Source organism: Pannonibacter sp. Q-1, from assembly GCF_054073275.1.
Genome location: NZ_JBSXNB010000004.1, coordinates 114821 through 171817 on the forward strand (window position 1 = coordinate 114821; position 56997 = coordinate 171817).

The window sequence follows — 56997 nt, forward strand, 5'->3', positions numbered from 1 at the left end:
GCCCATCGCACTGGTGCTGCATCCGCATCCGCAGTTCGGCGGGACGATGAACAATCAGGTCGTCTACCAGCTGTATTACATGTTCGCCCAGCGTGGTTTTGCCGTGCTGCGCTTCAACTTCCGTGGCGTCGGCCGGTCGCAGGGGTCCTTCGACCACGGCCAGGGCGAGCTGTCGGATGCCGCCGCGGCCCTCGACTGGGTGCAGACGGTTCATCCCGACGCACGCGGCTGCTGGATTGCCGGCTTCTCCTTCGGCGCCTGGATCGGCATGCAGCTTCTGATGCGCCGTCCGGAAGTGGAAGGCTTCATCTCGGTGGCCCCTCCGGCGAACCTCTTCGACTTCTCCTTCCTCGCGCCCTGCCCGTCGTCCGGTCTGCTCATCCATGGCGATAACGACAAGGTCGTGCCGCAGAAGGACGTGCAGAACCTCGTCGACAAGCTGAAGACGCAGAAGGGCATCGTCATCGATCACGAGACGATCCCCGGCGCGAACCACTTCTTCGAGAACAGCGTCGAGGAACTGATGCTGCGCTGTGGCACCTATCTCGACAAGCGCCTCGGCGTTGACGCCCTCCCCGTCCTGCCGCCGCCCCCGGCGGACACGGGCGAGGAGTTTGCCGAAGATCTGGACGAAGACGAGGAGTAATCCCCGTCATTTGTCCGGCGAAAGCCGTTCACGGCGTATCGAAACCCGTCAGAGCAATCTGGCGGGTTTTTGTTTGGGGGGCGCCGCAGAGGGGGCTGTAAGGGGCTCTGTGCCTTCCATCTCGCCTGGGCCGTCGCCCCGGCCATCGAGCCGGGGACCACTCGCTTCCAGAGCAGCGATGACATGTTTCCAAAGCTGAGGCTCGCAAGGGTAGCAGAGACTGCCGCACGGCTCGGCGCAACGGTAGCGCTCTGCAAATGAGTAGGCCCCGGCTCGCGCTCCGCTTGGCCGGGGCGACGGCCGAGAGGAGGCAAGGGCCTCGCCCCCCGCTCAACAAAAAACCCGCCGGATAACACCAGCGGGTTCTTCAAATTCAAGCAGCACTGCGCGGCTTACTGGCCCAATTACTGGCCCAATTACTGGCCAGGCGTCCAGGCCTGATAGTCGCCGGTCACTTCCGGGCGCTTTTCCGGGGTCAGGATCGAGCCCTTGGGACGGTAAGCCTCCGGCGTGCCGGTGCGGTTGCCGTGATGCGGCGCCTGCCAGGACTTGGCGTGATAGTTCTCTTCTGTCGGCGGCGTATCGACGCGGTGGTGCATCCATCCATGCCAGCCCGGAGGGATCATCGAAGCTTCGGCGAGGCCATTATAGATGACCCAGCGCTTCTTGCCGCCCCGCTCCTTGTAATAGGTGTTGCCGAACTCGTCCTGACCGACAAGCTCGCCCTTGCGCCAGGTGAAGAACCGGGTGCCCATGGTCTGGCCGTTCCACCAGGTGAAGATTTGCAGGAGAAGGGTCTTCATCCGCTGTCTGCTCCGAATCGGGCGGACCAACTGCCGCCCCCGAAAAGGACTGGCTGCCAATGCAGCCCGATGTTGCGGCAACATGTAGCCGGAATTCTCCGGCCCGTCCACACGGCTGCGGCATTTTGCGCCGCTTCGCCGCAGCGCCGGAACAGGAAACCGGCCGCCTGGCGCTGCAGCTATCTCAGAGCCTTGCGCAGCGCAGCGAATCGCGGCCCCGGCACCGGCGGTTTCGGCTCGTCCGTCTTCGGCTTCTGCACCGGCTTTGGGGCGGTCCGGGCAACAGCCGCCATGCGTCCGGCCTGCGAATCAAGCGCCGCTGCGGCGTTCGAGCCATCCTCGTTGAAGACGTGCTCCACCGTCTCCTTCACTTCCTGATAGCGGCGGGTCGCCCGCTGGTGATAGGCCCGTGCACCATCCAGCGTCTTCATCTTGTCCGCCTGCTGCTCCAGCAAAAGGCCAACGCCTTCAATCGAGTAAAAACCGTTCTTGTCAGGGATCATCTCCCTTGCATCATTGAGCAGCCAGTTCAGCCGGGCGTGGAGCATGGAGGGCGAAACGGGCTTGGCCAACAGATGATGCGCCCCTGCCCGGAAGGCCTTCTCGACAAAGGCCCGCGTGCCATGGGCGGTGACGAACAGCAGCGGCACAAAACAGAGCGGTGCCATGTTCTTGTGCCGGATCAGCCGCAACATCTGGTAGCCCGTCGCCGGTTCCATGCGCCAGTCGGAGATGATGAGATTGGGCGGCTCGGTGAGCATGGATTCCAGCGCCGCATCCACCGTATCGAACACCCGCACCCGCTCGACCTTGAAGCTTAGAAGTATCGAGCGAAGAATGGTCTGCATCTGCCTTGAATCCTCGACGACAACCACGTCGAGTTCCTCGAAGGTCAGGCCATAGGCCGCATGATGGTTGGACATGAAATCAGGGCCCCTGCCGGAGATGAACCGCCCTTCTTCTCGCATGCCGCGCTTAAACCCGCTTGAAATGCGGTGGCGGCCTTTTCGTCAAATTGTCATCATCAATCAGCAACATGGCAGGCATTGCTGGCATCATCCCCGCATGGGCCCCTCGCGCGCTTCAACTTGATGCAAAATTGCAATGACCTGCATCAAATCACGGCTTTCCCCCGCTCTCCCCGATTTCCACAAGAGCTACTAGATTTAGATTGCCGGCCAATTTTTACACACAAGCGATAGTTCCACAAACTTGACGGTAACCGATGATTCACACTAATGTCCGGAACGTCACGATGAGTGTTCCGGCGGGCAGACTGGCGTCTGTTTCCGCCCAGTAGAACCGGTTTCCGGCAGCATCATGGACAGCGGCAGCGGCCTCCCGCGCGCCGCCTTCCGTTGCGCTGGCAGCTTGGACATCGCGGCACCCGGCTTCTGGCCGTCCGCATGCGGAAACACCAGTGGCAGGCCACCAGGGTGGCAGGATCAGGGAATTCCTCACTGAAAGAGTGAGCCCGGCTCTGAACCGGGCCTCGATTGACAGGGTAGCGGCACTATTGAACGTCCGGGATGCGGCTGCGCCCGGGCAACGGATTTTTGCGGCCTGACGCAAGGCGGATCGCCTGCCGGGCCGGCACGTTGAAGGGGGCATGGGAATGCGGATTGAACGGCGTTACACCAAGGATGGACAGTCCCCTTACGCTGAGATCGACTTCACCACGACCACGAGCGAGATCCGCAATCCGGATGGCTCCGTCGTGTTCCGTCTCGCGGACATTCAGGTTCCGGCCCAGTTCTCGCAGGTCGCCTCCGACATTCTCGCCCAGAAGTATTTCCGCAAGGCCGGCGTTCCGGCCCGCCTGAAGCCGGTGGAAGAGAACACCGTTCCCTCCTGGCTGTGGCGCCGCGAGGCCGACATGGCCGCTCTCGAAGCCCTGCCCGAGGGCGAGCGCTTCGGCTCTGAAACCGACGCACGCCAGGTCTTCGACCGTCTGGCCGGCACCTGGACCTATTGGGGCTGGAAGGGCGGCTATTTCGACGGCGAGGCCGATGCCCAGGCCTTCTACGACGAGCTGCGCTTCATGCTGGCGACCCAGAAGGTGGCGCCGAACAGCCCGCAGTGGTTCAACACCGGCCTGCACTGGGCCTATGGCATCGACGGCCCCAGCCAGGGCCACTTCTATGTCGATTTCCAGACCGGCGAGCTGGTCAAGTCCGCCACCGCCTATGAACATCCGCAGCCGCACGCCTGCTTCATCCAGTCCGTCGAGGACGATCTCGTCAACGAGAACGGCATCATGGACCTGTGGGTGCGCGAGGCGCGCCTGTTCAAATACGGCTCGGGCACCGGCTCCAACTTCTCGCGCCTGCGCAGCGAGGGCGAAAAGCTGTCCGGCGGCGGCCGCTCCTCCGGCCTGATGAGCTTCCTGAAGATCGGCGACCGGGCTGCGGGCGCCATCAAGTCCGGCGGCACCACACGCCGCGCCGCCAAGATGGTGGTCGTGGATGTGGACCATCCGGACATCGAGGACTACATCAACTGGAAGGTCAAGGAAGAGCAGAAGGTGGCCGCCCTCGTCACCGGCTCGAAGATCTGCCAGAAGCACCTGACCGCCATCATGAAGGCCTGCGTCAACTGCGAGGCGGACAATGGCGACTGCTTCGACCCGGCCAAGAACCCGGCTCTGAAGCGCGAGATCCGTGCCGCCAAGAAGATGATGGTGCCGGAAAACTACATCCGCCGCGTCATCCAGTTCGCCCGTCAGGGCTACACCAACATCGAATTCCCCGCCTACAACACCGACTGGGATTCGGAAGCCTATCTGACCGTTGCCGGCCAGAACTCCAACAACTCCGTGCGCGTCACCGACGGCTTCCTCAAGGCCGTGACAGATGACGGCACCTGGGACCTGACCGCCCGCAAGGACGGCAAGGTGATGAAGACGCTGAAGGCGCGCGAGCTGTGGGAGCAGATCGGCTATGCCGCCTGGGCCTCGGCCGATCCCGGCATCCAGTATCACACCACCATCAACGACTGGCACACCTGCCCGGCCTCGGGCGAGATCCGCGCCTCCAACCCCTGCTCGGAATACATGTTCCTGGACGACACGGCCTGCAATCTGGCGTCCCTGAACCTGATGCAGTTCCGCCGCGAGGACCGTTCCTTCGACGTGGACGCCTATGAGCATGCGGTGCGCCTGTGGACCGTGGTGCTGGAAATCTCCGTGCTGATGGCGCAGTTCCCGTCCAAGGAAATCGCCGAGCTGTCCTACCGCTTCCGCACCCTCGGCCTTGGCTATGCCAACATCGGCGGCCTGCTGATGACCTCCGGCATTCCCTATGACAGCGACGCGGGCCGCGCCCTTTGCGGTGCCCTGTCGGCCATCATGACCGGCGTGTCCTATGCCACCTCCGCCGAAATGGCCGGTGAGCTGGGCGCCTTCCCCGGCTATGGCGACAACGCCGCCCATATGCTGCGCGTCATCCGCAACCACCGCCGCGCCGCCCATGGCGAGGCAGCGGGCTACGAGGCACTTTCCACCAACCCGGTGCCGCTGGACCATGCCTCCTGCCCGGACAAGGTGCTGATCGAGCGGTCGAAGCTTGCCTGGGACCGGGCGCTGGAGCTGGGCGAAAAGCACGGCTACCGCAATGCGCAGGTCTCCGTCATTGCCCCCACCGGCACCATCGGCCTGGTGATGGACTGCGACACCACCGGCATCGAACCCGACTTCGCGCTGGTGAAGTTCAAGAAGCTGGCCGGCGGCGGCTATTTCAAGATCATCAACCGCGCCGTGCCCGAAGCCCTCGAGGTGCTGGGCTACAAGCCGAGCGAGATCGCCGAGATCGAGGCTTTTGCCGTCGGCCATGGCTCGCTGGATCAGGCACCGGGCGTGAACCCGTCCAGCCTCAAGGCCAAAGGCTTCACCGAGGACAGCCTTGCCAAGCTCAAGGGCTCGCTGAAGTCCGCCTTCGACATCAAGTTCGTCTTCAACCGCTGGACGCTGGGCGATGAACAGCTGACCGCCCTTGGCGTCACGGCGGAGCAGATGAACGACCCGGCCTTCGAGCTGCTGCCGTTCCTCGGCTTCTCCAAGGCCGAGATCGAGGCTGCCAACATTCACGTCTGCGGTGCCATGACGCTGGAAGGCGCGCCCTTCCTGAAGAAGGAGCATTACCCGGTCTTCGACTGCGCCAACCCCTGCGGCAAGACCGGCAAGCGCTACCTTTCGGTCGAAAGCCACATCCGCATGATGGCCGCCGCCCAGCCCTTCATTTCCGGCGCCATTTCCAAGACGATCAACATGCCGAACGAGGCAACGGTTGACGACTGCAAGGAAGCCTACATGCTGTCCTGGCGGCTGGCGCTGAAGGCCAACGCGCTCTACCGCGACGGCTCCAAGCTGTCCCAGCCGCTGAACTCGCAGCTCATCGCCGATGAGGACGAGGACGCGGAAGAGGCTGCCGAGGCAATTGCCGCCAAGCCCGCCGCCGCCAAGGCCGAAGTCATTGCCGAGCGCATCGTCGAGCGGATCATCGAGCGCACCGTCCGTGCCCGCGAGAAGATGCCGGACCGGCGCAAGGGCTACACCCAGAAGGCCCGGGTCGGCGGCCACAAGGTGTATCTCACCACCGGCGAGTATCAGGATGGCCGCCTCGGCGAGATCTTCATCGACATGCACAAGGAAGGCGCCGCCTTCCGCTCCCTGATGAACAACTTCGCCATCGCCATTTCGCTCGGCCTGCAATATGGCGTGCCGCTGGAGGAATATGTCGACGCCTTCACCTTCACCCGCTTTGAACCGGCGGGCATGGTGCAGGGCAACGAGGCGATCAAGAACGCCACGTCGATCCTCGACTACATCTTCCGCGAGCTGGCCGTCTCCTACCTGGGCCGTCATGACCTTGCCCACGTGCCGCCGGAAGCCATCGGCAACACCGGCATCAGCGCGGGCGCCAGCGAAGGGCGCGGCGAACAGGGCGTCGTCTCCCACGGCCTCGTGCGCGGCCAGACCGAGCGCTTCCGCCTCGTCTCCGCCAGCGGCGAACCGGCCGGCTCGCTCGCCGGTCAAAGCGCAGCGCACGGCCCGGCAGCTGGGGGCATGGCTCCGGCCGTGAAGGGCGCCGCAACCGCCCCCATCGTCCAGACTGTGGCCCAGACTTCCGCCGTCGCCACCGCCTTTGCCCGCTCGGGCAACACGGAACTGGCCGTCAAACTCGAAACCGCCCCCGCCCCGGTAGCGGCCCCCTCTTCCGCCGCCGAGCGCATCGCCCAGGCCCGGATGAAAGGCTACGAAGGCGAAAGCTGCTCCGAATGCGGCAACTTCACCATGGTCCGCAACGGCACCTGCCTGAAATGCGACACCTGTGGTTCCACGAGCGGGTGCAGCTGAGGGGTGAGGTTTGTCCCTGTCCCGAGTCGCATAGGATGGCCAATTTAGGTCAATAAGCGGCTCAAACGACCCGGAAACGAAAGAACTCGCCCATCGGAGACGATCGGGCGGGTTTTGTACATGGTTGTCACCTGATCTTAGAACGTTGCCGCTTGAAGGAAACGACCCGATTTGAAAAACTGTCGGATGCAGAAGCTTGGGCTTACAATGTGGGCGAAGGTCAAGCATTGGCTGTTCGTTAATCAGCAGGCTCAAATCGATGACATCGGAAGTAGTGAAATGCTGATCGATTATCTGAAAGAGTTCCCAATTCCGACGGCTTTACTACCCACTAGGCTCCGGGCACTCTTGGAACCGGTCGGAGACGATCCTGCGCAAAGGGTCGAGGTGACGGCGTTTCGTGATAGGAACCAACACGATCCCAACAGTGAAGCCGTCCACATGACTATGGCCACCGTGCCAGAGGACGCACTCGCCTCTTTGGGTGTCCTTGATGAGGCTGGCGATGGTGTCGTTGCCTTCTCGGTGCCCGACATAGAAAATCGGAGTGGGCTGACGGCGTTCGCACCTTCAATATCGGGTCATGAATACATCGTCGCGTCCTGGGGAAACGGCTCTTTCTACAGCTACGCCTTGGCTGAGAAAGTATGGATGGCACTGGGTTTGTCGTCTCGAACTCTGGGAGGCGCACAGCAGCGGATCATTTACGATGATCTGTCCTTGCCCGAGTTCGCGATCGCGGAGGGAGAAATCTCGACCCAGTACTACTACTCGGCGCAGAGAAGTGTTCAGTGGACTATGTCCAACGAGTATCTGAGACGGTACCTTTGGATGCGAGGAGCACACGGCGTCAGGGTCTTCTTCTACGAAGCCTTGCTACCCGAAAGTCCTGAATTGCGCTCGCTGATGGCGGATCAAACTCATGTCGAACTCGCACCTGAAGGTGGATGGTTTCGGCTGAACATTCAGGAATTCAATGGCGGTTTACTCATCCAGGTTTGGGCCTCGGTGGCAGCTGTTGCGCCCGAACTGTGCTCTGAGCAGACTGCCGACGGATTGATTTGGCCCGGCGCGAAAGAGCCTATGACCCGCAAAAAAGCGAACGCTTTGGTACGCTTGGATCCTGTCTATTTGGACGATAGATTTCTTGAGCGGTACGAGCAGAGCAGCTTCTTTGATACAAGGCCAGTCAACGTCTATGGGCAATGGCATTGCAGCCCATCTTACCTTGGTCAGTGGAGCTTCACAGATTGCGTACGGGTTGGCCGCAATCTTATAAGAGTTTCGATGAGAGAGCTTTACAAGCCCAAGCCCGATCGCGAGATCGTCCACGCGCATGCGTTCGCATTGGATCCATCACAGGTTACTGGATTCGATCTTGCCGAGGAACACATTGTCGCCAAGATCGGCAGGTTCGTGGCTCAACTCCTTGAACTGGGAAAAAGTCTGTCAGCCCTTTGCGGCGTTTTGGACATCCAAGCGACTGCGGAGGAGGTTGTTGGGCTATGCCGTGTAGAACTCGGGAAGAACGGCTGGCTGCACTATCCAGAACTCTCACGTCTAGCCCAGGTGGCACCCCTGTCCATGACAGAGCAGGCATTCCTCTCCAGGTGCAAGAGCATCCATGAACTCTGGCAGCGGATACCCAATGGGCTCCTGCGGAACCTGCTCGTGCAGGCTGGTCACACACGTAAGGACCTCAAGGACCTAGGGAGCCTTAAGTTGATGCAGGCATTGTGCAACGTCCTAGAAAGACTGAATTCCGACGGCGAGCAGGTAGATGCGTTCGGTTCGGATCCCCAACCCAATGACCTCACAGATCGCAATCCGGCCCTCGCGGCCCTGTTTGTCAATAACGATCTACGAATAGCAGATGCACATGATTCAGGTGGCGTGCTGATCCGCCTGGAAGCACTTGGGTTCGACACGGCGGGTTTAAACCAGGGCTATGGCCGAGCTTTGGACCACGTGTTAGATGGCATCATCGAGGGATTCGCTCACCTCAATTCCGAATTGCGCAGACTGCTCCAACTCTAAGGCAGTTCATCAACAATGCGCCGTTCAACAATGACATTGCCCCAAGGCTCTATCCAGTTTTGAGTTCGTTTCCGGCATTGTTGTTGTGCTGATAGTCCGATGAAGTTGAGGGCGATGGCGCAGCGCCAGAGCCGTGCAACTCGTGTGAAACACTCCGGCAGTGCCCCTTCCCTGCTCCCGCAATAAAAATGGCGGCCCCGGTTAGGCCGACTTCATGAGGTTTCAGCTCTCAAATCTCAGCTTTTCGCAATTCCCCCTACACTCCGCGCCGTCCCGATCCTGTGCCGGGATCTGTCAGGGACGCAATTGGCGGAGAACTGTCCGGAATATCCCCCCCGACAGATCACCCCTCCTCCTCCTCCTCCTCCTCCTCCCACCCCACCATCATCATCCCGAACGAAGCGCAGCGGAGATCCGGGAGCGGTGAGCCGGGGCATACCGTCACGCGCCATCCGCACCCCGGCTCTCCGGTCCCGGCGCGGGGGCCGGGATGACGCATCGAGAGGGTCGAGGACCATAACAGGCCCCGGCAAAAGGCCGGGGCGGCGCGGCGCGGGGTTTTCTGGCCCGGTGGAGGTAGCCCGGCGGCGGTGGCTGCCCACTGGCGGCGGTGATGGCGGCCTCCGTTCGCAAACCGCTTTTGCCCGCAAAGCATAAGCAATACCAGCAGCCGATCCGAATGCGGGTTAGAAGGGACCTCCTCGCCCCACACTCCTCGCCGTCCCGGCCCCAGATCCTAAACTTGGGCCGGGACCTGTAAGGGACGCAATAGCCAAAGAGCTGTCAGCCCCTCCCCTCCATCATCATCCCGGACGAAGCGCAGCAGAGATCCGGGACCGGTGAGCCGCCCCCCGTCACGCTCCATCAGCAGCCCGGCTCTCCGGTCCCGGCTCGGGGGCCGGGATGACGCGTTGAGAGGGGTTGAGGACCATGACAGGCCCCTGCGCATGCTCCGGACTTCCGGGCCAAGGCGGCGCCGTGGAGGTGTCCGCAGTGGTGGAATGACAGCAAACCGACGCTCGGAATGAAGGCGGCAGCGCCGGGAGGGCTCATATGGGCGGAGCACGCCGCCGGTCCGGCTGAACAAATGCCCCACACTGGATATTTCCGGGAAAGAGCTCTATATTTAACGCTGCGAGGCAGACATGAAGATTGAGACAAGCCACTATCCGCAGCTCAGGCTGCTCTGCTGGAGCCGTCCCGGAAATCCGGTGCTGGACGGACAGGAGGCTTTTGATCTTTACGAGCGCAACTGGCGTTTTGTCGATACGGAAGCTCTCGAGGACGGCGAACGCAGCCTGATTGCGCTGCTGACGGCACGCTATGGCAACGGCATCATGCTGGCTGCCTGAGGCTGGCATGGCAAGGCTCTTCAAGCGCCCGCACCATCAGGCCATTCTGACTCCATGCCCCACTAGAAAAAAGGCGGCCCCGGTTGGGCCGCCTGAGGTTGATGACAAAGCAGGCTTTCTTCTCTTTCGTCATGGTCGGGCTTGTCCCGACCATCTGCAAGCCATTGATTTGTATAGATCCTCGGCACAAGGCCGAGGATGACGATGGAGAAGCAGCAGGTTTGTCAGCAGTCTGAGGCGGCCCCGGTTGGGCCGCCTTCATCAGGTTTATGCGTTCAGACCTCAGCTTTCCGCCGTTCCCCGCGCCTTGCGGGTGGCCTCGAGGGCTTTCTGCAGATAGGCGTCGCGGTCATAGACATCGCCGAAATAGCCGATGCTGCCATCCGTCTGCGGCCAGGCGGTGAAATAGGCAATATAGACCGGGATGTTCCCGGCAACGTCTTCCGAGTTGTTCTTGCCCGTGGCAATGCGGCTGGCCACATGCGCCTCGGTCTTGCCCAGCACGGCGGCGGCCATGGCGCGCGGGTCGGCAAGGCGCACGCAGCCGTGGCTGAAGGCGCGCATGTCCTTCTTGAACAGCGAGCGCGACGGCGTGTCATGCATGTAGATGGCGTGCTTGTTGGGGAAGAGGATCTTCAGCTCGCCAAGCGCGTTGTCATCGCCCGGGCGCTGGCGCACGTTGACCCGCATCTTGCCGGTCGCCACCGCATGCCAGTCGACGCTGGCCGAGGAAACCGGCTTGCCGGAAGCGGTCGTCACCTCATAACCGGCCTTGTCGAGCCACGCCGGATCCTGCTGCAGCTTCGACAGCTTCTCATTGACGATGATCGAATAGGGCACGCCCCAATAGGGGTTGTACTCCACCGTCTCGATGGTGTCGTAGAAGAAGTTGGTCTGGTTCGACTTCTTGCCGATGACCGCGCGCATTTCCAGCGGCGCCTTGCCCGGCTCGAAATAGGCGACCGTGAAGGCTGGCTGGTTGATGAAGACGCGGCGCTCGCCCAGGTTTTCCGGCAGCCAGCGCATCCGCTCCAGCGCCAGTTCCACCTTGGCGATCTTCGAGGCGTTGCTTTCGCCCGTCAGCGCCTGGATGGTGCCCGCCCCCACCACGCCATCGGCATTGAGCCCGGCTTCGGCCTGATAGGCCTTGACCAGACCGGCGATGGCATCGCTGTAAAGCTCCTCGCCCATATAGGTGTCGAGCAGATCCTTGTGCGCCTCCAGCAGCGCCGCAGAGCCGCGCAGGCGGATGGCGGCGACCACATTCTTCACCTCCGGGCTGGACTTGCCCGGCTTCAGCAGCGTGCCGGCCGCAATCACCACCTGCGGGGTATCGGCGGTCTCGCGCTTCAGCCGCGCCAGCTCTTCCACCAGCGCGGTGAACTGGGGCGATGCCAGCTGGCGCGAGCGCAGGTACTGTCCCGCATCGGCAGCCGCCGCCAGCCCTTTCGCCTCGGCCGTCAGGTCCACCTTGTGGCGCGGCAGGTCGTGATAGCCGGAGATGCGGTTCGGATCGACCCGGCCACGTCGCGCGTCCAGCAGATAGGTGAGCGCCGCGATGGACGCCTTCACCTCAAAATCCACCAGAGCCGCATCGCGAGCGGCCGGCTCAAGGCCGGTGAGCGCAGGCGCCTCGACCCGGTAATCGGCCGGATCCAACCCGAAATCCCCCGCCCGCTCCAGCTCGGACTTCAGCGCGGCGAACCGGGCACCGGGCGCACCATTTTCGACCCAGACGAAACGCGGCTCCTGCGCGTAGAACGTTTCGACCGCCTTGGCCACTTCCGGCAAGGCCTTGAAACTGAGGGCGGCAAAGGCCGGACGCGCCGCGTCAAAGGCCAGAGCCGCCTTATCCTCGGCGGGCTCCGGCTGAACGGCCGGCGAAGCGATGCTGCCGGTCTGGTCAGCCACAGAGTGAGGTGCAACGGCCTGAGGTGCAACGGGCTGAGCGGACACGGTCAGCGCTGTGCCAGTCTCACCGGACGTGGCACCGCCGGCCGTTTGAGCTGCTGCGGGCTGGGGGCTTACGGCCAGCGCCTTCAGAGAGAAGGCCGCCAGCTGATCGGCCTTGTACGTGTAATATTTCGGAGCGGAGACCTTGTTGGCGGCGATCACGGCCTTGTCCAGCACCGGCGCCGGTGCCGGCTGAACAGGCTGGGGCTCTTCCACGGGGCGCCCGCCGAAAATCCGGTCCAGAAACGCATCGGCAGGCTGAACGCTGGCGGTCAGCGTGAGGGAAGCAATGGCAGCGCTTGCCAGAAGTGTGGAGAGGAAACGTGCGGGCTGCAGCGTATGACGCATGGTCTCAAAAGGCCTCAAGCTCGAAATCAGATGAGGACCGGCCACTCGCCCCCGGGGCCAATCCGCTCAATGATGCCGGGGCAGTCCACAAAGCCTCGCAGGTATAAGATCTTGCCGCTGTGACCGGTGTCACAGGAACGGCGGACCGGCAGATGGAGCCCGGTTTCCGAACGTTCAGACCCTGCAGACTGTTCCGCTGGCAGAGCGCAAAGCTATCCTGCCAGCAGCAACCAGATGGTTAATGAAACCCAACCTTCACAACAGTTTGAAACGAATGCCCGGCCCCGGCGCGCGCCTGCATTTCTCTGCAAGGGCGGCCATCAGGCCCGGCCATCCGCAGGCTTCCGCAACACTCCGTCAGAACGGGATCTCGTCGTCCATGCCGCCGCCATAGCCGCCGCCTGCACCACCGGAGCCGCCAGAGCCACCGCCATACCCGCCGCCGCCACCGTAACCGCCGCCGCCGCTCGAACCACCGCCATAGCCGCCGCCACCGCTGGAGCCGCCTTCATAGCCGCCGCCTGAGCCGTAATCCGGCAGTGCGCCACCACCACCGCCGCCGCCGCCTTCACCGCGCCCGTCCAGCATGGTCAGTGCCGAGTTGAAGCCCTGCAGCACCACTTCGGTGGAGAAGCGCTCCTGGCCGCTCTGGTCCTGCCATTTGCGAGTCTGCAGCTGCCCTTCGATGTAAACCTTCGCGCCCTTGCGAAGATATTGCTCGGCGATCTTGCAAAGGCCTTCATTGAAGATCACCACCCGGTGCCATTCGGTGCGCTCGCGCCGCTCCCCCGACCCGCGGTCCCGCCACGTCTCGGATGTGGCAATGCGCAAATTGGCGATGGGACGGCCATCCTGCGTGCGGCGGATCTCGGGATCCGCCCCCAGATTGCCAACCAGAATGACCTTGTTCACGCTACCCGCCATACCAGTGGCTCCTGCTTTATGTCTGTCGTTTGTCGTCCAATCCCGGCACGGGCACAGCCCAAGGCCGGCGCCCCCTGCGCCTGCCCGCTGCTCACAAGAACAGCCTGGAAACACGCCCCTTCCGGCCCGGAAGCCAGATCAGGCGCCCTTCTGGACGGCAGCAGAAACCGGTTGATCGGGCGACCCTAACGCCTCTTCGCCCCTCATGCGAACCATTCTGCCCGGCTGCGCCGCGTTGTCCACAAACCTGGCCGCTTTCAAGCCGCTGCAGGCATAGATTGTTCTTTTTTTGTTCCTATCGTCAAGAGCCATTTTCCTGCCTTGGCGGAAAAGACCCGGCCCGCCGGAAAAGAGGCACGACAGCAGTTTTTCGCGGAGATGCGGCTTGCTTCAGATTTTTGTTCCTGTTACGTTCCTTACGAAATGTGATCCGGCAGACCCGCAAAAACGTAGGCCAAGCCGCAGATTGTCAAAGGCCTGCCCTTGAAGATGCGAAGGAAGGACCGCAGATGAGACAGACGGAACATTCCGGACAGACGGGTCCGTCCTTGCCGGTCAAGCACGAACCATCGCCGCAGCTCAGACTTTTCTCAGGCTGATTTTTTCACGACCCTTCCACCGCGCCTGACCGGAACAAGCCAGGACATTCTCATCCGCACAGCATTTTGCCAGTTGAGGCCTGTTGTGCGGCGCTTATAACTGCTGCCAGTTTTCATGCCCGCGCCGGGCAAGTTCAGGACGATACCGATGGCCAAGGATGCCGCCGCCGAACCGCAGAGCAAGGAACAGGGATCTGCCCTGACGGGCCTCAGCCGTGACAAGATGATTTCCATCCGCGGCGCGCGCGAGCACAATCTCAAGAACGTTGATCTGGACCTGCCGCGCGACAAGCTGATCGTGATGACGGGCCTGTCCGGTTCGGGCAAGTCGTCTCTCGCCTTCGACACGATCTATGCGGAAGGCCAGCGCCGCTATGTTGAAAGCCTCTCGGCCTATGCCCGCCAGTTTCTGGAGATGATGCAGAAGCCGGATGTGGATCAGATCGACGGCCTGTCTCCCGCCATTTCGATCGAACAGAAAACCACCTCGCGCAACCCGCGCTCGACGGTGGGCACGGTCACCGAGATCTATGACTACATGCGCCTGCTGTTTGCGCGCGTGGGCACCCCCTACTCGCCGGCGACGGGTTTGCCGATCGAGAGCCAGACCGTCAGCCAGATGGTCGACAGGGTCATGTCGCTGGAGGAAGGCACCCGGCTTTACCTGCTGGCTCCGGTGGTGCGCGGGCGCAAGGGCGAGTACCGCAAGGAACTGGCCGAGCTGATGAAAAAGGGCTTCCAGCGGGTCAAGATCAACGGCGAGTTTCATGAGATTTCCGAGGCCCCGGCCCTCGACAAGAAATTCAAGCATGACATCGATGTGGTGGTGGACCGCATCGTCGTGCGCGAGGACATTGCAGGCCGTCTTGCAGACTCCTTCGAAACGGCGTTGAAGCTGGCCGATGGCATTGCCATTGCCGAGTTTGCGGACAAGCCGCTGGAAATCGCCACCGGCAAGGATGCGGTGCTGCAGAACCGCAATGAAACCCATGAGCGGATCATCTTCTCGGAGAAATTCGCCTGCCCGGTGTCCGGCTTCACCATCCCCGAGATCGAGCCCCGCCTCTTCTCCTTCAACAATCCCTTCGGCGCTTGCCCGTCCTGTGACGGCCTCGGCACGACGCTGGCCTTCGAGGCGGACCTGGTGGTGCCCGATCAGAGCCTGTCGCTGCGCGAGGGCGCGGTGCTGCCCTGGGCCAAGACCGGCTCGACCTCACCCTATTATGCCCAGACTCTGGAAGCCATCTGCCGGCATTTCAAGGTGTCCATGGCAACGCCCTGGCGCGAGCTGCCGGATGACGTGCGCCATGCGGTGCTGTACGGCACCGGCAAGACCGAGCTTGAGTTCGTCTATGACGACGGTGTGCGCAGCTACCGCGCAAAGAAGACCTTCGAAGGCGTTCTGGGCAATATCGAGCGGCGCTGGCGCGAAACGGATTCGGCCTGGGTCCGTGAAGAGCTGGAGCGTTTCCAGTCAAACCACCCCTGCCCGGCCTGTAACGGCTACCGCCTGAAGCCCGAGGCGCTCGCCGTCAAGATTGGCGGCAAGCACATCGGCCACGCGGCGGACATGTCGATCCGCGATGCCGGGGCCTGGTTCAACGGGCTGGATGACGCGCTGAACGGCAAGCAGCAGGAAATTGCCGCAAGGATTCTCAAGGAAATCCGCGAGCGGCTGAAATTCCTCAATGATGTGGGGCTGGAGTATCTGTCGCTGTCGCGCAATTCCGGCACGCTGTCGGGCGGCGAAAGCCAGCGGATCCGTCTGGCCTCGCAGATCGGCTCCGGCCTGACGGGCGTTCTTTATGTGCTGGACGAGCCGTCGATCGGCTTGCATCAGCGCGACAACGCAAGGCTTCTCGACACGCTGCGCCACCTGCGCGATCTCGGCAACACCGTGATCGTCGTGGAGCATGACGAGGATGCGGTGCTGACGGCCGATTATGTGGTGGATGTGGGGCCGGGCGCAGGCGTCCACGGCGGCCAGATCGTTGCGAAGGGCACGCCGGCGCAGATCATGGCAGACCCGAATTCGCTCACAGGGCAATATCTGAGCGGGACGCGCGGCATCGCCTTGCCCGCAGAGCGGCGCAAGATCAACAAGAAGCGCCAGATCAAGGTCATCGGCGCGCGCGGCAACAATCTGAAGAATGTCACGGCGGAGATTCCGCTTGGCACCTTCACCTGCATCACCGGCGTCTCGGGGGGCGGCAAGTCCACCTTCCTCATCGACACCCTGTTCCGGTCGGCCGCACGGCGGCTCAACGGCGCACGCGAGAACCCTGCCCCGCATGACCGGATCGAGGGGCTGGAGCATCTCGACAAGGTGATCGACATCGACCAGTCGCCCATCGGCCGGACCCCGCGCTCGAATCCTGCGACCTACACGGGGGCCTTCACGCCGATTCGGGAATGGTTCGCCAGCATGCCGGAATCAAAAGCGCGCGGCTATCAGCCCGGACGCTTCTCCTTCAACGTCAAGGGCGGCCGCTGCGAAGCCTGCCAGGGCGATGGCGTCATCAAGATCGAGATGCACTTCCTGCCCGACATCTATGTCACCTGCGATGTCTGCAAGGGCAAGCGCTACAACCGTGAAACGCTTGAGGTGCAGTTCAAGGGCAAGTCGATCGCCGATGTGCTCGACATGACCGTTGAAGAGGCGGCAGGCTTCTTCTCGGCCGTGCCGGCGGTGCGGGAAAAGATGGAAACCCTGGCGCGGGTGGGGCTCGGCTACATCAAGGTGGGCCAGCAGGCGACGACGCTCTCCGGCGGTGAGGCACAGCGTGTGAAGCTGGCCAAGGAACTGTCACGCCGGTCCACCGGCCGCACACTCTATATCCTCGACGAACCGACGACCGGCCTGCATTTCCATGATGTGGCCAAGCTGCTGGAAGTGCTGCACGAGCTGGTCGAGCAGGGCAATTCGGTGCTGGTGATCGAGCATAATCTCGAGGTCATCAAGACGGCGGACTGGCTGATCGACTTCGGTCCTGAGGGCGGCGATGGCGGCGGCACGGTGGTGGCCGAAGGCCGTCCGGAGGATGTGGCCGCGAATCCCGCAAGCCATACCGGGCAGTTCCTCAAGGAGCTGCTGGAGCGACGCCCGCAGAAGCGGACAGCCGCTGCCGAGTGACAAGGAAAGGGCGCCTCTGATCGGGTGCCCCGCCCCCTTCCGGGAGCGGACGCCGGAGGCTGAGGACGCACAGACGCGCCGCATATCGGCCGCTGACCGCCTTGAGCGAAGCGGAGATCCGGGGACGGCTCGCAGCGGGAGTTCTCCCGGGGGACCGGCATGACGGGCGGTATAGGCGTGAGGCCTGCCGGGTGCCGGTTCGGGCTGTTTTCAGCAGTTTCCGGCATCTCTTCCGCGAGCAAGCAGACTGACCCGCGGGCCGAAGCGGCGGCCCGCGAGGGCTTCAAGGCCGCAGATCCCTGACTATGAATCCCTTGTGGCAGCTTCTGAAATGTGGCTTGCGCCATGCACCCGGCGCATGTGGCAAGCGCGAATCCGGCTCTCGCTGCATTGCAACACAAGTCTTGCAGCACCACGCAATCGAGACACAACCGGAGGCCTCCTGCATATTTCCTGCTGCAGCGCGAATTTCTGCGTTTTTATCGGTTTAAATGCCCTTCACCTCGCCTGATGACCGCTCATCATCGTTTGTTTTTCCGCCTTGCATAATTCGCATGACTGACATGCCAAACTTCCACTTCTCGCAAATGCGAAAACGGACTATCTCTTGGACATCGGAACGGCGCTGCACCGCACAATGGCCAAACCGGCCGCGGGCCGACAGCTGACGCTCCAGACGGTTCAAGGAACACGAAAATGATCGACACTGTTGTTCGCAAGTACAATTCCTGGGTCAACTACCGCCGCACGGTGGACGAGCTGTCCCGTCTGTCCAATCGCGAACTCAGCGACCTGGGCATTGGCCGCGGCGATATCCGCTTCATCGCACGCCGCGCCAGCATGTAATCAAGATCGCGGTCACAGGCTCTCCTCCTCCCAAGCCTTGTGACTGTGTGCCGGCGGGGTTCTTCTCCTCCCAAACCCTGCCTGCTGAAACAGCGCCCGCCAGTACCTCCTCCCACTGGCGGGCGTTCGTTTGTCTGACGTTCGATACGTCTTTCAAATCAAATCGCTAGACCTTATGTCAGGCTGCCGCAGATTTGCCGGCGGCCTTTTTGCTGTCCGCCCAGCCCTCCCCTTCGCTCACCGCTATCCCTTCCGGCAAAGCAACTCTACGGCAGGTGCACAGCCCTGATTCCGCCCTGCGGCGGAGGGCTTCGCCACAATCCGGCCACATGCCCTTCACCTGTGCAGATGCACATTAATCATGCATTGCATTGCCTGCAGGGCAGGCATGTTGAAGCCCCCATAGCTGAAACCGGCGAACAGGCCTAGATAAGGGTCACAAGATGCAACGCCAACAAGAGCGCTGCCACAGCTTCAAAGACAAAGCAAAGAACGGATAAAATCATGCTGCACGACATCGTCTCCAAGTATCGCTCGTGGAAGAAGTACCGCGCCACCTATGAAGAGCTGGCCCGCATGTCCTCGCGTGAGCTGAGCGACATCGGCATCTCCCGCGCGGACATCGCCTCCGTCGCCCGCGGGGCCATGCGCTAAGACGCAGCCCCAGCCCTGTTTTCGCTGCTCTGCAGCATAAGCAGGCCAGCCATGCAGAATTGTGCATGGCGGTATCGCCCGGCCCGCGGTACAACATATTCAACAACGGGGCGCCAAGCGGTGCCTCAGTTCTCCCGGACCAAAGGACTCCTCCTCCCACCTGCGGTCCGGAACAAGCCGGTTCTCCTCCTCCCGAACCGGCTCTGGAAAGAGCGCTCGCCGAACTCCTCCTCCCATCGGCGAGCGCTTTTCTCGTTTTAAGCACCCCCCCTTCAAATTTTCATCACCAGGCATCTGCTGCGGCAAACCAGCTTTCGAGCGGCTGCACCACGGGCGGCTCCGCATTGGCGCGCACCCAGCTGTCGATGGCATAGGCCTGACCGCCTGCATTCTCCCGCAGAACCGCCGTGGCATGCGGATAGTGCCCGTCCAGCAGGAAGCCGCGCGCCACGGGCGATGCAACGCGGTGGTGACGCAACAGCCCCGCGCGTTCTGCATAAAGAAGCAGGCTGGTGGTGTTGCTGGCCTCGTCGATACAATCCATCTGACCCGGCACACCGGCATTGCGCATGTCGAGGCCGCCAATATCCGGCGCGGTTCCAAGCGCTGCCGTTACGCGTGCCTCCTGCCACTGGACGGCCCTGGACACGGCCCTGCGCTCTGCCGCAGGCGATTCCTTGCCTGAGGCGAGAATCGATGCAAGCTTCCGCCTGTCCGCGCTGGAAAAATCCACCGGCGCCTTGTAGGTGCAGCCGAAGCCGTGACAGATGTAGAGCCTGTCCTCCCGGGGGAGCAGCGCTTTGCGGTCGCGGTACCAGGTCTCCGGCCCCAGTTCAGCCTGCGCCGCGCAGCCCGCCAGTATTGCGGCGGCCAGCAGCATGTGAAGGGCGCGTCCTGCTTTGCTGAGGTGCAGGTGCCTTGCCTTGGTCTGCATGTGCCGCCTTTCCTTTAAGCCGGAGCCCTGCCCGTCCGCGCCAGTCTCCGGACCTCTCTCTGCCCAGCCTACGGCAAATGCACATGTCCCGCCAAACGGCAGACCGCCCTGGCTCAGGTTCAACGGCGGCTTTCCGTTGCATCGCCCCGGTCATGCGGGTATCAGGGGCTTGAGATGCAGGACCGCAGCGCGGACTGGCGCCGCAGGACCGGCCGCCGGGACATATGTCCGGTCCAGCCCCTTTTCAGCACAAGCACAGGCAGAGCCACGTGACGAAACCCATTCATGTGATCGGCGGCGGTCTCGCCGGTTCGGAAGCAAGCTGGCAGATCGCCCGCGCCGGCGTTCCGGTTGTTCTTCATGAAATGCGCCCGGTGCGGGCAACCGATGCCCACAAGACGGACGGGCTTGCCGAGCTGGTCTGCTCCAACTCCTTCCGCTCCGACGATGCGGATTACAACGCCGTCGGCCTGCTGCACTGGGAGCTGCGTCAGGCAGGCTCGCTGATCATGCAGGCGGCCGATGCCCATCAGGTGCCCGCCGGCAGCGCGCTGGCGGTGGACCGGGACGGCTTTTCGGAAGCGGTGACTCAGATGCTCACCTCGCACCCGCTGATCACCATCGAGCGCGGCGAGCTGACCAGCCTGCCGCCGCAGGACTGGGACAATGTGATCATTGCCACCGGCCCCCTCACCTCTCCGGCCCTGTCGGAAGCGATCCTGGCGCGCACGGGTGAGGATTCGCTCGCCTTCTTCGACGCCATTGCCCCGATCGTGCATTTTGATTCCATCAACATGGATGTGGCCTGGTTCCAGTCCCGCTATGACAAGGTGGGTCCGGGCGGCACGGGCAAGGATTACATCAACTGCCCTCTGGACAAGGCCCAGTACGAGGCCTTCATCGATGCGCTGATCGCAGGCGAGAAGACCGAATTCAAGGAATGGGAGGCCAACACCCCCTATTTCGACGGCTGCCTGCCCATCGAAGTGATGGCGGAGCGTGGCCGCGAAACCCTGCGCCACGGGCCGATGAAGCCGATGGGCCTCACCAACGCCCATAACCCGACCGTCAAGGCCTATGGCGTGGTGCAGCTGCGCCAGGACAATGCGCTCGGCACGCTCTACAACATGGTCGGCTTCCAGACGAAGCTGAAATATGGCGCACAGGCCGAGATCTTCCGCATGATCCCGGGGCTGGAGAATGCCGTCTTTGCCCGTCTCGGCGGCTTGCACCGCAACACCTTCCTCAATTCACCGAAGCTGCTCGATGGCACGCTGCGGCTGAAGGCCGATCCGCGCCTGCGCTTTGCCGGGCAGATCACCGGCTGCGAAGGCTATGTGGAATCGGCCTCCGTCGGCTGCATGGCCGGGCTGTTTGCCGCTGCGGCCGCGCAAGGACGCGAGCTGACGCCGCCGCCCGCCACCACGGCCATGGGCGCGCTGCTGGCGCATATCACCGGCGGCCACCTTGTGCATGAGGAAGAAGGCGCGCCGCGCTCGTTCCAGCCGATGAATGTCAATTTCGGCCTGTTCCCGCCGGTGGAAGCCCCGAACAAGGGCGAAGACGGCAAGCGCCTGCGCGGGGCGGAAAAGGCCAAGGCCCGCAAGCTTGCCATGACCCAGCGGGCCCGCAGCGATTTCGGCGGCTGGGTGCAGGAAATCAGCCTGCCGCAGATGGCGGGCTGAGTGTGGCAGGTTGAAGACGCCTTTGGCAGGGCGGGCTCCTTGCGCCGCTGACAGGTCCCGGCACAAGGCCGGGACGGCGCGGAGGATAGTCATTTCATTTCTTGCAAAACAAACAGGGCTCCGCATGCGGAGCCCTGTTTCATTTCAGATGAAGGAAAAAAGATCAGCCTTCGGCATCGCTCACGCCGGCTTCGCCCAGCTCGCGGCGCAGGTCGTCCACCATGCCGTCGATGAAGGGTCCGATGGCGGCGGAGCGGGAGCGGCGGTGGCGCTCGGCGCGCAGGATGGACTGAACCGCCAGGAACGCGCGGCTGAGATCGTCATTGACGACCACATAGTCATATTCGCTCCAGTGGCGCATCTCGCCGACAGCGGTCTTTAGCCGCCTCAGGATCACGTCATCAGCATCTTCTGCACGACGGTGCAGGCGGGATTTCATCTCGGCAATGGACGGCGGCAGGATGAAGATGGACACCACATCCTCACGCATCCGCTCATAAAGCTGGAAGGTGCCCTGGATGTCGATGTCGAACAGCACGTCCCGGCCGCTGCGCAGCGCCTGCTCCACCGGATCGCGCGGCGTGCCGTAGTAATTGCCATGCACCTCGGCCCATTCCAGCAGCTCTTCCCGGTCGCGCATCAGCTCGAACTTTTCGCGGGAAATGAAATGGTAGTGCACGCCGTCAATCTCGCTAGTGCGGCGCGGGCGCGTCGTCACGGAGATGGACAGGGACAGGCTTGTCTCCTGCCCCAGCAGATTGCGGGCAATCGTCGACTTGCCCGCGCCCGAAGGCGAGGACAGAACGAGCATGAGGCCGCGGCGGTGTGCCTCGGCCTCATCGGCGGTAACGGATGTCCCGGCGGGACGGGCGGACTTGCTGCCGGCCATTGATCACTCCAGATTCTGGATCTGCTCACGCATCTGGTCGATGACGGATTTCAGCTCAAGGCCGATGGCCGTCAGCGCCACGTCATTGGATTTCGAGCAGAGCGTATTCGCTTCCCGGTTAAATTCCTGTGCGAGGAAATCGAGCTTGCGGCCCACAGGCCCGCCATCGGCCAGAAGCTTGCGGGCGGCAGCCACATGGGCGGCCAGCCGGTCCAGCTCCTCGCGGATGTCGGCGCGGGTCGCCAGCAGCACCGCCTCCTGATGCAGCCGCTGCGGCTCCAGCGCGGGCGCAGCCTCCAGCAAGGCCGAAACCTGGGCGGCAAGCCTGTCGCGAATGGCCTCTACCGTGCGCGCCGGATGCCTTTCGGCTGCATCCGTTGCTGCGGCAATAGCGGCCAGCTGGCCGTCCAGCACGGCACCGATGGCCGCGCCTTCCGCCTTGCGCATGGCGGCAAGCGCCTTCAGCGCCTCATCGAAGGATGCGGCCAGCGCTGAAATCAGGGCCGCCCGGGCCTCTTCGTCTTCCACAGGCTCGCGCAGTTCCAGCACGCCCTTGTGGGCGAGGATGCCATCAAGGCTCGGCGGCACGGCTTCGGGCAGGCGCCGCTTCAGCAGCTGCACCGCATGCAGAACGGCTTCGAGCGCTGCCTCGTTGATGGTGAGAACTGCATCGCCCTGGTCCCGCTGCAGCGACAGGGAGATGGAGACATTGCCTCTGGCCAGAGCCTTGCCGCAGCGCTCGCGCAGCTGCGCTTCCAGATCTTCCATGCCCGGAGGCAGACGGAAGCGCAGATCAAGGCTCTTGCCGTTGACGGAGCGCAGTTCCCAGTGCCAGCGCACCGCGCCATGAGATCCTTCAACCCGGGCAAAGCCGGTCATGCTGGACAAAGCCATGTCCTGATCCTTCCCCCCGGAACCGGTTCAGGAGACAGACGCCGGGCTGCAAGCACAAGCTGCGGGCCCGCCGTCTGTCTCCTGCCGGTTCAGTTCTGTGTTGCCGGAGCAGCCTCTTCCGGCGCGGGCGCCTCGGGAGCGGCCTCGCTGGCGGCGGCACCGTTGCCACCGGCCTGCTGTGCCCGGCGGGCGCGCTCGATCTCGCGCCACTTGCGCACATTGGCCTGATGCTGCTCATAGGTTTCGGCAAAGACGTGACCGCCGGTGCCATCGGCAACGAAATAGAGATCCTTCGTCCGCGACGGGTTGGACACCGCTTCCATGGCCGCACGGCCCGGATTGCCGATCGGCCCCGGCGGCAGCGCACGGATCTGATAGGTGTTGTATTCGGTCTTCTTGTCGAGATCGGCGCGGGTGATGGCACTGCGGTCGGTGGTCCACGCGTCGCCGCCATAAAGCCCGTAGAGAATGGTCGGGTCAGACTGCAGCGGCATCGACTTGTTCAGCCGGTTGACGAAGACACCGGCAACGCGCGGGCGCTCATCGGCGCGAGCGGTTTCCTTCTCGACGATCGACGCCAGAATGACCAGCTCTTCGGGCGTCTGCACCGGCAGGCCTTCAACCCTGCGCGCCCAGATTTCCGCCAGAAGCTTGGTCTGCGCCGCCTGCATCTGGTTGAGGATCTGCTGACGCGAGGCACCGCGCGTGAATGTGTAGGTCTCAGGCAGCAGCGCGCCTTCCGGCGGGATATCCGTAATCTCGCCGGTGAGAATCTCGTTCTCGCGCAGACGCCGGATCACCTGCGCCGTGGACCAGCCCTCGGGGATGGTGACGGAATAGACCACCGCCTTGCCTTCCACCAGGTCCGTCATCACGTCGCGCATGCTGGAGCCGGCCTTGAACTCGTATTCACCCGCCTTCAGCCGGGCCGCATTCTTGTAGGCCCGCACACCCAGATTGAACACCAGACCATCGGTGATCACGCCATTGCGCTCGAGGATATCGGCAATGCCGCCGAGGCCCTGGCCGGAGGAAATGATCACGGTCTTGTCTTCCGTCAGAGGACCAGCCGCATCGAATTCCTGCTTGCCCCAGTAGATGCCTGCACCAATGGCAAGAATCAGGATGACGGCGCTGGAAAGCACCAGATTGATCAGGATGACAATGGGATTGCGCGCATGGCGCGACCGCTGGGGCGGTTCTGGCGCCCGGTCGGGCTGGATGGCCTCGCGTGGGCTCTTTGGCTTGACACGCATGGTCGCTCGCTCCTTCGGATCCTGCCGCCCCCGGCGCCCCGCAAAGAGGGCCCGCAGCAGATTGTCAAGGGTGTGAGGGAGACCCGCACGGCACGGCCGTCAGCCCCTCCCCTCTCGTTCAACTGCGGCCAGATGGCCGGAAGCACTCCGGCCCGGTTCTGTGACACCGCCCGGCTCCGCCGCAGATCAAGGGATTAACCTTGTCAATGCGGCGAAACGAGGAAATCGTGACGGGAGGGCTGTCAGCCCTCGACGCGCCGCAGGATCAACGAAGCATTGGTGCCGCCGAAGCCGAAGGAATTCGACAGGGCAACATCGATCTGCTTCTTGCGCGGCTGATGCGGCACCAGATCGATCCGGCTCTCGACGGACGGATTGTCGAGGTTGATCGTCGGCGGCGCAATGTTGTCGCGGATGGCGAGGACAGAGAAGATCGCCTCGACCGCACCGGCAGCACCCAGAAGGTGGCCGATGGAGGATTTGGTGGAGGACATGGAGATCTTGTCCGCCGCATCACCCACCAGACGCTCGACAGCGCCCAGCTCGATGGTGTCAGCCATCGTCGAGGTGCCGTGGGCGTTGATGTAGTCGATATCGGCTGCCGTAATGCCGGCACGCTTCATCGCTGCGCTCATGCAGCGGTAAGCGCCGTCACCATCTTCGGACGGAGCCGTGATGTGATAGGCATCGCCCGACAGGCCATAGCCGATGACTTCGGCATAGATGGTCGCGCCGCGGCGCTTGGCGTGCTCATATTCTTCAAGCACCACCACACCGGCGCCCTCGCCCATGACGAAGCCGTCACGGTCCTTGTCGTAGGGGCGCGAGGCCTTTTCGGGCGTGTCGTTGTAGAGGGTCGACAGAGCGCGGCAGGCGGCAAAGCCAGCCAGAGCAAGACGGCAGACCGGAGATTCGGTGCCACCAGCCACCATGACATCGGCATCATCAAGCGCGATGAGGCGGGCCGCGTCACCGATCGCATGCGCGCCGGTGGAACAGGCCGTCACGACGGCATGGTTCGGCCCCTTGAGGCCGTGGCGGATGGAAACCTGACCGCCGGCCAGGTTGATCAGACGGCCGGGAATGAAGAACGGGCTGAGGCGGCGCGGCCCCTTGTCCCGCAGCACATGGGCTGCTTCCTCAATGCCCTGCAGGCCGCCGATGCCGGAGCCGATCAGCACGCCGGAGCGGATTTGCTCCTCGTACGTCACGGGCTTCCAGTTTGCATCGGCGAGCGCCTGGTCGGCAGCAGCCATGGCATAGACGATGAAATCGTCGACCTTGCGCTGCTCCTTGGGGTCCATCCAGTCGTCGGGATTGAAGGCCCCTTCGACTGACGGATCGCGCGGGATCTGACAGGCAATTTTACAGGCGAGATCCTCGACTTCGAAGTTGCTGACGCGCTGCGCAGCACTCTTGCCCTCAAGGATCTTCTTCCACGTCACGTCAACGCCGCTACCATGCGGCGTCACCATGCCCATACCGGTAATAACTACTCGTCTCATCAGCCCGCACATGTTTCGGGTGGAAGCGTCGCCGCTTCCCCCCACAGGTCACGAATAACCGGAGATTAACCGGCGTTCTTTTCGAGGAACTTGACCGCGTCGCCGACGGTCAGGATCGTCTCGGCTGCATCGTCGGGGATCTCGACGCCGAATTCTTCTTCGAAGGCCATCACCAGCTCGACGGTGTCAAGGCTGTCCGCGCCGAGGTCGTCGATGAAGCTTGCAGCTTCGACGACCTTGTCGGCGTCGACGCCCAGGTGCTCGATAACGATCTTCTTAACTCGTTCCGCGATATCGCTCATTTTATTTACCTCGGTGGTTTTTACGAACCGGACACACGCTGCAGGATGAACCGGACCTCAGTCTTCGCACAGCCTGCTTACGGGCGCTACCCGGACAAGAGCAACGGAAGGCCCATGAAATCAAGCCATTCCGTCAGTCTTTCCAGAATAATCGGCGGCTAGGTATCACACTTTATCAGGCTTGACCAGCCGCCGCCCCTGGAGTGGACCCGTGTTTTCCGCCAATGGCGTAAAACACGGATTCCAAAGTCAAATCATGGCCATGCCGCCATTCACATGCAGCGTCTGGCCGGTCATGTAGGCTGCCTCGTCGCTGGCAAGATACACAGCTGCACCGGCAATTTCCGCAGCCGTGCCCAGACGGCCTGCCGGAACCGATCCGAGAATCGATTCCTTCTGCTTGTCGTTCAGCACGTCCGTCATCGCGGTTTCGATGAAACCGGGCGCGATCGTGTTGACCGTGACATTGCGGCTGGCGATCTCGCGGGCGATGGACTTGTACATGCCGATCATGCCGGCCTTGGCCGCTGCATAATTGGCCTGGCCCGGGTTGCCGGTGACGCCGACCACGGAGGCAATGCCGATGATGCGGCCATGGCGGCGCTTCATCATGCCCTTGATCGCCGAACGGCAGATGTGGAAGTTGGAGGTGAGGTTCACTTCCAGCACCTGATCCCACTCTTCATCCTTCATGCGCATGAAGATGTTGTCGCGGGTGATGCCGGCGTTGTTCACCAGAATGTCGATCTGGCCCATGGCTGCTTCCGCTGCCGGAACCAGCGCTTCCACGGCGGCGCGGTCGGAAAGGTTTGCGGGGACGACATGCACCCGCTCCTTCAGATCGGCGGCCAGCGCCTCCAGCTTTTCAGCGCGCGTGCCGGACAGGGTCACGGTGGCGCCCTGTGCGTGCAGCGCGCGGGCAATGGCCTCGCCGATGCCGCCGGTGGCACCGGTGACGAGAGCCGTCCTGTTGGTCAAGCTGAACATCGTGATGTTTCCTTCCAGTTTCCTGTCAGCGGTGCAGCCCGGCCAAAGGCCACGACAGCACCGCATATGATCCGCTGTCAGCCGTTCAGGCGCTCCAGCACGGCATCCACATCGCCCGGCGTGTTGACGGCAAGGCCGCCCGCATCCTTGGCAATGCGCTTGATCATGCCGGTCAGAACCTTGCCTGCGCCGATCTCGACGAAAGTATCAATCCCCTCGCCCGCAAGCCACTCGATGGATTCGCGCCAGCGCACCGTACCGGTGACCTGCTCCACCAGACGGCTGCGGATTTCCGCCGGATCCGTCACCGGGCGCGCCAGCACATTGGCAACCAGCGGCACCTTCGGCGCATGAATGGTCACGCCCGCCAGCGCTTCAGCCATGGCATCGGCAGCGGGCTGCATCAGCGAGCAATGGAAGGGCGCGGACACCGGCAGAAGCACGGCGCGGCGCCCGCCCTTGGTCTTGGCAATCTCAAGCGCCCGTTCCACGGCCGCCTTGTGGCCGGAGACCACAACCTGCCCCGGCGCATTGTCGTTGGCCGCTTCACAGACCTCGCCCGGAGCGCTGGCTTCCGCCGCAACTTCACGGGCAACGTCGAAATCAAGGCCGAGCAGCGCCGCCATCGCGCCAACGCCCACCGGCACAGCCGCCTGCATGGACTGGCCGCGCAGGCGCAGCAGACGCGCCGCATCACCGATGGACAGGCTCCCGGCAGCCGCAAGAGCGGAATATTCGCCGAGCGAATGACCGGCGACATAAGACGCAGAGGCCTTGAGGTCGATGCCGCGCGCTTCCATCATGCGCAGCGCCGCAAGGCTGACGGCCATCAGCGCGGGCTGGGCATTGGCCGTGAGGGTCAGCTGATCCTCGGGGCCATTCCACATGAGTTCGGAGAGCTTCTCGCCGAGCGCCTCATCCACTTCTGCAAAGACGGCACGTGCCTCGGCGGAGCCTTCCGCCAGTTCCTTGCCCATGCCCACGGCCTGGCTGCCCTGACCGGGGAAAATGAATGCAACGCCCATAATGCGCGGCCTCCGTCGCTTGGCACCGGCTCTGGAGCGGCCGGCTGTTCTCAACTCATGATGCAAGGGACTGGCCGGACATAAGGGCGGTCAATCCCGCCATTCGATATGTCCCCGCCGCCCTCTTGCGGCAAAATGATCCGCCGCTATGGTCTGGCAGACAGGGCCATGTCAAGAGCATATGCCCCCCGCACCGCAGCGAAAGCGGCCAAAGTCCGTGGGAAACTGCTGGCGGCATGGAGCTGAAACGCTGAAGAGAGGCCAGCCGGCGCCCTGCTCCGCTCCGTTCGCCGGCTGTGATTTGATGCAGTCTGCGCTTGCATTTGCGGGCGCCTTCTATATACAGCGCCACTATCCGGAACCTTGGCTGGTGGCTGAACGGAAGGATGCGCAAGCATCAGGGGCGTCAAACTCCCGTCTTCCCGTGTCTCCGCTCTCGTAGGACTTTACGTACCTTTCCGTAGGCACGTTGAGGCTTTGCGCCAGGTTTTCCCGGATAGACGCTAGAGAAAGGCAAGACACACATGCCGCTTTATGAGCACGTGTTCCTGGCGCGCCAGGACATCTCGACCCAGCAGGTCGAGCAACTCGTTGAACAGTACAAGGGTCTGATCGAAGCCAACGGTGGCAAGGTCGGCAAGATCGAGAACTGGGGCCTGCGCGCGCTGGCTTACCGGGTCAAGAAGAACCGCAAGGCCCACTACACCCTGATGAACATCGAAGCTCCGCATGCCGCGGTTGCCGAAATGGAGCGTCAGATGGGCATCAACGAAGACATCCTTCGTTTCATGACCCTGAAGGTCGAATCCCACGATGACGAGCCGTCTGCCATGATGCAGAAGCGCGACCGTGATGACCGCCGCCGCCGCGACGACAAGTTCGGCAGCGACCGCCCGGCCCGTGAGCCCCGTGGTGAGCGGAGCGAACGCGCTCCCCGCCGTGCAGAAGCGGAGTAATTGACATGCCTGAAATCGCACAGATCCCGACGCGCCGTCCGTTCTTCCGCCGCCGCAAGACCTGCCCGTTCTCGGGCGAGGGTGCTCCGGTCATCGACTACAAGGACATCCGTCTGCTGCAGCGCTACATTTCCGAGCGTGGCAAGATCGTTCCGAGCCGCATCACCGCGGTCTCCGCGAAGAAGCAGCGTGAGCTGGCCCGCGCCATCAAGCGCGCCCGCATCCTGTCGCTGCTGCCCTTCGTCATCAGCTGAGATCACGGCTCACGCCTGATCTGATCAAGACGCGGCCCGCCGGCTTCATGCTGCGGGCCGCGCCGGACTCTTGAGGGTCCGGCATCCCGGATTGGGGCCGGCGGGTTTGTGGACCGGCTTCTAACCGCCCGAGAGGCGGGACAGACCGACTGGAGAAATCCCATGGAAGTCATTCTTCTGGAACGCGTGGCCAAGCTTGGCCAGATGGGCGACAAGGTGCGCGTGCGCGACGGTTACGCCCGTAACTTCCTGCTGCCGCAGGGCAAGGCGTTGCGCGCCAACAAGGCAAACCTTGCCAAGTTCGAAGCCGAGCGTGCTCAGCTGGAAGCCCGTAACCTGGAGCGCCGCAAGGACGCCGAGGCCGTTGGCGAAAAGCTGGCCGGCCAGAGCTTCATCGTGATCCGTTCGGCTGCCGAAACCGGCCAGCTCTACGGCTCCGTCTCCACCCGCGACATCGCCTCCGTGGCGACCGCTGGCGGCTTCAGCGTTTCCCGCGGCCAGGTGCACCTGTCCGAGCCGATCAAGACGATCGGCCTGCACACGGTCGCCATCGCCCTGCACCCGGAAGTCGAAGTGTCCATCACCATCAACGTTGCCCGTTCCGCTGACGAAGCCGAGCGTCAGGCAGCCGGTGAGAACCTGACCCTGCGCGAGCAGGACAGCTTCGAGTTCGAGGAAGACGAAGAAGCCGAGGAAGGCGAAGTCGAGGCCGAAGACGAGGAGTAATCCTCTCCGGCCCGGTTTGCCCGGCGCAAGATCAGGCGGTGCCTTCCGGGGCGCCGCCTTTTTCTTTGCCTGTTTTATGGGCGCGCTGACGCGGGTTCCGGCCAATATGTGCGCAGGATATCCACAGCCTGCCCCCAGCCCTTGTCCACATGCACCAGTCAAGGCGCGAGATGACTTGTCCCCGTTGATCTTGCGCAGGCTGAGGATAATTGCCTCCCCTGAACTGCGGCCTTTTCCTGCGCCCTTAACCCCGGTAAACGAAATATGACCGCGACCGGGGGACCACATGAAGGGCACTATCCAGAAGATCGAAACGGCGAGCGAGACCGTGCGCGTCGCTCCGCATAACGCGGAGGCTGAGCGCCAACTGCTGGGTGCGATTCTGGTCAACAACGAGACCTATTACCGCGTCTCCGACTTTCTGGAGCCGCACCACTTTTTCCTGCCGCCGCACAAGGACATTTACGAGAAGATCGGCCAGCTGATCCGCGCAGGCAAGACCGCCTCGCCCATCACGCTGAAGACCTTCTATCCTGCCGACATCAAGATCGCGGATCTGAGCGCGACGCAGTACCTGCTGCGCCTTGCCGCCGACGCCGCCTCGATCATCAACGCGGAAGACTATGGCCGCATCATCTATGACCTTGCCGTCCGGCGGAACCTGATCCGCATCGGCGAGGACATGGTCAACATCGCCTATGACGCGCCCATCGACATGCCGCCGAACCAGCAGATCGACGACGCCGAGCGGCGGCTGTTCGAACTGGCGGAAACCGGCCGCAGCGAAGGCGGCTTCGTCACCTTCGGCGATGCGCTGACCGAAACCATCCATATGGCCCACGCGGCCTATAACCGCGAAGGCGCCCTGTCGGGCATTTCCTCCGGCCTGACCGATCTGGACCGGCTGATGGGCGGCCTTCAGCATTCGGATCTGATCGTGCTCGCCGGCCGTCCCGCCATGGGCAAGACCTCGCTCGTCACTAACATCGCCTACAACGTCGCCCAGGCCTATCAGGCCGAAGAGCAGCCGGATGGCTCGCTGAAGACGGTGAATGGCGGTGTCGTCGGCTTCTTCTCGCTGGAAATGTCGGCCGAACAGCTGGCCACCCGTATCATTTCCGAGCAGACCGAGATTTCCTCCTCGAAGATCCGCCGCGGCGACATTTCCGAGGCCGATTTCGAGAAACTGGCAGCCGCTGCCCAGCACATGCAGACCGTGCCGCTTTACGTGGACCAGACCGGTGGCATCTCCATCGCCTCGCTGGTGGCCCGTGCCCGCCGCCTCAAGCGCCAGCGCGGCCTCGACCTGCTCATCGTCGACTATATTCAGCTGCTGTCCGGCTCGTCCAAGAACAGCGGCAACCGCGTGCAGGAAATCACCGAAATCACCACGGGCCTCAAGGCGCTGGCGAAGGAGCTGAACGTTCCCATCATCGCCCTCTCCCAGCTGTCCCGTCAGGTGGAATCGCGTGAAGACAAGCGCCCGCAGCTGTCGGACCTGCGCGAATCGGGCTCCATCGAGCAGGACGCCGACGTGGTGCTCTTCGTGTTCCGCGAGGAATATTACCTGTCCAAGACCATGCCCGAGGAAGGCACGCCCGAATACGAGGCCTGGGTGGACAAGTTCGAGCGCGTCAAGGGCAAGGCCGAAGTCATCATCGCCAAGCAGCGTCACGGCCCCACCGGCACGGCACAGCTGCACTTCCAGGGCGAATTCACCCGCTTCTCGGATCTGGCACAGGAAGACTATATGCCCGAGCGGATGGAGTAACCCGTCCGGACCGGTCTATGATGGCCGCAGATATGGGCAAGGTGCCGATTCGCCGCTCCGCGTGGAAACCGCTGCGTGAGGGCTCTGCCTTGCTTTTGGCTTCATGACACAGGACCCGCAGAGCATGACAAGCTCCAGTCACGGGCAAACCGTCATCCCGGCCGGCAGCCGTCTGACGATCGATCCGCTCGCCATCGCGCGCAACTGGCGCCGCGTGAAGGACCAGCTCACGCCCGGCACCCAGTGCGCCGCCGCCGTGAAAGCCGATGCCTATGGCTGCGGCCTTGCCGTCACGGTGAAGCATCTGGCGGAGGCCGGCTGCTCCACCTTCTTCGTGGCTACGCCGCAGGAAGGCGTCACTGCCCGTCAGGCAGCCCCCAATGCCATCATCTACATCCTCAACGGCCTGTTCCCGGGCGCTGCTCCCCTGCTGGCTGAGGCAAGGCTGCGGCCGGTGCTGGGGTCCCTGCCCGAAATCGAGGAATGGGCGCTGTTCTGCCGCGAACGCAAGGTGAAGCTGGAAGCGGCCATCCACATCAACACCGGCATGAACCGGCTCGGCCTCAACGCTCCAGAATGCGAGCGGCTGGCGGCGGATGGCACGCTGCTGGAGGCTTTCACCGCGTCGCTGCTGATGAGCCATCTGGCCTGCGCGGCCGAGCCCGCCCATGCGCACAACCACGTGCAGCTTGCCGCTTTCGAGGCGATGAGCGCGCATTTCCCCGGCGTGCCGCGCTCGCTTGCCAATTCGGCGGGCGTATTTCTGGGGCCGGAGTTCCATTTCGATCTGGTGCGCCCCGGCATTGCGCTCTACGGCGGCCAGATCATCGACCATCCGCCCCTGAAGCTTGAACCGGTGATCCGGCTGGAGGCCCGCGTGCTGCAGGTCCGCAAGGTCCCGGCTGGCGAAGGCGTCGGCTATGGCCTTGCCCGCACGGCGGAGCGCGACAGCCGCATTGCCATGCTGTCCTGCGGCTATGGCGATGGTTTCCTCAGGGGCGCGGGCAGCGCCGACGGCAAGCCGGGCGCATCGGCCTGGGTTGATGGTCACGCCCTGCCTCTGTTTGGCCGGATCTCCATGGACATGCTGGCTGTGGATGCCACCGATGTTCCGGCAGACAAGCTGCGCCGGGGCACCTATGTGGAGCTTCTGGGCCCCAACGCCAGCCTTCAGGCGGCGGCATCGGCGGCCGGAACGATTGATTATGAACTGCTGACGGGCCTTGGAAGCCGCCACGCGCGCATCTACGGGCCGCTGGACGGCGGGACGACCGGAGACTGACATGGCCCGCCGCGGCTCATCCTTTGTGTGCCAGGCCTGTGGTGCGATCACGGGCAAATGGACCGGCCGCTGCGAATCCTGCGGCGAATGGAACACCATCGTCGAGGAGGCCGAAGGCAGCGGCGTCGGCGGCGGCCCGTCCAAGGGCAAGGTCACCCGTGGCCGCGTCGTGCCGCTGGTCGGCCTTTCGGGCGAGGCCAAGGAAGCCCCGCGCTTCCAGAGCGGCATCAAGGAGCTGGACCGGGTGACCGGCGGCGGCTTCGTCAAGGGCTCCGCCCTGCTGGTGGGCGGAGATCCGGGCATCGGCAAGTCCACCCTGCTGATCCAGGCTTCCGCCGCACTCGCCAACAAGGGCCTGCGCTCGGTCTATATCTCGGGCGAAGAGGCGATCGATCAGGTCCGTCTGCGCGCCGAACGCCTAGGCCTTGCCAATGCGCCCGTCGCGCTCGCCTCCGAAACCAGCGTCGAGGACATTCTGGCGACGCTGGAAGCCGGTCCTCCCCCTGCCCTGCTGATCCTTGATTCCGTGCAGACGCTGTGGACGGAGCTGGCGGATTCGCCTCCCGGCACGGTGACGCAGGTGCGCGCCTCGGCGCAGGCCATGGTCCGCTATGCCAAGAAATCCGGCACCGCCATGGTGCTCGTCGGCCATGTCACCAAGGACGGCCAGATCGCAGGCCCCCGTGTGGTGGAGCACATGGTGGACGCGGTGCTCTATTTCGAAGGTGACGGCGCGCATCAATACCGCATCCTGCGTTCGGTGAAGAACCGTTTCGGTGCCACCGATGAAATCGGCGTGTTCGAGATGACAGGCGCGGGCCTGCAGGAAGTGGCCAACCCTTCAGCGCTTTTCCTCGGCGAGCGCTCGTCCAATGCACCCGGCTCGGTGGTCTTTGCCGGGCTGGAGGGCTCCCGCCCGCTGCTCATTGAAATTCAGGCGCTCGTCGCCCCCTCGCCGCTCGGCACGCCCCGCCGCGCCGTGATCGGCTGGGACAGCGCCCGCCTGTCGATGATCCTGGCGGTGCTGGAAGCGCGCTGCGGGGTTCGCTTTTCGCAGCACGATGTCTATCTGAATGTGGCCGGCGGCCTCAGGATCAACGAGCCGGGCGCAGACCTTGCCGTGGCCGCTGCACTGGTCTCTTCACTCAGCGGGCTTGCCCTGCCGGTGAATTGCGTCTATTTCGGCGAGGTCAGCCTCTCGGGCGCCGTCAGACCGGTGGCCCAGGGACAGGCAAGACTGAAGGAAGCGCAGAAACTCGGCTTTGACCGCGCCATCTGCCCGGCCGGAAACATCAAGGATGGGACCGGGCCGGAGCTGAGCGCGGAAGGAATACAGGACCTGAGCGCCTTCATCGCCAAGATTGCTGCCAAGGGCAGCGGGCGGGCCGGCGGCGGGCCCCGGGATGTGCGGAACGACTGACAGCAGCATGGCGCCGCAAGCGGCAGCCGGGACTGCGGGCTACAAGGGTAAAACCGGACGATGCCAATCACGCTCCTCGACGGAATTCTTCTCGTCATCATGCTGATTTCCGCCGTTCTGGCGATGGTGCGCGGCTTTGTCCGTGAAGTCCTGTCCATTGGCTCGTGGGTGGCGGCAGCCGCCGCAGCCTACTTGCTTTTTGAATCTGTGCTTCCATATGCCAAGCAGTATATCAGCAATGACTATGTTGCTCTCGGCGCTTCCATTGCGGGCGTGTTCCTGCTGACGCTGATCATCGTCAGCTACATCACCATGCGCATTTCCGATTTCGTGCTCGACAGCCGCATCGGCGCGCTGGACCGCACGCTCGGCTTCGTTTTCGGCGCCGCACGCGGTATGCTGCTTGTTGTCGTCGGCTTGGCCTTCTTCAACTGGTTTGTGCCGGCGGAGCGCCAGCCCCAGTGGGTGGTTCAGGCCAAGTCCCGTGACCTGCTGACCTCCATCGGCCTTCAGCTGCAGGCAGCGCTGCCGGAGGACCCGGAAAAGAAGTATCAGGACTTCAAGCGCTCCAGCCGCCGCAATGCCGATGAGCCCCAGGGCCAGACACAGGGCCAGCCTCAGGGCGGGACCGAGAATACCGGCTACAGCGCCGCAGAGCGTCAGGGCATCGACCAGCTGACGACCAGCGGCACCGGAAACTGATCTTTTTGCCAGCAAGGCTGGCCGCACAACCTCTCAAGGAGCTTCGCCATGTCCGGTCTGACCGACTTCCAGGGCGCAGGGAAACAGTTCCGTTCCGATGATACGGACGACATCTACGGGGACACGCTGCGTGAAGAATGCGGCGTGTTCGGCGTTTTGGGGCATGAAGATGCCGCCGCGCTGACCGCCCTTGGCCTGCACGCCCTGCAGCATCGCGGACAGGAAGCGGCCGGCATCGTCACCTATGACGATAACGAGCAGTTCCGCTCCGAGCGCCATCTCGGCCTCGTCGGCGATCACTTCTCCAGCGCCGAGACGATCAAGCGCCTCGCAGGCTCTGCTGCTGTCGGCCACGTGCGCTACTCCACCACCGGCGAACCGGCCCTGCGCAACGTGCAGCCGCTGTTCGCGGAGCTGGACGGCGGCGGCTTTGCCATCTGCCACAACGGCAACTTCACCAATGGCCTGACGCTGCGCCGCCAGCTGATCCGCGACGGCGCCATCTGCCAGTCCACGTCGGATTCCGAAGTGGTGCTGCAGCTCGTCGCCCGCAGCCGCCAGCCGAAGATCGTCGACCGCTTCATCGAGGCGATCAAGCAGATGGAAGGCGCCTATTCGCTGGTGGCCCTCACCCGCAAGAAGCTGATCGGCGCCCGCGACCCGCTGGGCATCCGCCCGCTGGTGCTGGGTGACCTCAACGGTGCCCCGATCCTTGCCTCCGAAACCTGCGCGCTCGACATCATCGGCGCCAAGTTCATCCGCGAGATCGAGAACGGCGAGGTGATCGTCTGCACCTCCGGCGGCATCGAGAGCTACTTCCCCTTCGGCCGCCGCCCGGCCCGCCCCTGCATCTTCGAATACGTCTATTTCGCCCGGCCCGACTCGGTCGTCGGCGGCCGCTCGGTCTATGACGTGCGCCGCCAGATGGGCGCACAGCTGGCCCGCGAGAGCCACGTGGACGCTGATGTGGTGGTTCCTGTGCCGGACAGCGGCGTCCCCGCCGCCATCGGCTACAGCCAGGAATCGGGCGTTCCCTTCGAGCTGGGCATCATCCGCAACCACTATGTGGGCCGCACCTTCATCGAACCCACCCAGTCGATCCGCACCCTTGGCGTCAAGCTGAAGCATTCGGCCAACCGGGCGCAGATCGAAGGCAAGCGCGTCATCCTCATCGATGACAGCCTGGTGCGCGGCACCACCTCGCTGAAGATCGTGCAGATGATCCGCGATGCCGGCGCGCGCGAAGTGCATTTCCGCCTCGCCAGCCCGCCGATCCGCTACTCCGACTATTACGGCATCGACACGCCGGTGCGCGAAAAGCTGCTCGCCGCCCGCTACAATCTGGAAGAGATGCGCGCCTTCATCGGCGCCGACAGCCTCGCCTTCCTCTCGATCGAAGGTATCTACAAGGCCATGGGGCTTGAGGGCCGCGACAACGAGAACCCGCAGTTCACCGACCATTGCTTCACCGGCGACTATCCGACGCCGCTGACGGACCTGTCGGATGACGTGGAGTTCCGCAAGCCGCCGCGTCTGGTGGAAGTTGGATAAGGCACAATGACTGACAAGATCCTCGACGGCCGCATTGCGGTCGTCACCGGCGCCTCGCGCGGCATCGGCTATTTCATTGCCCGGGAACTCGGCCGCCTCGGCGCCCATGTGATCGCCGTCGCCCGCACCGTGGGCGGCCTCGAAGAGCTGGACGACGAGATCAAGGCCGCAGGTGGCCAGACCACGCTCGTGCCCCTCGACGTCACCGACTATGACGCGCTGGACCGTCTGGGTGCGGCCATTTTCGAGCGCTGGAAGAAGCTGGACATTCTGGTGGGCAATGCGGGCGTGCTCGGCACCCTGTCGCCGCTCGGCCATGTGGACATCAAGACCTGGGACAAGGTGATGGCGGCCAATGTCACCGCCAACTGGCGCCTGATCCGCTCGCTCGACCCGCTGCTGCGCCAGTCCGACGCCGGGCGCGCCGTGTTCCTGTCCTCCGGCGCCGCCCACAAGTGCAAGGCTTATTGGGGCCCCTATTCGGTCTCCAAGGCTGCGCTGGAAGCTCTGGTGCGCACCTACACCGCCGAGACGCGCCAGACGCCGCTGCAGATCAGCCTCGTCAATCCGGGCCCCGTCCGCACCTCCATGCGCGCACAGGCGATGCCCGGCGAAGATCCGGCCACCCTGCCGCATCCCGAAGAGGTTGCCAAGGCGATCATTCCGCTGACGCTTCCCACCTTCACGGACGGCGGCCGCCTCTACGACCACCCCTCGCGCAGCTACAAGGATTTTGTGCAGGTCGCATCGTAAGGGATTGGAACGGAGGGCCTTCTGCTTCTTGCCTTACCCCTTACCCCTTCCTCCGTCGTGCCATGACTTGATCATGGCATCCATGCCGCTTCATCTCATCACATGAGGGGCGGGATGATGCAGCAAGCGTTCCGGAGACGCTGCCTGAGCGGACAGGCTACGGAGTGGATGCCATGATCAAGTCATGGCATGACGAATGCGGAGAGATCTTTCGGGCCGGAGCACCGCTCCGGCCTCGTTGCTTTCAGATCACCCTCATGCGCAGCTTCAAAAACTTTGCGCAGGCACGCCATAAGCAGCTGGAATATCTACTGCCTTACCCCTTCCTCCGTCATGCCATGATTAAGTCATGGCATGACGAATGCGGAGAGATTTTTCAGGCCGGAGCACCGCTCCGGCCTTTTTGCATTCAGGCGCCTCAGTGCGCTGCCAGCGGCGGGAAGACTGCCTCGCACATGCCGGACCATTCGTCATAGACACCCGGGCAAGCGGTGATGACGCGCACGCCCGTCGCGATGGACGCGTCCACGTCAAAGCCGGTGACCTTGCCGCCGCCTTCTTCGATCATCAGGAGACCGGCGAGGCAGTCCCAGACGTTCATCTTGGATTCGCCATAGGCGATGAGCCGGCCGGCGGCCACATAGGCCAGCATCAGCCCGCCGGAGGCATTGCGGAAGAAGACGCCGCCCCGGTCCACCAGCGCATCGATCAGTTGCACGGCGCCGCAGACCTTGTTGCGGCCGCTAAAGCCGACACCGGCAGAGCCGGTCTTGAGGCTGGTGCTGGCGGAGACCCGCGCCGGGCGGCCATTGACCGTCAGCCCCTTGCCGCGTTCAGCGGCGAACATTTCGCCCGAGACCGGATCATGGATGACCCCGATGACGGTCTCCCCGTTGTGAACGCAGGCAATGATGACGCACCACTGCGGGATGCCGGCGACGAAATTCGCCGTGCCATCGATCGGATCGATCACCCAAGTGTAGCCGGAAGCCCCTTCCACCCGGCCATGTTCTTCCCCGACGATGCCATCGCCCGGGAAGACGGCCGCGATCTCGTCGCGCACCAGCGTCTCCACGTTGCGGTCGGCTTCCGTCACGAGGTCCTGGTGGCCCTTGTTGATGATGGTCAGCGTTTCCAGCTTGCGGAAATAGTCAAGGCCAAGCGCGCCTGCGCGGCGGGCGAGGCCAACGGCAAACTCCATGCGTTGCGTCGTCGTCATCGCGGTCCCCATGTCATTCGGTTGCAGATGGTGTGCGGGGCTGAGGCGCCCCGATGGGAGAGGAAAGGTCACAGAAAAGGCCGGAGCGGATGCCCCGGCCTCGAAAGGGCCCTTGCCGGGGCCTAACGGGTTTTCTTTTTCTTGCCCGCATAGGGATTTTCGCCCTTGCGGTAGCTGAGACGGATCGGCGTGCCCGGCATGTCGAAGGTCTGGCGCAGGCCGTTCACGAGATACCGGGTGTAGCTTTCCGGCAGCTCTTCGGGGCGCGAGCAGAACACAACGAAATGCGGCGGGCGGGTCTTGGCCTGCGTCATATAGCGCAGCTTGACGCGGCGTCCCTGCACCGCCGGGGGCGGATGGTGGGTGAGGATCTTCAGGAGCCAGCGGTTGAGGCGCGAAGTTGAAATGCGGGAGTTCCAGACCTCATAGGCGTTGAACACCGCTTCCATCAGCCGGTCGATGCCCTGCCCCTGCAGGCCGGACATGGTGACGATCTGGACGTTGCGGATCTGGTTGAGATAGCGGTCTTGCGCGTCCTTGATGGCGGACCAGGCCGCCTCCCGGTCCTCGATCAGATCCCACTTGTTGATGGCGATCACCAAAGCACGGCCTTCACGGGCCACCAGCTCGATGATCTGCAGATCCTGCTTCTCGAAGGAATTGGTCGCGTCCAGCGCCACGACAACCACTTCGGCAAACTTGATGGCGCGCAAGGCGTCGGCAACGGAGAGCTTTTCCAGCTTCTCCTGCACACGCGCCTTACGGCGGATACCGGCGGTGTCGAACAGCTTGAGATGGCGCTCGCGCCACAGCCAGTCGACGGAGATGGAATCGCGCGTGATGCCGGCTTCAGGCCCGGTCAGCATGCGCTCTTCGCCCAGCATCCGGTTGATCAGCGTCGACTTGCCCGCATTCGGACGCCCGACGATGGCCACCCGCAGCGGGCGCTCGCTGGTGCCCGCGGGAGCTGCTTCCGGCAGAAGCGGATTGCCATCCTCGTCCAGCTCAACGGAAAAGTCTGCCTCGTCCTTGGCCGCCTGCTCTTCTTCCTCGACCTGCTCCACATAGGGAAGCAGCGCCTCGTAGAGACCGGCCAGACCCTCGCCATGCTCGGCGGAGATGGCCACCGGCTCGCCAAGACCCAGCGAGAAAGCCTCGTAGAGGCCGCCCTCGCCTGCCCGGCCTTCCGCCTTGTTGGCCAGCAGGATCACCGGTGTCTCGCTCTTGCGGGCAACGGCGGCAAAATGCGCATCAAGCGGCGTTACGCCCGCACGGGCGTCGATGACGAACAGAACGACATCGGCTTCCGCGATGGCCTCTTCGGTCTGGGCGCGCATGCGGCCTTCAAGGCTCGTTGCGTCCGCATCCTCAAGGCCTGCGGTGTCGATGATGGTGAAGCGCAGGTCGCCCAGGCGCGCCTCGCCCGGCCGCCGGTCGCGGGTGACGCCCGGCGTGTCATCGACAAGCGCCAGGCGCTTGCCGACCAGCCGGTTGAACAGCGTCGATTTGCCCACATTCGGACGGCCAATAATGGCTACGGTAGCGCCCAAGCCCCTTACTCCTCAGGCCGCAATCCCTGCGGCCCATCTATCAGTTGAATCCGGCGATGCCGCTGTCGCCTTCCAGCACCACGATCCGGCCGCCGGCAACAATCGGGGTCACGAAGACCTTGGCCGAAATGTCACGCACGCTCTGGATCTGGCCGCTGGCTGCGTCCACAAGGGCAATGCGGCCATCGTTGGAGAAGGCCACCAATGTGCCGTTCGCCAGCACCGGGCCCGCCCAGTTGCGCCGCTTCTTCTTGTTGTCAAGCTGCGGCAGGTCTGCCCGCCATAGAGCGTCACCGGTCTTGCGGTCAAGAGCAACCATCTTGTCATCCAGCGTTACCATGAAAATGGCATTACCGGAGACGACCGGCGTGTGCACCGATCCTACATTCTGCTCCCACTGGCGCTCACCCGTCCTGAGCGAGGCAGCGACGATCTTGCCGCCGACGCCCGTGGCATAAACCGTGCCGCCGGAGACGACCGGGCTCGCGGCAACATCCGTCAGCGTGGACACCGCCAGGGTGCGGAAGGCACGCGAAACGCCTTCAGCCCAGATCGGCTCGCCCTTGCGGATGTCGAAGGCCATGATCTCGCCGGAGGAGAACGGCACCACAACGGTTCCGCCCGACACAGCCGGGGACGCGGCCGTCAGCAATCCTGCGTTTTCCTGAATGCCGGAATAGGTCCAGGCCACGGTGCCATCGTCCTGCTTGACCGCATAGACCTCGTTGGTCTGCGTCACGACGAAGACATGACCACCGCCAACCGCCGGGGCGCCGCGCGCCGGGGCGCTGAGCTCGACGGACCACAATTCCTGACCCGACCCGGCGTCCAGCGCTGCAAGCGAGCGATAGCCGGTTGCGGCGAAGACACGGTTGCCGGAAACGGCAACACCGCCGCCGGAGGCAATGCCGTTCTCGTCGGCCGGGCGCAGGTTCTTCGTCCAGGCACGGGCGCCGCCCGTGCTCATGGCAATCACCTCACCCGTGGGCTTGTAGACGAACAGACGCCCGCCAGAAGCCACAGGCCTTGCTGCCGTGCGCATGCCCGAAGACGTCAGGCCGCCGCCGGAACTGCCGATCGAGGCGCGCCAGGCCTGCTGGCCGCTGAAGGACACGGCAACATTGCCCGGGTCATTGCTCTCATTGCCGCCAGCCTGGGGCCAGTCCTGACCGCCCGTGGCGGAACCGATGCTGGCGGAGCGGTTTGCGGTCTGCTCCAACGGATCAGCGCCCTGAAACAGCGGCTGACGGTCGCCGGGAAGAATCTTCTGCTTGGTCGCAAAGGGATTGATGGCATCGGTATATTCAGACACCGAGGAGCAGCCCGCCAGAAGCGTGGCAGCCAGAAAAACACTGGCAAGCTGCCGGGAGGGCTTGGTCATACGCAACATCAGTTCGTCTCTCCCTTGTCGGCAATGCTGGGCTGTGAGCCACGGATCACCTTGGTGAGAATGGAAACCCGCGCCCCAATTTCGCGCGGCGCAGCGGCATCGTCCGTAATCTGGCTGGCATATTCGGTTGCAGCATCCATGTCGCCTGCGCTCCAGGCCGCGAAGGCAAGGATTTCGCGGGCCGCAAACCGCCAGGAATTGTTTTCGGCCGTCAGGGGCTCCAGCCGTGCCTTCAGCGCCGCAAGATCAGCCGTATCAAGGGCAATGTAGCCGGCGCGCACCGCAGCCAGGCCGCGCAGAACCGCTTCAACGGACGAATCGGCGGCCAGCGCATCATAGGCGGCGACGGCTTCATCCGCCTTGCCGGAGGCCGCAAGGCTCTCTGCGAGGCGGAATTTTGCCAGCACCGGATAGCCGCCGGTGGCAGATCCCAAGGCGGCGAAGGCAGCTTCCGCCTCCTCGGCCTTGCCCTCCTGCGCCAGGCGCACAGCCGCGATATAGGCATCACCGGCCTTCATCGACTGCTGGCCCTGCCAGTACAGCCAGCCGCGGTATCCGGCCGTTCCGGCCACAATCGCAACTGCCAGAATGATCACCCAAACGCCGAGACGGTCCCAAAGGCGACGGAATTTTTCGTGACGGATATCTTCGTCGACTTCCCGGAAAATGTCGGACATGCGTTCGAGCTTCCTGCAAACTTCTGGACTTGTGTGTGAGGCCTTACACCCCGCGCAAGGCGGCGCCACATTACAGTGTCACCGGCCCTGTGGCAAACGCCTGTATCCGGCTCTTTTCAATGGCTTGATGGCGCAAGTGAGGCGAGATCCGGCCAATCCGGCTTTTTGAAGGGCAGCGTATCCGGAATCACGCTCTCTTTTGGCCGGCTGACGAGGCAGAGCTCAATCCAAGGTGAAACACGCGCAAAACGCACACTTCAGAAATTCACCAGCGCTTTTCTCTCCTTACGTCATTCATCAATTTCGCAGACTATCCTTTCCAATGTGAAGCGAATGAAATATTCTTGAAATATAACAAGAAGATACACGCACCCAACAAAGGGCATTGGCTGGGAGCACCCGCATGAACGAGGAAAAGCGCAGCAGCCCGCGGCGGCGGGCGCTCAAATCGGCCAGATTGGTCTTCGGCAATCTTGACCGGGTTTTCGACGGCATGATCCGCAATCTGTCTGAAGGGGGCGTGATGGTGAAGGTCGATAACACCCATCTCATCCCGGACGAGCTGCTGCTCTATATCGACAGCGAGAATATCCGCCGGCCCGTGCGCGTTGTCTGGCGCACGGATACGGAACTCGGGCTGGAATTTTCCGGCCCGCCCGAGCCGCTGGCCAAACGCTGACACAAAACGGACCGCGGGCAACCGGAGCCTTGAAGCAGCGATAAGAAGGTTTATCTAGCTGCAGACAGTTGTCTTGACGCGGCCAGCCCCTTTCCCCTCCCCTGGCCGCGGCTTTCCAGCCCGAAAGGCCATAGAATGCTGATTGAAAAGCTGAACTGGCGCTATGCGACCAAGAAGATGGACCCGTCGAAGACGGTTTCCGAAGACAAGGTCGAGCGCATCCTTGAGGCTGCCCGCCTTGCGCCCACCTCCAGCGGACTGCAGCCGTTCGAGGTTATCGTCGTGACCAATCCGGAAATCCGCACCAGAATCCAGGAAATCGCCTGGAACCAGGCGCAGGTCACCGAAGGATCGCACCTGCTGGTGTTTGCCGCCTGGGACAACTACACGGCAGACCGCATCAACATGATGTTCGACCTCGTCAACGAGGAACGCGGCTTCACCAATGAAGGCTGGGAAAACTACCGGCAGATGCTGCTGAACACCTATGTGCCGCGCGATGCCGAGACCAATTATCAGCACGCTGCCCGTCAGGCCTATATCGCCTTCGGCATTGCCCTGGCTGCAGCGGCCTTCGAAGGCGTTGATTCCACCCCGATGGAAGGTTTTGACGCGGACAAGCTCGACGAGATTCTGGGCCTGCGCGCCAAGGGTCTGCGGTCCGTCACCATTCTGCCGCTCGGCTACCGGGATGCAGCCAACGACTGGCTGGCCAGCCTGAAGAAGGTGCGCCGCCCGCGCGATCAGTTCGTCATCGAAGTGAAGTAACCAAAGAAAACGCGCATCACCGGATCCTGCTGACGGACCGGTGATGCGCTTGCAGCCAGAAGCAATGGGTGGGCTATCGGCTTCCGGTCCGCAATTGGAAGATCGCGCCCCCGGTTCAGCTGGCAGAGGCAAGAAGCTCCGCTGTCCTGACGAGCTTGCAGAACTCAAAGCCAAGCGTGGCTCTGTGCACCTCGTGAACGGTGCGCGCGGGAATGACCGTCCCGCCCTCTCCCGGCAAATCGAAACAGTCACAGGCATCTTCGACCAGCGTCATGCGCCACCCGAAATTCGCTCCCGTGCGGATCGTCGTGGAAACGCACATGTCCGTGGAAATGCCGAAGACCACCACATCCTCAGCCCCAAGGCGGCGCAGGCGCAGATCCAGATCCGTGCCGATGAAGGCCGAATTGACGCTCTTCACCACCAGCTGCTCGCCGTTCTGCGGCTCAAAGCCGGGGCGGAAGCGGTTGCCGGGCTGCCCGGACCGGAGCGTCGAGCCGGGCTCGGCAGAATCATGCCGCACGTGGATGATAGGCAGGCCCAGCTTGCGCCACAGACCCAGCAGCGCCAGCCCGTTGCGGTCGATATCCGCGTTCCAGCGCGGCGGCCAGGGCGCCCCGTCGAAGGCGGCCTGCATGTCGACCGGCAGCAGCACGGTCTTTTCGTTGAGTGGCAGCATGGGTCTCGATCTCCGTCAGGAACCTCAGAAGTGATGCCGCTTCTATCGCCCGCAGCGCTGCCGGTTGCACCCCGGCAAGACGCCGGATATGACCGGCATTGTGCCGGTCTGGGCGTGGAGGATGGTTAAGGCCATGGATGAGAAGGATCAGCTGCTTCTGACCGCGCTCCGCCGCGATGCCCGCCGCCCGCTCGTGGCGCTGGCAAGGGACATCGGCCTGTCGCGCAGTGCCACGCAGGACCGGCTGAACCGGCTGCTGCGCAGCGGCGCCATCAGTGGCTTCACAACGGTGGAACCGGCCGGGAGCACGGGCAAGGTGGCGGCCCATTTCCTCGTCACCCATGCGCCGGGCGGCAGCTGCGCCAAGCTGATGCCGCATCTGGAAAAGATCCCGGGCATCCGCAGGATCCATGCTCTGGCCGGTCCCATCGACCTCGTCATCTTCGCCGAGGCTGCGGATATGGCCGGCATCGAAGCCATCCGCGCCGCCATCGACGCCCTGCCCCTCGTCTCAGGCCTCACCACCCACATGGTTCTGGAACGGCATATGGGGTAGGTGCGAAGAGTGCCGGGCACGGCTCAAGGCAATGCTGCGGCGTCTTCCTTGGCTCTTTCGACCACCAGCCCCATGTCGGCCTCCAGCATGTAGCCGGAATTGATCAGGTCCTTCGCGGCCCCTTCGACAGCCGCCAGATAGGCCTGTTTGGTCTCGTAGCGCTGAGCGAAAGGTTTGCGGCCATCTTCGGCCAGAATGCTGCGGGGCAAGGGAATGTAGGATCCGGCAAGGCCGCAGAGTGCGCCCTCCGCATAGCCCTTGCGCCGCAGGTTCCAGCCGAGATAGCTGGCGGCAGGTGCCGCGACTGCCGGGAGGCGGATACCGCCTGTTTCCAGCCCGTCCTGATCCACCGCCGGGACAAAGGCCGGATAGGCCGCGCCATGCAGGGGGGGGACAGCCGTGTGGTTTTCCACCCGGACCACATTATAGGGCGGCTTCAGATGCACCCCGCCGATCAGCGGCATGGTGAACCCGTCATGGGGCACAAGCGTGCCGTCAGCGAGGCTCGGGAACCGGCTTTCCGGCGGCAGCCCGCTGCCCTCGACCCATTTTGCCATGGCATCATAGAGGGCCCGCATCACCGGCGCGGGGCTCAAGGGATTGAAGGCAAACAGGCAGCTGGCGTTTTCCGTCGGCCGTGCCGTCCAGGTGTTGAGATGCGGCACGCTGGCAAGGCCGTAGAGCCGGACATTCTCCGGCATGGTCAGGGGCGCGCCATCGGGGCCTAGGGTAATCAGCGCCGAACGCGCCTGCCAGAACTCCGTAGAACTGTCCGAATGCATCAGCTTGGGGCAGGTTTTGCTGGCCTCGCAGCGCGCCAGCACCGAATCGGAGCGGTTCGTCAGCGGGTCCGTGCTCATGGCATAGCTGAAGGGGAACTGGTCGCCCGGATAATCATGCTCCTCGTGCTGACGGGAGTAGCGGCCCGGCTGCGAGAAGGGATAGTTCAGGAAGAGCTTGCGCGATCCGGCGACATGCACCATCGCCCCATCAAAGACCTTGCGGCCGAGGCCATCGGCGTTGAAGCCGTGGTAGAGGAAGTCCCGCAGGAAGCGGCCCGACTGGGAAATGCCCATGACGACCGTGTGGCGGATGTTTTTCAAGGGCGGGATCGCCTCATGCCCCGGCAACCCGCGCAGGAAGGAATTGAGGTCGCTGACGGCGGCAAAACCAAGCCCCGCCGGGACCGGATTTTTCGCGGTATAAACCACCTCATGGATGGCGCCCGCATCATGGTCCTTGCTGCGGGTGATGGTGATCTGGCTCTCGTTGTCGATCACAAAGGGCAGCGGCACGGCCGGCGCATCGGGCCCGGCCTGCACCGTCACCCTTATGGCGGACGGATCAAGGCTTGCCATGGGAAACTTCAGCGCCAGCGTGCTGCTGTCTTCCAGCCGGTCAAAGACCACCTGCTCGCGCGCCAGCCCGGTCTTGCCTTCCAGCACCGGCAGATTGAGGCGGAACAGATCTGCCGCTACATCGGCCTGCCAGCCGGACCACACAATGGTGTCGCCGCGCAGCATCTGAAAGCCATCGCCTGCATCCGCCGCCTTGTCCGGAACGGAGGCGCCCGGTGCAAGGTTCAGCAGGATGGGGCTGATGCTGCGGCCCCGGTTGGCGATTTCATAGAACAGCAGCCCGGAGGCACGGGCAGGATCGGCAGGTTTCAGGATGGTGACATTGGCGGAAAACTCCACGTCACCTTCCGCATTCACCGGCGCATCATCGACACCCACAATCGCATCAAGGCGCGGCTCGTCCGGATCGACGGCGAATTCGGCAATGGCATCGATGCGCTCATAGGCACCCACTGCGCCAAAGGTCCGGCCCTCGAAGACGGGGCGCTGGGAGACAATGGTGAAACCCGTCACACGGGCCTGCGCCTGATCTGCTGCGAAAGGAAATGCGAAACACGCTGCCATGGCGGCAGCAAGAAGCGAATGACTGGTCCGGCCCATCTACGTCCATCCATTGACACCGGGCAGCAATACCACGCCAGCCCCGGCCTCAGGCAAATCATCTTGAGGCCGGGGACAATCTCACGTCTTTGTGTCAGGACTGATAAAGCCCGGCATAGGTGTCGCGCAGCACGTTCTTCTGCACCTTGCCCATGGTGTTGCGCGGCAATTCATCCACAAAAATCACCCGCTTGGGCTGCTTGTAACGCGCCAGCCGGTCCTGCAGCTTTGCCAGAACATCGGTTTCCGCCAGATTCGCGCCTTTCTGGCGCACGACGATGGCGGTGACGCCTTCACCGAAATCCGGATGGGCCACGCCGATGACGGCGCTTTCCACCACGCCGGCCAGCTGGTCGATCTCGGTCTCGACTTCCTTGGGATAGATATTATAGCCACCGGAAATCACGAGGTCCTTGCCGCGCCCGACGATGTGGACATAGCCGCGTTCATCGATCTTGCCGAGGTCACCGGTAATGAAGAAGCCGTCGTCGCGGAACTCGGCCCTGGTCTTCTCCGGCATGCGCCAGTAGCCCTGGAACACATTCGGCCCCTTCACCTCGATCATGCCGGTCTCGCCATCCGCAACAGACGCACCCGTCTCCGGATCGGTGACACGCAGCGACACGCCCGGCAGCGGGAAACCAACCGTTCCGGCCACACGCTCGCCCTCATAGGGGTTCGACGTGTTCATGTTCGTCTCGGTCATGCCGTAGCGCTCAAGGATGCGATGGCCGGTGGCCTCTTCGAACTGGCGGTGCGTATCGGCCAGAAGCGGCGCCGAACCGGAGATGAACAGCCGCATGCGCGCCGTTGCCTCCTTGGTTAGCCCCTCGCTCTGCAACAGGCGGACATAGAAGGTCGGCACGCCCATCAGCACGCTGGCCGACTGCATCAGCCGCAGCACCGCCTCCGGATCGAACTTGCTGAGGAAATACATGGAAGCGCCGGACAGCATGATCACGTTGGAGGCAACGAAGAGGCCATGAGTGTGGAAGATCGGCAGCGCATGGATCAGCCGGTCACCGCTGGTGAAGCGCCAGTATTCGCGCAAAGTCGCGGCATTGGACAAAAGGTTGTCGTGGGAGAGCATCGCCCCCTTCGACCGGCCGGTGGTGCCGGAGGTGTAGAGAATGGCCGCCAGATCATCCGGGCCGCGCTGGACATCGGCAAAGTCCGCAGGTTTGCCGGTGACCTTGTCCATCAGGCTGCCGCCGCCTGTGTCGTCCAGCGTCTCGACACGGGCGCCATATTTCGCCGCCACCGGCTCAAGCCCTTCTCTCGCCTTCGGAGCGCAGACGACGAGGCGCGGCTCGGCATCGGAAATGAAATAGTCCAGCTCGGCCAGCGTATAGGCGGTGTTCAGCGGCAGATAGACCGCCCCTGCCCGCACGCAGGCAAGATAGAGCATCAGCGCTTCGGCGCTCTTTTCCACCTGTACCGCCACCCGGTCCCCCGGCTCGACGCCCAGTTCGATCAGCACGCCCGCAAGCTTCCCCGACTGGTCCATCATGTCCTGATAGGTCCAGGACCGGCCGTCGAGGGTTTCGATGAAAGGTGCAGCCGGAGTGGCGGCGGCCCGGATTGCATCGAAAAGGTGATTGCTCATGCGGTGAACTCCTTGGTGGATTTTGTCTTTGTGCCGTCCTCGGACGGGCTGGAGGCAACGGGAACGAGCTGGCGGGGCTGCCGGTCCGGCGGCAATTGCTTGCGGACCTGAGAGGAGGCCGCCACTTCACCGCGGACGGCGAAGGCCTCGTGATTGGTTTCGATGTCGTCGAGCTTGTAGAGATAATTGACCATCAGCCCATGCGACTGTTCGAGCGCACGGGGCGAAAGATCGCCGAGGAAATTCAACCGCTCCAGCCGGGCACCATTGCCCAGATGGAACCGGGCGACCGGATCGACCACCTTGCCCTGCGGCGTGCGGGCCTTGAGGAAATACCAGGCGGCAGCCCCCATCAACACGGGCCGGATGCGCCCGGAAAGCTCCTCATCCAGATGCCAGCCTTCCGTATCAAGCCCCTGCAGCACCTCCCGGTCCTGCGCGCTCAGCACATCGGAGACCTCCGCCCGGCGCTCGCGTGAAAGCCAGGCGGCAAAGCCGGGGACCGGCGACAGGGTGACGAAGGTTTCCAGTTTCGGCAGCTCCCGCCGCAGATCCTCCACCACCTGCTTGATGAGGAAGTTGCCGAAGGAAATACCGCGCAGGCCGTCCTGACAGTTGGAGATGGAATAAAACACCGCCGTCGTCGCCTCTCCGGCGCCAATGGGCTCACGCTCTTCGCGCAGCACCTCGGCAATCGTGTCCGACGTTGCGGTCGTCAGCGCCACTTCCACGAAAATCAGCGGATCATCGGCAAGCCGGGGATGAAAGAAGGCAAAGCAGCGGCGGTCCTCGGGCGCCAGCCGCAGGCGCAGCTCCTCCCAGCCGCCGATGTGATGAACCGCTTCATAACGGATGATCTTTTCCAGAATGTTGGCGGGCGTCGACCAGCTGATCGAGCGCAGGGTGAGAAAACCCCGGTTGAACCAGGAGGCAAAGAGATGGGCAAAATCCTGATCGACCGTCTCCAGCGCCCTGTCGGAGGCCTTCATCTTCAAAAGCGCCTCACGCATGCGCACCAGCGTGGCGATGGCATCGGGCGCCAGATTGAGCCGGCGGATCAGTTCCTGCCGGCGCGGCTCGCTGGCCGTATGCAGAGCAGCCAGCGACACCGGTGACGGGTCTTCCTGATAGGCCTTGATGGCCTTTTCCAGCCGTCCGGTGTTGGGGCCGAAGCGGTCCAGCAGCAGCCGGGCGAAGCCGGTCTTCCCGGCCTCGTCCAGCTGGTCCCAGCGGGTCAGCACATCCTTGGCCAGTGCCATGCCGGAGGCCTCGCCCTGACTGGACAGCAGCGTGTCGCAGCGCTGCTCTAGGATGGCGAGCGGATCGTCATCTCCGGTCTGGGGCGAGATGGACAGGAGGCGGCGCCCCCGTTCCGTGATGGCCTGCAGCATTTCACTGAAGAAGGATGTGGTGTTCATCAGACCGCTCCGAGCATTTGGTTGGGTAACCAGGTTGCGATCCCCGGGAAGAGGCACAGGATGAAGATCGCAAGGAACATCACCAGCACATAGGGCAGCGCCCCCCACAGGATATCCTTCGTCGGGATCTTCGGCGCAATGGCGTTGATGACGAAGAGATTGAGCCCGATGGGCGGCGTGATCAGCCCCACTTCCATGTTGATCGTCAGCACGATTGCGAACCAGTAGGGATCAAAGCCCGCCTGGGTGACGATGGGGAATAGCATCGGCGCCGTCATCACGATCACCGCCACCGGCGGCAGGAACATGCCGCAGACGAGCAGGAAGACGTTGATGACCAGCATCAGCACCCAGGGGTTCAGATCCATCCCGGCAATGGCCGTTGCCACCGTCTGGGTGATGAACAGCGACGACAGGGCGAAGGCGAAAAGTTCTGCCGCCGCCATAATCATCATGATCATCACGCTCTCGCGCATGGCCGAGCCGAAGATCTGCGACACGGGCTTGAAGCGGAACAGCCGGTAGGCAATCACCACGACCACAAGCGTCAGAAACGCCCCTGCCCCTGCCGCTTCGGACGGCGTTGCCACACCGCCGTAGAGCACATAGAGCGTCCCCGCGATGATCAGCAGGAACGGCAGGATGCGCGGCAGCTGCTCCACCTTCTGCTTCAACGTAAAGCTGATGCCCCGGCCGCTGAGGTCATAGCCCTTGCGGCGGCAGTCGACCAGCGCCCAGATCATGAACATGGCCGTGAGCATGATACCCGGAAACACCCCGGCCATGAACAGGCGGCCGATGGAGGTTTCCGTGGCGATGCCATAGACGATGAGCGTCACCGAAGGCGGGATCAGGATGCCGAGCGTGCCGCCCGCCGCGATGGAGCCCGCCGCCACGGAGTTGGGGTAACCCCGGTTCTGCATCTCCGGAATGCCCATCTTGCCGATGGCCGCACAGGTGGCGGGCGATGAGCCGGTCATGCCGGAAAAGATGGCGCAGGCACCGATGTTGGACAGAACCAGCCCGCCCGGCACCCGGTTGAGCCAGCGGTCCAGCGCCGTGTAGAGATCCGAGCCCGCAGGCGAGGAGGCCACCGCCGCGCCCATGAGCACGAACATGGGGATCGACACATAGGCCAGGTTGGCGATGCCGGCGAACATGGTTTCGCCGAGCACATAGACAATGCCGGGACCGATCTGCAGGAACAGGGCGGCGACGGCGGCGAGGCCGAGGGCAAAGGCGATCGGCATGCCCGTGCCCAGAAGCACGAAGAGCGCACCGATGAGCAGAAGACCGGAAGCCATGGGGCTCATCAGCGTCCCTCCCCGGCAAGCGCCGCATGGCCTGTGTCCGTGGGGGCGGAACCGGTCAGGAGCAGCAGGATCTGCGCCACATATTGCAGGCACAGCATGGCAAAGCTGAGCGGCAGCGCCGACAGGGGGATCCACAGCGGCGGCGCCCACATGCTGGCATGCTTCCAGTTGCCGGCCCAGGCTTCGTGGAACTGGATCCAGACCGCCCAGAGCATGATGGCGCAGAAGGTGAGCCCCAGCAGGCTGCCGAGGATCTTGAGGCCGTGGCGGGTGCGTGACCCCACCATCATCTCCACCACGTCAACGCCCACATGCCCCCCCTTCATCAGCACATAGGGCGCGCCGAGGAACATGGCCGCTGTCGCGGAGAAAACCACAAAGTCCGTCTGCCAGATCGTTGGATATGTAAAGACGTAGCGCATCAGGATCATCTGGCAGACGACCAGCATCGCCGCGATGATGAGCAGTGTGGCAATCACGGCCAAAGCCCGCGAAAGATGCCCGACTGCCCGGATATAGGCCCCGATCATTTCAAACCTCTCAGTTTGACCGTCCACATGCGGCCCGGACCTGTCCGTCCGGCAGGTCCGGGCCGTGTGAGGGCCGGTATCACTCGACCGCAAGGGCCTTTTCGATCAGGGCGCCGCCGTTCGGCACCTTGGCTGCAAAGTTCTTGTAGGCAGACTCCTGAGCCACCGCGAGCCAGGCGTCATAATCCTCCTTCGACATTTCAACGACCTCGACCCCGGCCTTCTTGTAGGTGTCGATCATCAGCTGATCGCCCTTGCGCACCTCGGCGTCGAAATAGGCTTCGGCTTTCTTGCCAGCCTCCAGAACGGCGGCCTGCTGCTCCGGCGTCAGGCGCTCGAACACCTGCTTGGAAAAGAGCACCGGCTCATACATGAACCACAGCGCATTCTCGCCCGGCGCCGTCAGGCACTTGGCCTGTTCGAACAGGCGGTAGGACACGAAGCTGGCCGACGAGGTGTTCGCCGCATCCAGAACACCAGTCTGCATGCCGGTGTAGATTTCCGATGACGGCATGGAGGCAATCGAGGCACCGGCTGCGGCCAGCATCTCCTCAAATGCGGGACCTGCGGCGCGGATCACCTGCCCCTTCATCGTATCGGGCGAGGTGATGCAGCCCTTCTTGGAGGCAAAGGCACCCGACAGCCACGCATCGGCAATGACGATGGCGCCGTTATCCTCGATGATCTTCTTGATATCCTGCATGAATTCGGACTGATTGAGCCGGTTGGCACGGTCGAAATTGCCGACAAGCCCCGGCATCAGCGTGACCGAAAACTCCGGATGGCGGCCGGAGGCATAGTCGAGCGGAAAGGATGTCATTTCCAGCAGGCCGCGGGTCAGCGCGTTCCACTGCTCATTCGGCTTGAACAGCGAGGAGCCGGGGAAGACCTGCACGGTCAGCCCCACATTCGCCGCCTCGACTTCACGCGCAATGACCTGCACCATTTCGTCGCGGATATCACCCTTGCCGCAGGGAAACTGATGCGAGGCCTTGAGCACGGTCTGGGCGCTGGCAGACCCTGCCGCCGCTGCCATGCCTGCAAGGAGCACACCTGTCTTCAACATGCGAGTGAGTTTCTTCATCGTTCTTCCTCCCAGAAATCCGGCCTCCCTGCCGGATGAGAGCGAATGATGCGTTTGCCTTGCACGCGATGTCAATAATCTTGTATACAAGAAATTTCACGGCGTACGCGAGGGCGGAGCGATGTCAGAGAACACATTCCAGAAGCTTCGGGACGAGATCGAGAACGGCATCGTCACGGGGGAATTCGAGCCGGGCCAGCGGCTGGACGAGACGCAGCTTGCGGCGCGCTACGGCGTGTCACGCACGCCGATCCGCGAAGCCCTGATGCAGCTGAGCGCCATCGGCCTCGTCGAGATCCGCCCCCGGCGCGGTGCGGTGATCGTGGATCCGGGCCCGCACTATGTGCTGGAAATGTTTGACGTGATGGCGGAGCTCGAAGGCATGGCCGGAGCGCTGGCCGCCCGCCGCCACACGGCCGGGGACAGAACCGCGCTGGAAGCCGCACACGCCGCCTGCGAGGCCGCCGCCGCACGCGATGACACCGACGCCTATTATTATGAGAACGAGCAATTCCACCACGCGATCTACGCCGCCAGCCAGAGCGCCTTCCTGAAGGAGCAATGCATCGCCCTGCACCGGCGCCTCAGACCCTACCGCCGCCTGCAGCTCAGGGTGCGTAACCGCATGAAAGTCTCCCTGCAGGAACATGCCGGCATCGTTGCGGCAATCCTTGACGGCAACGAGGACAGCGCCCGCTGCCTGCTGCGCGACCACATCGCCGTGCAGGGGGACCGGTTCTCGGACCTTGTGGCCAACATGGAACGCCTGCGCAGCCGCACGGCAGGACAGGGATAAGCCCCGCCCGGTGCCTGCCTACCACAGCGCCTCGAAATTGTTGCGCCGGAAATACTCGACCAGCGCATCGATGAAGAGCCGGGTGCGGGCGGGCATGTGGGCGCGGGAGGGAAAGGCCAGGTTCATGCTGAGGCGCGGCAGATGCCAGCCTTCCAGAACCTTGACGAGGCGGCCCGACTGAAGATCGTCATGCAGCACATAGGACGGCTGCACGACAATGCCGAGCCCGTCCCTTGCGGCCTGGCGCAGCAGCAGCCCGTCATTGCACACCATGGTGCCGCTGACCGGGATCCGCATGCTTTCGTTGCCGCGGGTGAAGGTCAGGTTCTCCCAGTCATCGGCAAGGCTGTAGAGCAGCAGGTCGTGGTCCGCCAGATCATGCGGATGGACAGGCTCGCCCCGTGCGGCAATGTAGTCCGGCGAGGCAGCGAGGGTGCGCTGGGTCTCCGCCAGCTTGCGGATGGTGATCGAGCTGTCCGCCTCGCCCCGCCGGGTGCGGATGGCAAGGTCGAGACCGTTCTCGATCATGTCGTAATAGCGGTTGGAAGCCTGCAGCTCGATGTTGACCAGCGGATAGCGCGCGCGGAATTCGCGGATCACCGGCATCAGATGCAGTTTGGCAAAGGCAAGCGAGGCACCGACACGGATGGTGCCGCGCGGTTCGGCCGACACCGCACTGACGCTGCTTTCCGCCTCGTTGAGGCTGGAGAGGATTTCCCGGGCGCTCGCCGCAAACCGCTCCCCCTCCCCGGTCAGGAACAGCTGGCGCGTCGTCCGCTGCACCAGCCTCACGCCCAGCCGGTTTTCCAGGCTGGTCAGATGCCGGCTGACGCCGGAGACAGACAGGCCAAGTGCATCGGCCGCCCGCGTCAGGCTGCCTGCATCGGCGATCTGGGTGAATACCTCAAGCTCTGCCAACCGGTCCATTCTTGCCCCTCCTGCAAGATTGTTACAGTATTATTACCGTATAAACACATATCTTGCAATTGTTCTGTCGCATGCCCGGCGGGCGCGTTCATTTTTGCGCGCCGGGCAAGAAACATTCCCAGATTACGGGATTTATCACCTAATCAGCCAATGCAACTCTGATGCCACGTGAACAGGGCCGCCGCAAAGAGAAGCAGCCCGCACCAATCCAGAGGGAGCGCCCGCAATGGACGCGAGCACTAGAAGCACCGCAGCGGTGCGGCATATCGTGATGTGGAATGTGGCCGGAGAGACACCGGAAGACCGGGATCAGGCCAAGGCACAAATCAAGACGGCCTTTGAAAGCCTGCGCGGGCTGATCCCCGGAATGACCTGTCTGGAGATCGGCATAGATGTGAGCCGCATCGATTACGCCTGCGACCTGGTGCTGTTCAGCGAATTTGAAAGCGCCGAAGCGCTCAAGGCTTATGCAGTTCATCCCGCCCATCTGCGCATTCGTGATGCACTGGAAGGCCTGCGGATCACGCGCCATCAGGTAGATTATCCAGTGAACGGGGAGAGGGACCGGTGATGGCAGGCTTTACCTACACGGCCCATCCGGCGCGGGTCATCTTCGCCGATACCGCTCTTGATCAGCTGGACGCGGAGGCCGAGCGGCTGGGGGCACGGCGGGTACTGGTCATCACCACCCCGCGCCAGACCGGGCTGATGGACACCATCACGGCGGCACTCGGAGACAGGGTCTGTGGCACCTTTGCAGGCGCAGCGATGCACACGCCCGTCGATATCAGCGATCTGGCCGCCGACACCGCCCGCACCCGCAAGGCCGATCTGGTGGTGGCCGCAGGCGGCGGCTCCGCCATCGGCCTGTCCAAGGCGGTGGCACTGCGCACCGGCCTGCCGCAACTCGTCATCCCCACCACCTACTCCGGCTCGGAGATGACGCCTATTCTCGGCGAAACCCGCAACGGCCAGAAGCAGACGCAGGTTTCGGCCAAGGTGCTGCCGCAGACCGTGCTCTATGACGTCAGCCTCAGCCTTGCCCTGCCGGTCCATGTCAGCATGACCAGCGGCATGAATGCCATCGCCCATGCGGTGGAAGCGCTTTATGCCCGGGACCGCAATCCGGTCATCGGCCTGCTGGCGCTCGAGGCCATCGGCGCCATGGCCGCAGCACTGCCCACCATCCACCGCACCCCTGATGATGGCGAAGCACGGCGCAGGGCGCTTTACGGCGCGTGGCTCTGCGGCCTGTGCCTTGGCTCCGTCGGGATGGCGCTGCATCACAAGCTCTGCCACACGCTGGGCGGCAGTTTCGCCCTGCCCCATGCCGAGACGCATACGGTGCTTCTGCCCCATGCGCTGGCCTATAATGCCCCGGCCATTCCGGAGGTGATGGATCAGCTGGCCGGCGTTCTGGGCAGCGATCCGGCCCGCCGCCTGCAGGACCTTGCCCGCGCCACGGGCGCACCGGTCAGCCTGGCTGAGATCGGTATGCCGGAAAGCGGCCTTGAGCGGGCAGCAGACATCGCCCTTTCCAATCCCTACTGGAATCCGCGGCCGCTGGAGCGGCAGGCCATTCTGGCCCTGCTCCGGCGCGCCCATGACGGGTCCCTGCCCCGGATGGACAACTGACAGCGAAGGAGACCGCCATGATCGACTACTTCACAGAAGACCGGTCTGCCGAGCAGGTGAACGGCCGCATTGGACCTGCCACCAGCCCGCGCCTTGCCCATGTCATGACCTCACTCGTCAATCACCTGCATGCCTTCATCAAGGACGTGGAACTGACCGAAGAAGAATGGGCCGCAGCCATCAGCTTCCTCACGCGCAGCGGCCAGATCTGCTCGGACACGCGGCAGGAGTTCATCCTGCTGTCGGACATTCTGGGCGTGTCGATGCTGGTGGACGCCATCAACCACCGCCAGCCGGAAGGCGCAACGGAGACGACCGTCTTCGGCCCCTTCCATGTGGACGGGGCGCCGGAGCGGCAGATGGGCGACAGCATCAGCCTCGACGGCAAGGGCGAAACCTGCCTCTTCGAGGGCCGGGTGCTGGATCTGGATGGAAATCCCGTCGAAGGCGCGCTGATTGACGTGTGGTCGGACAATGAAGACGGCTTCTACGACGTGCAGCAGCCCGGAGTGCAGCCGCCCTTCAACAACCGCGGCATCTTCCGCACGGGCGCAGACGGGCGCTATGCCTTCCGCGGCATCCGGCCCGTCTCCTATCCGATCCCCCATGACGGCCCGGCCGGTCAGCTGCTCGATGCCCTTGGCCGCCACCCCTGGCGGCCCGCCCACATGC

General features: G+C 63.4%; 48 protein-coding genes (2 of these 48 only partly in view). 24 read left to right on the forward strand and 24 right to left on the reverse strand.

Going from position 1 to position 56997, the window contains the following annotated elements; translation table 11 throughout:
• Positions 1–646 carry the 3' portion of an alpha/beta hydrolase gene (locus ACVNHC_RS12090; protein WP_050475203.1) on the forward strand. It extends 74 nt beyond the left edge of the window, so only the last 646 of its 720 coding nucleotides appear in the window; the start codon falls outside the window, past its left edge; the stop codon is at positions 644–646.
• 416 nt (positions 647–1062) lie between these two features.
• Here the strand turns inward: ACVNHC_RS12090 and ACVNHC_RS12095 are convergent, their stop codons facing one another.
• Together ACVNHC_RS12095 and ACVNHC_RS12100 are read right to left on the reverse strand one after the other, a co-directional pair.
• Positions 1063–1449, reverse strand: coding sequence for an NADH:ubiquinone oxidoreductase subunit NDUFA12 (locus tag ACVNHC_RS12095; RefSeq protein ID WP_050475204.1), 387 nt, complete (start codon positions 1447–1449; stop codon positions 1063–1065).
• A 179-nt stretch (positions 1450–1628) separates the two neighbouring features.
• Entirely contained in the window at positions 1629–2372 is a 744-nt protein-coding gene (locus tag ACVNHC_RS12100; RefSeq protein ID WP_123194376.1) for a response regulator, read from the reverse strand.
• A 692-nt stretch (positions 2373–3064) separates the two neighbouring features.
• Here ACVNHC_RS12100 and ACVNHC_RS12105 point away from each other — a divergent pair.
• From ACVNHC_RS12105 to ACVNHC_RS12115, 3 genes are all read left to right on the forward strand, one after another.
• A complete protein-coding gene (locus ACVNHC_RS12105; protein WP_457167423.1) occupies positions 3065–6802 on the forward strand; it encodes a vitamin B12-dependent ribonucleotide reductase in 3738 nt (1245 codons plus the stop codon).
• Between the two features lie 186 nt (positions 6803–6988).
• Positions 6989–8839 (forward strand): hypothetical protein, encoded by a 1851-nt coding sequence (locus tag ACVNHC_RS12110; protein ID WP_457167424.1) that lies wholly within the window; start codon positions 6989–6991, stop codon positions 8837–8839.
• 1145 nt (positions 8840–9984) lie between these two features.
• On the forward strand, positions 9985–10191 hold the full coding sequence (locus tag ACVNHC_RS12115; protein WP_055455395.1) for a hypothetical protein: 207 nt from the start codon (positions 9985–9987) through the stop codon (positions 10189–10191).
• Positions 10192–10473: 282 nt separating this feature from the next.
• Here ACVNHC_RS12115 and ACVNHC_RS12120 read toward each other — a convergent pair whose 3' ends face one another.
• Together ACVNHC_RS12120 and ACVNHC_RS12125 are read right to left on the reverse strand one after the other, a co-directional pair.
• Positions 10474–12492 (reverse strand): L,D-transpeptidase family protein, encoded by a 2019-nt coding sequence (locus tag ACVNHC_RS12120; RefSeq protein ID WP_457167425.1) that lies wholly within the window; start codon positions 12490–12492, stop codon positions 10474–10476.
• Positions 12493–12849: 357 nt separating this feature from the next.
• Positions 12850–13416, reverse strand: a complete 567-nt coding sequence (locus ACVNHC_RS12125; RefSeq protein ID WP_457167426.1) for a single-stranded DNA-binding protein — start codon at positions 13414–13416, stop codon at positions 12850–12852.
• Between the two features lie 822 nt (positions 13417–14238).
• Here ACVNHC_RS12125 and uvrA point away from each other — a divergent pair.
• The 3 genes from uvrA to ACVNHC_RS12140 all read left to right on the forward strand — a co-directional run bounded on the left by uvrA (position 14239) and on the right by ACVNHC_RS12140 (position 18648).
• Positions 14239–17148: an excinuclease ABC subunit UvrA gene (gene uvrA, locus ACVNHC_RS12130; RefSeq protein WP_457167698.1), complete on the forward strand. Its 2910-nt coding sequence runs from the start codon at positions 14239–14241 to the stop codon at positions 17146–17148.
• Positions 17149–17844: 696 nt separating this feature from the next.
• On the forward strand, positions 17845–17994 hold the full coding sequence (locus ACVNHC_RS12135) for a DUF1127 domain-containing protein (protein ID WP_019966089.1): 150 nt from the start codon (positions 17845–17847) through the stop codon (positions 17992–17994).
• 504 nt (positions 17995–18498) lie between these two features.
• Positions 18499–18648, forward strand: coding sequence for a DUF1127 domain-containing protein (locus ACVNHC_RS12140; protein ID WP_019966090.1), 150 nt, complete (start codon positions 18499–18501; stop codon positions 18646–18648).
• Between the two features lie 283 nt (positions 18649–18931).
• Here ACVNHC_RS12140 and ACVNHC_RS12145 read toward each other — a convergent pair whose 3' ends face one another.
• On the reverse strand, positions 18932–19582 hold the full coding sequence (locus ACVNHC_RS12145) for a hypothetical protein (RefSeq protein WP_457167427.1): 651 nt from the start codon (positions 19580–19582) through the stop codon (positions 18932–18934).
• 224 nt (positions 19583–19806) lie between these two features.
• Here ACVNHC_RS12145 and trmFO point away from each other — a divergent pair, with 224 nt between their 5' ends.
• A complete protein-coding gene (gene trmFO / locus ACVNHC_RS12150; protein WP_457167428.1) occupies positions 19807–21267 on the forward strand; it encodes a methylenetetrahydrofolate--tRNA-(uracil(54)-C(5))-methyltransferase (FADH(2)-oxidizing) TrmFO in 1461 nt (486 codons plus the stop codon).
• Between the two features lie 163 nt (positions 21268–21430).
• Here trmFO and gmk read toward each other — a convergent pair whose 3' ends face one another.
• The 7 genes from gmk to fabD form a co-directional block, all read right to left on the reverse strand.
• On the reverse strand, positions 21431–22156 hold the full coding sequence (gene gmk, locus ACVNHC_RS12155) for a guanylate kinase (protein WP_082440050.1): 726 nt from the start codon (positions 22154–22156) through the stop codon (positions 21431–21433).
• A gap of 3 nt (positions 22157–22159) precedes the next feature.
• Positions 22160–23050, reverse strand: coding sequence for a YicC/YloC family endoribonuclease (locus ACVNHC_RS12160; RefSeq protein ID WP_457167429.1), 891 nt, complete (start codon positions 23048–23050; stop codon positions 22160–22162).
• An 89-nt stretch (positions 23051–23139) separates the two neighbouring features.
• Positions 23140–24306, reverse strand: coding sequence for an endolytic transglycosylase MltG (gene mltG, locus ACVNHC_RS12165; RefSeq protein ID WP_050473280.1), 1167 nt, complete (start codon positions 24304–24306; stop codon positions 23140–23142).
• A gap of 242 nt (positions 24307–24548) precedes the next feature.
• Positions 24549–25811 (reverse strand): beta-ketoacyl-ACP synthase II, encoded by a 1263-nt coding sequence (fabF, locus tag ACVNHC_RS12170; RefSeq protein ID WP_050473279.1) that lies wholly within the window; start codon positions 25809–25811, stop codon positions 24549–24551.
• A gap of 65 nt (positions 25812–25876) precedes the next feature.
• Positions 25877–26113 (reverse strand): acyl carrier protein, encoded by a 237-nt coding sequence (locus ACVNHC_RS12175; RefSeq protein ID WP_050473278.1) that lies wholly within the window; start codon positions 26111–26113, stop codon positions 25877–25879.
• Between the two features lie 249 nt (positions 26114–26362).
• Positions 26363–27100 (reverse strand): 3-oxoacyl-[acyl-carrier-protein] reductase, encoded by a 738-nt coding sequence (gene fabG, locus ACVNHC_RS12180; protein WP_058899881.1) that lies wholly within the window; start codon positions 27098–27100, stop codon positions 26363–26365.
• A 77-nt stretch (positions 27101–27177) separates the two neighbouring features.
• Positions 27178–28125 (reverse strand): ACP S-malonyltransferase, encoded by a 948-nt coding sequence (gene fabD / locus ACVNHC_RS12185; RefSeq protein ID WP_457167430.1) that lies wholly within the window; start codon positions 28123–28125, stop codon positions 27178–27180.
• A gap of 524 nt (positions 28126–28649) precedes the next feature.
• Here fabD and rpsF point away from each other — a divergent pair.
• From rpsF to ACVNHC_RS12230, 9 genes are all read left to right on the forward strand, one after another.
• Entirely contained in the window at positions 28650–29081 is a 432-nt protein-coding gene (rpsF, locus tag ACVNHC_RS12190; RefSeq protein ID WP_019966100.1) for a 30S ribosomal protein S6, read from the forward strand.
• A gap of 5 nt (positions 29082–29086) precedes the next feature.
• A complete protein-coding gene (gene rpsR, locus ACVNHC_RS12195) occupies positions 29087–29335 on the forward strand; it encodes a 30S ribosomal protein S18 (RefSeq protein ID WP_050473275.1) in 249 nt (82 codons plus the stop codon).
• Between the two features lie 162 nt (positions 29336–29497).
• A complete protein-coding gene (gene rplI / locus ACVNHC_RS12200; protein WP_122520185.1) occupies positions 29498–30061 on the forward strand; it encodes a 50S ribosomal protein L9 in 564 nt (187 codons plus the stop codon).
• A gap of 286 nt (positions 30062–30347) precedes the next feature.
• Positions 30348–31832, forward strand: a complete 1485-nt coding sequence (locus ACVNHC_RS12205) for a replicative DNA helicase (protein WP_050473273.1) — start codon at positions 30348–30350, stop codon at positions 31830–31832.
• A 124-nt stretch (positions 31833–31956) separates the two neighbouring features.
• Positions 31957–33114 carry an alanine racemase gene (alr, locus tag ACVNHC_RS12210; protein ID WP_457167431.1) on the forward strand — a complete coding sequence of 386 codons (1158 nt, stop codon included), beginning with the start codon at positions 31957–31959 and terminating at the stop codon, positions 33112–33114.
• Position 33115: 1 nt separating this feature from the next.
• Positions 33116–34534 (forward strand): DNA repair protein RadA, encoded by a 1419-nt coding sequence (radA, locus tag ACVNHC_RS12215; RefSeq protein WP_050473271.1) that lies wholly within the window; start codon positions 33116–33118, stop codon positions 34532–34534.
• Between the two features lie 60 nt (positions 34535–34594).
• Complete coding sequence (locus ACVNHC_RS12220; protein ID WP_457167432.1) at positions 34595–35236, forward strand: CvpA family protein; 642 nt, start codon at positions 34595–34597, stop codon at positions 35234–35236.
• A gap of 48 nt (positions 35237–35284) precedes the next feature.
• Entirely contained in the window at positions 35285–36787 is a 1503-nt protein-coding gene (gene purF / locus ACVNHC_RS12225; RefSeq protein ID WP_019966107.1) for an amidophosphoribosyltransferase, read from the forward strand.
• Positions 36788–36793: 6 nt separating this feature from the next.
• Positions 36794–37540, forward strand: a complete 747-nt coding sequence (locus ACVNHC_RS12230; RefSeq protein WP_457167433.1) for an SDR family NAD(P)-dependent oxidoreductase — start codon at positions 36794–36796, stop codon at positions 37538–37540.
• Positions 37541–37958: 418 nt separating this feature from the next.
• Here ACVNHC_RS12230 and ACVNHC_RS12235 read toward each other — a convergent pair whose 3' ends face one another.
• The 4 genes from ACVNHC_RS12235 to ACVNHC_RS12250 all read right to left on the reverse strand — a co-directional run bounded on the left by ACVNHC_RS12235 (position 37959) and on the right by ACVNHC_RS12250 (position 42376).
• Positions 37959–38759, reverse strand: a complete 801-nt coding sequence (locus tag ACVNHC_RS12235) for an inositol monophosphatase family protein (RefSeq protein WP_457167434.1) — start codon at positions 38757–38759, stop codon at positions 37959–37961.
• Between the two features lie 122 nt (positions 38760–38881).
• Entirely contained in the window at positions 38882–40309 is a 1428-nt protein-coding gene (gene der, locus ACVNHC_RS12240; protein ID WP_122520189.1) for a ribosome biogenesis GTPase Der, read from the reverse strand.
• Positions 40310–40349: 40 nt separating this feature from the next.
• Positions 40350–41699, reverse strand: a complete 1350-nt coding sequence (locus tag ACVNHC_RS12245) for an outer membrane protein assembly factor BamB family protein (protein ID WP_457167435.1) — start codon at positions 41697–41699, stop codon at positions 40350–40352.
• On the reverse strand, positions 41699–42376 hold the full coding sequence (locus ACVNHC_RS12250) for a tetratricopeptide repeat protein (RefSeq protein WP_050473265.1): 678 nt from the start codon (positions 42374–42376) through the stop codon (positions 41699–41701). The genes ACVNHC_RS12245 and ACVNHC_RS12250 overlap by 1 nt, the downstream gene beginning before the upstream one ends.
• 403 nt (positions 42377–42779) lie before the next feature.
• Here ACVNHC_RS12250 and ACVNHC_RS12255 point away from each other — a divergent pair, with 403 nt between their 5' ends.
• Together ACVNHC_RS12255 and ACVNHC_RS12260 are read left to right on the forward strand one after the other, a co-directional pair.
• Entirely contained in the window at positions 42780–43055 is a 276-nt protein-coding gene (locus ACVNHC_RS12255; protein ID WP_050473264.1) for a PilZ domain-containing protein, read from the forward strand.
• A 135-nt stretch (positions 43056–43190) separates the two neighbouring features.
• A complete protein-coding gene (locus ACVNHC_RS12260) occupies positions 43191–43823 on the forward strand; it encodes an NAD(P)H-dependent oxidoreductase (RefSeq protein WP_457167436.1) in 633 nt (210 codons plus the stop codon).
• A gap of 115 nt (positions 43824–43938) precedes the next feature.
• Here ACVNHC_RS12260 and ACVNHC_RS12265 read toward each other — a convergent pair whose 3' ends face one another.
• Positions 43939–44502, reverse strand: a complete 564-nt coding sequence (locus ACVNHC_RS12265) for a cysteine hydrolase family protein (RefSeq protein ID WP_457167437.1) — start codon at positions 44500–44502, stop codon at positions 43939–43941.
• A 133-nt stretch (positions 44503–44635) separates the two neighbouring features.
• On the opposite strand from ACVNHC_RS12265, the gene ACVNHC_RS12270 reads away from it, so the two are divergent.
• Complete coding sequence (locus ACVNHC_RS12270) at positions 44636–45058, forward strand: Lrp/AsnC family transcriptional regulator (protein WP_457167438.1); 423 nt, start codon at positions 44636–44638, stop codon at positions 45056–45058.
• A gap of 23 nt (positions 45059–45081) precedes the next feature.
• Here ACVNHC_RS12270 and ACVNHC_RS12275 read toward each other — a convergent pair whose 3' ends face one another.
• The 6 genes from ACVNHC_RS12275 to ACVNHC_RS12300 form a co-directional block, all read right to left on the reverse strand.
• Entirely contained in the window at positions 45082–47016 is a 1935-nt protein-coding gene (locus tag ACVNHC_RS12275) for an alpha/beta hydrolase domain-containing protein (RefSeq protein WP_457167439.1), read from the reverse strand.
• 94 nt (positions 47017–47110) lie between these two features.
• Positions 47111–48622, reverse strand: coding sequence for a malonate--CoA ligase (locus ACVNHC_RS12280; RefSeq protein ID WP_457167440.1), 1512 nt, complete (start codon positions 48620–48622; stop codon positions 47111–47113).
• Positions 48619–50040, reverse strand: a complete 1422-nt coding sequence (locus tag ACVNHC_RS12285; RefSeq protein ID WP_457167441.1) for a malonyl-CoA decarboxylase — start codon at positions 50038–50040, stop codon at positions 48619–48621. Before ACVNHC_RS12285 ends, ACVNHC_RS12280 begins: the two co-directional genes overlap by 4 nt.
• Positions 50040–51353: a TRAP transporter large permease gene (locus tag ACVNHC_RS12290; RefSeq protein WP_457167442.1), complete on the reverse strand. Its 1314-nt coding sequence runs from the start codon at positions 51351–51353 to the stop codon at positions 50040–50042. Before ACVNHC_RS12290 ends, ACVNHC_RS12285 begins: the two co-directional genes overlap by 1 nt.
• Complete coding sequence (locus ACVNHC_RS12295) at positions 51353–51883, reverse strand: TRAP transporter small permease subunit (protein ID WP_094461824.1); 531 nt, start codon at positions 51881–51883, stop codon at positions 51353–51355. Before ACVNHC_RS12295 ends, ACVNHC_RS12290 begins: the two co-directional genes overlap by 1 nt.
• Positions 51884–51962: 79 nt before the next feature.
• On the reverse strand, positions 51963–52949 hold the full coding sequence (locus ACVNHC_RS12300; RefSeq protein ID WP_457167700.1) for a TRAP transporter substrate-binding protein: 987 nt from the start codon (positions 52947–52949) through the stop codon (positions 51963–51965).
• A gap of 139 nt (positions 52950–53088) precedes the next feature.
• On the opposite strand from ACVNHC_RS12300, the gene ACVNHC_RS12305 reads away from it, so the two are divergent.
• Entirely contained in the window at positions 53089–53763 is a 675-nt protein-coding gene (locus ACVNHC_RS12305) for a GntR family transcriptional regulator (protein ID WP_457167443.1), read from the forward strand.
• An 18-nt stretch (positions 53764–53781) separates the two neighbouring features.
• On the opposite strand, the gene ACVNHC_RS12310 is transcribed toward ACVNHC_RS12305, so the two are convergent.
• Positions 53782–54690, reverse strand: a complete 909-nt coding sequence (locus ACVNHC_RS12310; protein ID WP_457167444.1) for a LysR family transcriptional regulator — start codon at positions 54688–54690, stop codon at positions 53782–53784.
• Between the two features lie 226 nt (positions 54691–54916).
• Here ACVNHC_RS12310 and ACVNHC_RS12315 point away from each other — a divergent pair, with 226 nt between their 5' ends.
• The 3 genes in view from ACVNHC_RS12315 to ACVNHC_RS12325 are tightly spaced (at most 17 nt apart) and all read left to right on the forward strand, a layout consistent with a single transcriptional unit that may run on beyond the window.
• Entirely contained in the window at positions 54917–55261 is a 345-nt protein-coding gene (locus tag ACVNHC_RS12315; RefSeq protein WP_457167445.1) for a Dabb family protein, read from the forward strand.
• Entirely contained in the window at positions 55261–56325 is a 1065-nt protein-coding gene (locus ACVNHC_RS12320) for a maleylacetate reductase (RefSeq protein WP_457167446.1), read from the forward strand. Before ACVNHC_RS12315 ends, ACVNHC_RS12320 begins: the two co-directional genes overlap by 1 nt.
• A gap of 17 nt (positions 56326–56342) precedes the next feature.
• Positions 56343–56997: the 5' portion of an intradiol ring-cleavage dioxygenase gene (locus ACVNHC_RS12325; protein WP_457167447.1), read on the forward strand. The gene runs 185 nt beyond the window's last position; 655 of the gene's 840 nt are visible here — the first part of the coding sequence; it begins with the start codon at positions 56343–56345; the stop codon falls past the right edge of the window.

Bases quoted from the DNA above. Each gene is read 5' to 3' on its own strand.
- ACVNHC_RS12095 (WP_050475204.1), bottom strand. From the start codon at position 1,449: ATGAAGACCCTTCTCCTGCAAATCTTCACCTGGTGGAACGGCCAGACC.
- ACVNHC_RS12100 (WP_123194376.1), bottom strand. From the start codon at position 2,372: ATGTCCAACCATCATGCGGCCTATGGCCTGACCTTCGAGGAACTCGAC.
- ACVNHC_RS12105 (WP_457167423.1), top strand. From the start codon at position 3,065: ATGCGGATTGAACGGCGTTACACCAAGGATGGACAGTCCCCTTACGCT.
- ACVNHC_RS12110 (WP_457167424.1), top strand. From the start codon at position 6,989: ATGCAGAAGCTTGGGCTTACAATGTGGGCGAAGGTCAAGCATTGGCTG.
- ACVNHC_RS12115 (WP_055455395.1), top strand. From the start codon at position 9,985: ATGAAGATTGAGACAAGCCACTATCCGCAGCTCAGGCTGCTCTGCTGG.
- ACVNHC_RS12120 (WP_457167425.1), bottom strand. From the start codon at position 12,492: ATGCGTCATACGCTGCAGCCCGCACGTTTCCTCTCCACACTTCTGGCA.
- ACVNHC_RS12125 (WP_457167426.1), bottom strand. From the start codon at position 13,416: ATGGCGGGTAGCGTGAACAAGGTCATTCTGGTTGGCAATCTGGGGGCG.
- uvrA (WP_457167698.1), top strand. From the start codon at position 14,239: ATGATTTCCATCCGCGGCGCGCGCGAGCACAATCTCAAGAACGTTGAT.
- ACVNHC_RS12135 (WP_019966089.1), top strand. From the start codon at position 17,845: ATGATCGACACTGTTGTTCGCAAGTACAATTCCTGGGTCAACTACCGC.
- ACVNHC_RS12140 (WP_019966090.1), top strand. From the start codon at position 18,499: ATGCTGCACGACATCGTCTCCAAGTATCGCTCGTGGAAGAAGTACCGC.
- ACVNHC_RS12145 (WP_457167427.1), bottom strand. From the start codon at position 19,582: ATGCAGACCAAGGCAAGGCACCTGCACCTCAGCAAAGCAGGACGCGCC.
- trmFO (WP_457167428.1), top strand. From the start codon at position 19,807: ATGTCCGGTCCAGCCCCTTTTCAGCACAAGCACAGGCAGAGCCACGTG.
- gmk (WP_082440050.1), bottom strand. From the start codon at position 22,156: ATGGCCGGCAGCAAGTCCGCCCGTCCCGCCGGGACATCCGTTACCGCC.
- ACVNHC_RS12160 (WP_457167429.1), bottom strand. From the start codon at position 23,050: ATGGCTTTGTCCAGCATGACCGGCTTTGCCCGGGTTGAAGGATCTCAT.
- mltG (WP_050473280.1), bottom strand. From the start codon at position 24,306: ATGCGTGTCAAGCCAAAGAGCCCACGCGAGGCCATCCAGCCCGACCGG.
- fabF (WP_050473279.1), bottom strand. From the start codon at position 25,811: ATGAGACGAGTAGTTATTACCGGTATGGGCATGGTGACGCCGCATGGT.
- ACVNHC_RS12175 (WP_050473278.1), bottom strand. From the start codon at position 26,113: ATGAGCGATATCGCGGAACGAGTTAAGAAGATCGTTATCGAGCACCTG.
- fabG (WP_058899881.1), bottom strand. From the start codon at position 27,100: ATGTTCAGCTTGACCAACAGGACGGCTCTCGTCACCGGTGCCACCGGC.
- fabD (WP_457167430.1), bottom strand. From the start codon at position 28,125: ATGGGCGTTGCATTCATTTTCCCCGGTCAGGGCAGCCAGGCCGTGGGC.
- rpsF (WP_019966100.1), top strand. From the start codon at position 28,650: ATGCCGCTTTATGAGCACGTGTTCCTGGCGCGCCAGGACATCTCGACC.
- rpsR (WP_050473275.1), top strand. From the start codon at position 29,087: ATGCCTGAAATCGCACAGATCCCGACGCGCCGTCCGTTCTTCCGCCGC.
- rplI (WP_122520185.1), top strand. From the start codon at position 29,498: ATGGAAGTCATTCTTCTGGAACGCGTGGCCAAGCTTGGCCAGATGGGC.
- ACVNHC_RS12205 (WP_050473273.1), top strand. From the start codon at position 30,348: ATGAAGGGCACTATCCAGAAGATCGAAACGGCGAGCGAGACCGTGCGC.
- alr (WP_457167431.1), top strand. From the start codon at position 31,957: ATGACAAGCTCCAGTCACGGGCAAACCGTCATCCCGGCCGGCAGCCGT.
- radA (WP_050473271.1), top strand. From the start codon at position 33,116: ATGGCCCGCCGCGGCTCATCCTTTGTGTGCCAGGCCTGTGGTGCGATC.
- ACVNHC_RS12220 (WP_457167432.1), top strand. From the start codon at position 34,595: ATGCCAATCACGCTCCTCGACGGAATTCTTCTCGTCATCATGCTGATT.
- purF (WP_019966107.1), top strand. From the start codon at position 35,285: ATGTCCGGTCTGACCGACTTCCAGGGCGCAGGGAAACAGTTCCGTTCC.
- ACVNHC_RS12230 (WP_457167433.1), top strand. From the start codon at position 36,794: ATGACTGACAAGATCCTCGACGGCCGCATTGCGGTCGTCACCGGCGCC.
- ACVNHC_RS12235 (WP_457167434.1), bottom strand. From the start codon at position 38,759: ATGACGACGACGCAACGCATGGAGTTTGCCGTTGGCCTCGCCCGCCGC.
- ACVNHC_RS12245 (WP_457167435.1), bottom strand. From the start codon at position 41,699: ATGTTGCGTATGACCAAGCCCTCCCGGCAGCTTGCCAGTGTTTTTCTG.
- ACVNHC_RS12250 (WP_050473265.1), bottom strand. From the start codon at position 42,376: ATGTCCGACATTTTCCGGGAAGTCGACGAAGATATCCGTCACGAAAAA.
- ACVNHC_RS12255 (WP_050473264.1), top strand. From the start codon at position 42,780: ATGAACGAGGAAAAGCGCAGCAGCCCGCGGCGGCGGGCGCTCAAATCG.
- ACVNHC_RS12260 (WP_457167436.1), top strand. From the start codon at position 43,191: ATGCTGATTGAAAAGCTGAACTGGCGCTATGCGACCAAGAAGATGGAC.
- ACVNHC_RS12265 (WP_457167437.1), bottom strand. From the start codon at position 44,502: ATGCTGCCACTCAACGAAAAGACCGTGCTGCTGCCGGTCGACATGCAG.
- ACVNHC_RS12270 (WP_457167438.1), top strand. From the start codon at position 44,636: ATGGATGAGAAGGATCAGCTGCTTCTGACCGCGCTCCGCCGCGATGCC.
- ACVNHC_RS12275 (WP_457167439.1), bottom strand. From the start codon at position 47,016: ATGGGCCGGACCAGTCATTCGCTTCTTGCTGCCGCCATGGCAGCGTGT.
- ACVNHC_RS12280 (WP_457167440.1), bottom strand. From the start codon at position 48,622: ATGAGCAATCACCTTTTCGATGCAATCCGGGCCGCCGCCACTCCGGCT.
- ACVNHC_RS12285 (WP_457167441.1), bottom strand. From the start codon at position 50,040: ATGAACACCACATCCTTCTTCAGTGAAATGCTGCAGGCCATCACGGAA.
- ACVNHC_RS12290 (WP_457167442.1), bottom strand. From the start codon at position 51,353: ATGAGCCCCATGGCTTCCGGTCTTCTGCTCATCGGTGCGCTCTTCGTG.
- ACVNHC_RS12295 (WP_094461824.1), bottom strand. From the start codon at position 51,883: ATGATCGGGGCCTATATCCGGGCAGTCGGGCATCTTTCGCGGGCTTTG.
- ACVNHC_RS12300 (WP_457167700.1), bottom strand. From the start codon at position 52,949: ATGTTGAAGACAGGTGTGCTCCTTGCAGGCATGGCAGCGGCGGCAGGG.
- ACVNHC_RS12305 (WP_457167443.1), top strand. From the start codon at position 53,089: ATGTCAGAGAACACATTCCAGAAGCTTCGGGACGAGATCGAGAACGGC.
- ACVNHC_RS12310 (WP_457167444.1), bottom strand. From the start codon at position 54,690: ATGGACCGGTTGGCAGAGCTTGAGGTATTCACCCAGATCGCCGATGCA.
- ACVNHC_RS12315 (WP_457167445.1), top strand. From the start codon at position 54,917: ATGGACGCGAGCACTAGAAGCACCGCAGCGGTGCGGCATATCGTGATG.
- ACVNHC_RS12320 (WP_457167446.1), top strand. From the start codon at position 55,261: ATGGCAGGCTTTACCTACACGGCCCATCCGGCGCGGGTCATCTTCGCC.